Consider the following 56,612-nt stretch of genomic DNA (forward strand, 5'->3'; position numbering starts at 1 on the left):
AAGTGGAAAGCTGGGTGATACCAGGTGCTCTGCTACCACGCAGCCTGCGCGAATAACCAGCGCCGGCTCAGCGGTAATCCTGCTGCCTCGCCGGCACACGCAAACGTTCGGTAACCGAACATTAGACCGCCTCTTGAATTGACGCTGCCGCCCGCACTGCTCACCATGCACCGGCCTTGCGTGCACCCTTGCCTGGGAAATGGTCACGCACCCGCAGCACCGCAGTTGAATACAATTTCAAGAAACGAGCCGTCATGAACAACTCCAAGACTCACCCCGCCGCGCCCCGGATGCCCCAGGGTTCGATCGGCGACAAGCTTCGCGCCGCCTTCGGCGTTGGCAAGACCCGCTGGGGCATGCTGGCCCTGGTGTTCTTCGCCACCACCCTCAATTACATCGACCGCGCCGCCCTTGGCATCATGCAGCCTGTCTTGGCCAAGGAAATGAGCTGGACGGCGATGGACTACGCCAACATCAACTTCTGGTTCCAGGTCGGTTACGCCATCGGCTTTCTGTTGCAAGGCCGGCTGATCGACAAGGTCGGCGTCAAACGGGCCTTTTTCTTCGCCGTGCTGCTCTGGAGCCTGGCCACCGGCGCCCATGGCCTGGCCACCTCGGCTGCCGGTTTCATGGTTTGCCGCTTTATCCTTGGCCTGACCGAAGCCGCCAACTACCCGGCTTGCGTGAAAACCGTGCGCCTGTGGTTTCCGGCCGGTGAGCGGGCCATCGCCACCGGTTTGTTCAATGCCGGTACCAATGTCGGCGCCATGGTAACCCCAGCGCTGCTGCCGCTGATTCTGGCCGTGTGGGGCTGGCAGGCCGCATTCATCGCCATGGGCTGCCTGGGCCTGGTGTGGGTAGTGCTGTGGCTGCTCAAGTACTACAACCCTGAAGACCACCCGACAGTGCGGCAGAGCGAGGTGCAGTACATCCAGCAAGCTGTCGAGCCCGAGCCGACCCGGGTGCCGTTCAGCCGCATACTGCGCTTGCGCGGGACCTGGGCGTTCGCGGTGGCCTATGCGATCACCGCACCGGTGTTCTGGTTCTACCTGTACTGGTTGCCGCCCTTCCTCAACCAACAATACAGCCTGGGCATCAATGTGACCCAGATGGGTATCCCACTGATCATCATCTGGCTGACGGCAGATTTTGGCAGCATCGGCGGTGGCATTCTGTCGTCATGGTTGATCGGCCGCGGCGTGCGCGCCACGACGGCGCGGTTGCTGTCCATGCTGGTCTTCGCCTGCACCATGGTCAGCGTGGTGTCGGCTGCCAACGCCAGCGGCCTCTGGGTCGCGGTGGCGGCCATTTCGCTGGCGGTGGGGGCGCACCAGGCCTGGACGGCGAACATCTGGAGCCTGGTGATGGACTACACGCCCAAGCACCTGGTGAGTACCGTGTTCGGCTTCGGCAGCATGTGCGCAGCCATTGGCGGGATGTTCATGACGCAGATCGTCGGCAGCGTGCTGACGGCTACCCACAATAACTATGCCGTGCTGTTCACCATGATCCCGGCCATGTACTTCCTGGCGCTGGTATGGATGTACTTCATGGCGCCGCGCCAGGTCGAAAGCGCCTGAGGCGCTGCTCAGTTACCTCTACGGGGCCCTTGCGGGCCCTTTTTTTGCGCCACCGGTCAACGAAGGCGCCGCGCCGCACTGGCCACTGTCAGACCCTGGCCAATACCGCCCTGGCGTGGTCCAGCGCCATGCGCGCACGCTGTTCACCGCTGATCCCTTGTTCCAGCAACTGCCGGGTAGGTATTTCCAGGCTCAGCGGGAGGGTGGCCGGTAGCGCGCGCAGCAGCCCGACCAGATCGGCATCGCCATCACCCGGGAAGCGCCGTTCGTTACGCGCCTGGCGCAGGATTTCGTCCATGTCGGCCGGCACTGGCCCCGCCACGTCGCACAATTGGGCATAGCGCATGCGCTGCGGTGCCAACTGCGCCAGGTCGCTCAGCGCAGAGCCGGAGCGGTTGAAATGGAACGCGTCCACCAGCACGCAACCATTGGCCTGATCGGCGTTGGCTACCACGCGCATGGCCTGGCGCAAGTCACGTACTTCGGTCCAGGGCATGAACTCCAGGTGCGGGTGGATGCCATGGACCGCCGCCAGTTCGCACAACGCGGCAAAGCGCTCGGTGAGCCGTGCTTCGTCCGGGTCGTTGCCGGCCACCAGCAGTTCGGTGCCCCCCAGCTCGGCACCCACCGCCAGGATGGCTTCGAAATCCGCCACGCAGGTGTCCGGCTTAAGGCGCAGTATCTCCAGGTCCAGCACCTTGATGCCGGTATCGCGCAGGCGTGCCTGGGTCTGCCTGCGCAGATCGGCATTGGCCGCCAGCGGGTAGTGCTGTTCCTGCTCGGTGGCCGGCACCAGGCGCAGGCCGACATGGCTGTAGCCAGCGCGGGCAGCAGCCTCGACCATGTCTGGCGGGGACAGTTCGAGTACCGTCAGGGCCGCGAGGGAAAATATTCGATCAGTCATTCGTCGTCACCAGAAAGAGGGTATCAGGCAATGTGCTCGGGCGCACAGGCGCGGCCGCTGGCGGCAGCCTGGCGGATCGCTTCGATCAGTGCCAGGGTGCGGCCAGCGTCGGCGGCATCGACCAAAGGCGGCTGTTCACCGCGGGCGACCCGCACGAAGTGCTGCAACTGCAGGGTCAATGCTTCACCGGCGGGTATGCTGTGCTGGTGCTGCAACAACGGTGTGTGCCACCCCGAACCCGGCTCGGCGTAGTGCCAGTGCTTGAGCTGAGGAATGCTCAGCGAGCCCTGGGTGCCGGCCAGCAGATAACACGGCTGGCCATCCTGGCGCGGGTAGACCGGGCTTTCACCCGAGTCGAGCTCCCAGCTCCAGGGCGCCGCTACGGCGTCCGAGCCGGTCAGGCTACCCAAGGCGCCATTGGCGAACTGCAACAGCACGGCGGCACTGTCTTCGTTGGCGAACCCCCGCACGTCGTTGCGGGTGAAGGCCTGCACCTGTACCACCTCGCCGCACAAGTAGCGCAGCAGGTCGAGGTCATGGATCAGGTTGGTCAGCAAAAAACCCGCCCCCGGCTCGCGGCGCCAGGCGGTGTCGAAGTAGCTGTCGGGCTTTTGCAACTGCCACAGTGCGGTGACATTGATCAGCCGGCCCAGCTTGCCTTCGCTGATCACTTGGTGCGCCTTGGCGATCAATGGATTGTGCCGACGATGGTGGCCGACCAATACCGGTACCTTGCACCGCCGTGACGCCTCGACCAGCGCCCGCACCTCCTGCAGTTGCACGCCCACCGGTTTTTCCACCAGTACCGGCACGCCGGCTTCGACGCAATCCAGCGCAGTGGCCACGTGCTGGTTGTTCGGGTTGGCGATGATCACCGCTTCGGGCTGCACGCGTTGCAGCATCTGCCGATGGTCGGCAAAGTACGGCACGCCACAGTCGACGGCGAAGGCTTCGGCCTGCGGGCCGGGGTCGGCCACCGCGCACAACTGGGCCTGGGGTACATTGCGCAAGTGCTGGTAATGCTGGCGGCCCATAATGCCAGCGCCGACCAGGGCGATACGAAGGGGTGCGTTCAACAGCCTGTCCTCTTGTCATTGTTGTGGTGCGAATATGAAACAGCGTTCCACAATTCACCCTCAGCAATTTAGAACCAGGTTCAACTTTTCAGAAGAGCCTGCTGAACAGACTGTGCGGTAATCGACCGGAATATCCCTCAGGCAAACAGTTCGCTGGCGTGGCTGGCGGCAGACAGTTCCTCGGTGGCCGCCAGCAATAGAGGGGCCAGCTCGGCCAAACGGCTTTGCGCCAGGCGTGCACTGGGCCCGGCAATGCTCAGCACGCCAATCACCTCGCCGCTTTGCGGGCGCCGTACCACCGCAGCCAGCGCCGAGGTGCCCACCGCCGAGGTTTGCTCGACCCAGGCATAACCCCGCTCGCGGGCACGGTGCAGGTAGGCGAGCAACTCGTCGGTGGTGCGCGGCGCATTCGGGCCGAACTGGCCCGGGTCGGCGATGCCTTGGCGCAGCACCATCTGCAGCGCCTGCTCATCGTCCAGGCTGGCCAGCCAGGCGTGCCCGGAAGCGGTGTAGAACAGCGGCGCGTCGCGCCCCATGTCCGGGTCGTAACGCAACCCGGAGCGCGCGCCCTGGGACTTGGCGATCCAGGTCTGCCGCCCCCCATCGATGACACCAAGGCGCACCAGCTCACCGCTGTCCTGGGCCAGGCGGTCGAGAATCGGCTGAATGACATCGGCACCACTGCTGGCCAGGTAACGGAAGCCTTGGGCGACCAGCTTGGCCGACAGCTGATAGCGGCTGTTGTCACGGTTCTGCCGTACGTAGCCCAGCCGCATCAGCTCGGCCAGCATGCGGTGCGCGGCGCTTTTAGGGATATCCAGGCGCTCGGCCAGGGTTTGCAATGCCAGGCCCTGGGGCTCACCGGCAAGGCTCTCAACAAGATTGAAGGCGCGTTCGATCTGACTACCAGCCATGACACAGGTCCTTGCTACGTTTTGCGAATTCTAGAAGATGATTCCACATTCCCGGTAGCGTATACATGCAATGCCCTGCCAAGTGTTCGATTATCGCCCGCTCGTTGCGCGGGCGGCCAGCCGTGACCTTGCGGATCCAGGCGGGCCAAATAAGAATATGGAACCAAGTTCCAATAACAATACAGGATTAGTGCGATGCCCCCTGCTCCCTTCGAAACCGAATGCGATGTACTGGTGATAGGTTCAGGCGCCGCCGGGCTGGCCGCCGCTGTAACAGCTGCCTGGCATGGGCAAAAGGTGATTCTGGTAGAAAAGGAGCCAGTGCTGGGCGGCGCCACGGCCTGGTCCGGTGGCTGGGCCTGGGTCCCGCGCAACCCGCTGGCGCGCCGCGCCGGCATCGATGAAGACATCGAGCAGCCACGGACCTACCTGCGCAATGAGCTGGGTGCCCATTACGATGCCGAGCGGGTGGACGCTTTCCTTGAAGCCTGCCCGCACATGGTGGCGTTTTTCGAGAAGCATACGGCGCTGCAGTTTGCCGACGGCAATGCGATACCGGACATGCACGGCCACACCCCTGGCGCCGCCGAAGGTGGGCATCAGGTGATTGCCGCACCGTACGATGCCCGCGAGGTGGATGCACTGCTGCCACGCCTGCGCCAGACCCTGCGCGAAACCTCGTTCATGGGCATGCCGATCATGGCCGGCGCCGACCTTGCCGCGTTCCTCAACATGACCCGTTCGCCCAAGGCCTTGCTGCACGTGTGCAAGCGCTTCGGCCGGCACCTGTACCACCTGGCCCGCCATGGCCGGGCCATGCACCTGGTCAACGGCGTGGCACTGGTGGCGCGGCTGGCCAAGTCGGCGCAGGACCTGGGCGTGCAGCTGCAGGTGTCGGCGCCGGCCAAGCATTTGCTGGTCGAAGCAGGCCAGGTGTGCGGCGCGCTGGTGACGACCCCGCAGGGCGAGCAGCGTATCCGCGCCAAGGCAGTGGTACTGGCAGCGGGCGGCTTCCCTCACGACGCTGCCCGCCGCCGGCAGCTGTTCCCCCGCGACGCCAGCGGCCACGACACCCTGGCCCTGCCGCCAAAGGGCTGCTCTGGCGATGGCCTGCGCCTGGGCGAGGCAGCAGGTGGCGTGGTGGCCACCGACCTGCAGTCGCCGGTGGCCTGGGCGCCGGTTTCGCAGGTGCCACATGGCGATGGCACTGTCGGCCATTTCCCGCACATCATCGAACGGGGCAAACCGGGCATCATCGGGGTGCTGGCCAACGGCAAGCGTTTCGTCAATGAAGCGCACGGTTACTATGACTATGTGGCAGCCATGGTCGCGGCAGTGCCAGCGGACCAGGAGGTGTGTTCGTGGCTGGTGTGTGACCACCGTTTCCTACGCCGTTATGGCCTGGGCCATGCCCGCCCGGCGCCACTGCCGGTGTGGCCGCATGTGCGCAGTGGCTACCTGAAACGTGGCGCCACACTCGAAGCGTTGGCGGTTGCCTGCGGCATCGATGCGGCCGGGTTGCGCGCCACCGTCGAGGCCTTCAACAGCCATGCACGCCACGGCCAGGACCCGGCCTTCGGCCGTGGCTCCACCGCATTCAACCGCAAGCAGGGCGACCCGCAACACCCAGGCCCCAACCCGTGTGTGGCGCCGATCGAACAGGGCCCGTTCTACGCGGTGAAGGTGAAGCCGGGTTGCTTTGGCACCTTTGCCGGGTTGCGCACCGATGGCCAGGCACGGGTACTGGATGCCAGCGGCCAGCCGATCACCGGGCTGTACGCGGCAGGTACCGACATGGCCAGTGTGTTCGGTGGCTGGTACCCGTCTGGCGGCATCAACCTGGGGCCCGCGTTGACCTTCGGCTACGTGGCCGGGCGGCATATTGCCGGGGTGCAGGCGTATGAGTGAGCGGCCGGCGGCAGGTCGTGCTTGCCGCCGGCCCGGGTTCAGCCGCGCAGCTGGTACCAGGTGGTCTTGAGCTGCGTGTACTTGTCGAACGCATGCAGCGACAGGTCGCGGCCAAACCCCGACTGTTTGCCGCCACCGAAAGGCACCGTGACATCCAGTGCATCGACCGTGTTCACCGACACGGTACCGACTTTCAGCGCCCGCGCCACGCGGTGCACCTGGTTGAAGTCGTCGCTCCACACCGAAGCCGCCAGGCCATAGATGCTGTCATTGGCCAGGCGCACCGCCTCCTCTTCACTGTCGAAGGCACTCACTGCCAGTACCGGCCCGAACACTTCTTCCTGCGCCAGGCTCATGCTGGCATCGACCTCGGCGAAGATGGTCGGCTCGATGTAGTTGTCCGAACCGCCGATATGCAACCGCCGACCGCCACACACCAGCCGCGCGCCCTCTTGCCCCGCGCGGTCGATGGCGGCCTGGATACGCGCTGCCTGGCCGGCATCGACAATCGCCCCGGCGCGGCTGGCCGGGTCCAGCGGGTTGCCAGGCTGCCATTGCCGAGCCTTGGCCTGCAGGCGCTCGATGAACTCATCGTGGATGGAACGCTGCACATACAGCCGCGAGTTGGCGGAGCAGACCTCACCCTGATTGAAGAAAATACCAAAGGCCGCCTTTTCCGCAGCCAGGTCCAGGTCCTGGCAGTGCTCGAACACCAGGTTGGGGCTCTTGCCCCCGCACTCCAGCCATACCTGCTTGAGGTTGGACTGCGCCGCGTATTGCATGAAGTACTTGCCCACCTGGGTGGAGCCTGTGAACACCAGGCAATCCACGTCTGGGTGCAGGCCCAGGGCCTGCCCGGCCTGTTCGCCCAGGCCCGGCACCACGTTCAGCACGCCTTCGGGCAAACCGGCTTGCAGGGCCAGTTCGGCCAGGCGCAAGGCCGAGAACGGCGACTGTTCGGCCGGCTTGAGCACCACGCTGTTGCCCGCGGCCAAGGCCGGGGCCAGCTTCCAGGCGGCCATGTCCAGCGGGAAGTTCCACGGCACCACCGCCGCCACCACGCCCAGGGCCTCACGGGTGATGGTGGCCAATGCATTGGCGGCGGTCGGCGCCACCTGGTCGTAGCGCTTGTCCAGCGCCTCGCCGTACCAGGCAAATACCTGCGCCGACCCGGGCACATCGATGTTGTAGGCGTCCATGACCGGTTTGCCCATGTTCAGCGAGTCCAGCAATGCCAGCTCTTCGCGGTGGGCCATGATCAGTTCGGCCAGGCGCTGCAGCACTTGCTTGCGCTGCCCGGGGGCCATGCGCGCCCACGGGCCGTGCTCGAAGGCCTGCCGTGCGCTGGCCACGGCCAGGTCTACGTCGGCCTGGGCGCAGGCGGCGACCTGCGCCAGCACCTGGTTGGTGGCGGGATTGATAGCGGCAAAGGTCGCGCCACTTTGGGCCTTCACGGCGTTGCCAGCGATCAGGGCGCTGGCCGGCAAGTACAGGTCCGCAGCGCGTTGCTGCCAGAATTCGAGGGTGTACATTTGTACTCCTTTCAAGCGGTTGTGCTAACGGACTGTCAGAGCTTGCCAACCAGGCGCGCCGTGCGGTCAACGGCGATGCGGGTTTTCTCCACCAGCTCATCCAGCTCGCTGTGGTTGGCGATCAAGGCCGGCGCCATGATCATCCGCCCCAGGGTGGAGCGAATGATCACCCCCTCCTCGAAGCCGAAGGTCCGGCACTGCCAGGCCAGGTCGTTTTCATTGGCAAAGCGCTTGCGGGTAGGCTTGTGCTCTGCCAGTTGCAGCGCCGCCACCAGGCCTGCGCCCTGCACCTGGCCAATCAGCGGGTGGTCGGCGAACACCTCGCGCAGGATGCGCTGCAGGTAGGGGCCGGTGTCGTCCTTCACCTGGCGCACGATGCCTTCGTCACGCAGGGCTTTCAGGTTGGCGATGGCCACCGCCGCTGCCACCGGGTGGCCGGAATAGGTCAGGCCGTGGGCGAACACCCCGCCCCGCTCCACCAGCGCTTCGGCTATGCGCTTGCTCAGCACCAGCCCGCCCATGGGCACGTAGCCGCTGGTCAGGCCCTTGGCTATGGACAGGGTATCGGGCTGGAAGCCGAAGTATTCGTGGGCAAACCATTCGCCGGTACGACCAAAGCCACCAATCACCTCGTCGGCACACAGCAGTACATCGTACTGGCGGCAGATGCGCTGGATTTCCGGCCAGTAGCTTTCCGGCGGGAAGATCATGCCGCCTGCGCCCTGGAACGGCTCGGCAATGAAGCCAGCAACGTTTTCGGCGCCCAGCTCCAGGATTTTTTCTTCCAGCTGCAAGGCACAGCGGCGGCCGAACTCGGCCGGGCTCAGCTCACCGCCTTCGGCGTACCAATAGGGCTCGTCGATGTGCGCCACATCCGGGATCAGCCCGCCCATTTCGTGCATGAACTTCATGCCACCCAGCGCCGTGGCCGCCAGGGTCGAGCCGTGGTAGCCGTTCCAGCGGCCGATCATGATCGTCTTGCTTGGCTGGCCGACCACCTGCCAGTAGCGGCGCACGGTGCGGATCAGCACCTCGTTGGCCTCGGAGCCGGAGTTGGTGTAGATCGCGTGGCTGTAGTGCCCGGGCAGCAGGCTGAACAGCAGCTCCGAAAGCTCGATCACCGCCGGGTGGGTGGTGTGGAAGAACATGTTGTAGTACGCCAGCTGGTCCATCTGCCTGGCAGCAGCGGCGGTCAGGTCGCGGCGGCCGTAACCGAGCTGGGTGCACCACAGCCCGGACATGCCATCCAGGTATCGCTTGCCCTCGCTGTCCCACAGGTGCAGGCGCTCGCCACCGACGATCACCCGCGGCCCTTCGGCGTTCAGCGCCTTCTGGTCAAGGAAGGCATGGATGTGGTGCGCGGCGTCGGCTGCCTGGTAGTCACGGGTCTGGCGTTGCGGGGCGAAAGGCGCATTCATTGTTGGTTTTCCTTTGCGGTGGGGTGCACGGCAGCGGCGCTCAGCGCCGCTTGCCCATATAGCTTTCCAGCGGGTCCTTGCCCAGCACGCCCTGGGCATTGGCCAGCGCGTCGATGAACAGGGAAAACAGCTCGGACTGGGTGCCGATATCGAGCTTGGCGTAGACGTTCTTGCGGTGCGACTTGATGGTGTCTTCCGACACGCCCAGGCGCTCGGCCAGCGACTTGGTCGAATGGCCGCGCAAGATCAGCTGGGCAATGCGGCATTCGCGCTCGGTCAGCAACGAGCTGCCGAAGTTGTTCAGCGCAGCGTGAATACGCTGCTCAAGGATGTTCTCGAAGCGCCCGGCACGGCTGTCGACGCCGGCGAAATGCTTGCCGAGTAGCGCCAGCACCCAGGGCGTGATGTGCCCGAACAGCGCCCGGGTTTGCGGGTCGAGCTTGTCGGTGAAGGCCAGCGACACGGCCAGGCTCTGGCCGGGGGCCAGCTGCAGGATGTAGTTGAGTTCGTCTGCCAGGTGCGAGTGGCGGTAGAACGACTGGTAGTACTCGCTGACCTCAAAATGGTCGGGGGCCACCTCGAACAGGCCGTAGCAGCCAGACCCCAGCTGCTCCACACAAGCACCGTAGAACGGGTCGAGCAGGTAGAAACCCGACAGGTAGCGGCTGACGTTGCCCTCGGGCTGCCAGGGCGCCTTGTCGTCCTGCTCGAACAGCGCGCAGGGCATGCCGTGGTGCGGGTACAGGTACACCGTGGTGGCCTGGATCGGCCGGATCACGCCCAGTGCTGCAAACAGGTTGGCGGCAAAGCCAGGCCGGCCGATCGCCTCGGTGACCTTGGCCTGGTGCTCGAACCACTGTTCTGAAAGCAATTGGATAGTCACAGTCGGCCTGCCATATGGAGTAAGGCACCGCCGCCAGTGCGGTGCGTGGTTGGGCAGATACTCCCATGGCAGGGGAACCTGCGGAATCACCCTTTGGGGTGAGCCGGCTGGCCGCTGCCTGGGCTCACCCCAAAGGGTGATTCCGGGTGCTGGCGGGGTGTGGGAGCATCAACCCGCCCCAGCGCTGCGAGCCTTGCGCTCGACCTCCTTGCACGACACCCCCGGTAACGAGCCTGCTCGCCTGCCGCGGTGGCCTGCATCCCTTTCCAGGAGTTAGCAATGCATACAACAACAAGTACAGCTCACCCCACCACCCCACCCGTCACCGCGCAACCTGCCGCCAGCAGCGGGCGTTTGCGCCAGTCCATGAGCATGACCGCCCTGGTGCTGTTCGGCCTGGCATACATGGTGCCGCTGGCGGTCTTCACCACCTATGGGCTGGTCACCCAGATGACCAAGGGGCACCTGCCCACTGCCTACCTGCTGACCCTCGCCGCCATGCTGCTCACCGCCTACAGCTACGGCCGCATGGTCCAGGCCCACCCTTACTCCGGCTCGGTCTACACCTATACCCGCAAGGCCTTTGGCAGCCACATCGGCTTCATCACCGGCTGGACCCTGCTGCTTGACTACATTTTCCTGCCACTGCTGAGCTACCTGCTGATCGGCATCTACATGTCGGAATACTTCCCGGCCATTCATGCCTGGGTGTGGGTGGCAGGGTCCATTGCGCTGGTCACCTTCCTCAACCTGATCGGCATCGAGTCGATCACCCGCGTCAACTGGATCCTGGTGGTGACGCAACTGGTGTTCATCGTGGTTTTCGTCGGCCTGGCCTTGCTCAGGCTCAGCGGCCAGGCCGAACCCGTTTCGCTGCTGGCGCCGTTCCACCACGACGGTTTCAGCGTGCCGTTGGTGATGACCGGCGCGGCCGTACTGTGCCTGTCATTCCTGGGCTTCGATGCGGTCTCGACCATGGCCGAGGAAACCAGCAACCCGACCTACCGTATTCCGCTGGCGATCCTTGCTGTGTCCCTGATCGGCGGCTTGCTGTTCCTGGTGGTGTCGTACTGCGCACAACTGGTCTTCCCCGACTGGGGCAGCTTTGCCGACCCGGACTCGGCCTCGGTGGACGTCATGCGCCGGGTAGGCGGCGAACTGCTGGTCAGCGCATTCACCGCCACTTACGTGGCCGGCTGCTTCGCCTCGGCCATGGTGTCGCAAGCCAGCGTGTCACGGGTGCTGTTCGCGATGGGCCGTGACGGCGTGCTGCCGCGGGCGTTTGGCCAGCTTGCAACGAAAAAGCGCGTACCGGCCACCGCCATCCTGGTGGTCAGCCTGCTGTCGCTGATTGCCCTGGTCATTACCCTCGACACCGTGGCCAACATGATCAGTTTCGGCGCACTGTTCGCCTTTTCGGCGGTGAACCTGGCAGTGGTCAAGCACTACCTCATCGACCGCAAGCTGCGCGGTGCCGGTAATGTGGTGCTGTACGGCGCCATACCGGGGCTGGGTTTTCTCAGCACGCTGTGGCTGTGGAGTAGCCTGACCAGCCTGTCGTTCAGCATTGGCCTGTGCTGGATGGGCATGGGCCTGCTGGTACTGCTGGGGCTCACCCGGGCGTTTCGGGTAACGTCGCCGGCCAGGCCAGGCGAAACTCATTGATGAAATCCACGTGCGAGGCTTCAATAGGCACACCCGAACCGGGAACCCAGTTCATCAAAGAAGCCACCCATGTACTCTTCCGAACGCCTCAAAGGCATTGACGTTTTCGTCGCCGTCGCTGACTTTGGCAGTTTCACGGCAGCTGCCGAGCGGCTCAACCTGACCAGCTCGGCCATCAGCAAGAGCGTGGCCCGGCTGGAGGCCCGCCTGGGCGCCCGGCTGTTCAACCGCACCACGCGCAGCCTGTCGCTGAGTGAAGCGGGCGTGGTGTTCTATCGCACCTGCACCTCGGTCCTGGCCGACCTGGAAGAAGTCGAACACACCCTGGCGGCCAGCGATGACCAACCCCATGGCAAAGTGCGGATTGAACTGCCCGCCTCTTACGGTCGCCTGCATGTGCTGCCGCTGATCCTCGACTTCATCCGCCTGCACCCGTTGCTGCAGCCGCATGTGTCGTTCTCAGACCGTTTCGTCGACCCGGTGCACGAGGGCATCGATATCGTGGTGCGCATCGGTGGCCCGGATGCCTGGCCGGCGGCGCTGGGCCACCAATACTTCGGTGCCCAGCGCCTGATGTTCTGTGCCGCGCCTGGCTACCTGGAAAAGCATGGCGTACCGCAACACGAGCGCGACCTGGAGCACCATCACTGCGTGGGTTATGGCCACACCGACGGCCTGGTCAGCCCGTGGTACTTCAAAGGCCGCCACCCCGGCGAAATGGAGCGGCGTACCGTGCAGCCGCGCATTGCCGTGGGCGATGGCGAAGGCGAAGTGGCAGCGGTGCTGGCCGGCCATGGCATCGGCCAGCTACCCACCTGGCTGACCCAGCAGTACCTCGACCAGGGGCGCCTGGTCGAAGTATTGCCGGCGCTGGCCACCGACGGCTTGCCAATGAACCTGGTGTGGCTGAAAAACCGCGAAGGGCTACCCAAGGTTCGCGCCTTGCTCGACTACCTGCTACCACGCCTGGCGCCTCACGGCAGCCGGGCCTGCGCACCGGGCTGAGGCGCCAGCCGGCCCACCACGGGCACCAACGCCAGCGCCAGCAAGGCGATGCCAGCCGCCACGTAGCCCACGTAGCCGACCCCCAGGTGGGAGATGGTCATGCCACCCAGCACGGCCCCCAGGCCGATACCGGCGTTGGCCGCCGATACATTGGTGGTACCCGCCAGGGCTTGGGCATGGGTGACCGAACTCATCACCCGCACCTGGCTCACCGGGTACAGTGCCGTGTTGGCAACGCCCCACAGCGCCAGCGCCAGGCAGAACAGCACCACCCCCTGGGCCAGCGGCACCAGCGCCGCCATGCCAATGGCCAACAGCACCAGGAACAGCGCGCTGGCCTTGAGCGGTGAGCGGTCCACGGCCCGCCCGCCGATCCAGTTGCCGAGCAAGCCGACCGCGCCAAAGCCCATCAGCCACCAGCCGGTATGCGCCGGGGCCACGCCCGCTACCCGCTGCAGCAGATCGGCCAGGTAGGTGTAGCCCGTGAACATGGCCGTGAACACCACCACCGACAGCAGCACATTGGCCAGGAAAAAACGCTCTTTGAAAATGCGCGCCTGCTGCATGAAGTCGACTTTCGCCGTGCGCGCCACGTGCGGCATCCATACCCACATCGCCAGCGCCATCAGCAGCGACAACGCAGCCAGGATCCAGAATGCACCGCGCCACCCCACCGCCGTTGCTGCCACGGCCCCCAACGGAATACCCAGCAACATCGCCGCCGAGATACCCAGGTAGACCTTGGCAATGGCCTGCCCGGCCCTGTCGCGCCCAGCCAGGTGGCCGGCGGTTTCACTGGCGGTGCCCCAGAACACCGGCAGCGCCAGTGCCGGTATCACCCTGGCGACGGCCAGCACCCAGAAACTGCCGGAGGCAGCAGCCAGCGCATTGGCTGCGGCGAAGACCAGCAAAATGCCGATGAACAGGCGCTTGCGGTCCAGGTGCGCCAACGCCGCCGTCAATAGCGGGCCGGCCAGCATCACGGTGAATGCGAACAGGGTGACCAACTGCCCCGCCAGCGATATGGAAATACCCAGGTCCTGGCTAAGCGCGGGCAACAAGCCAACGATCAGAAATTCGGTGGTCACGATCAAAAAGGCTGAAAACGCCAGAATGGCAATGCTGATTGCAGCGTGCCGGCTGGGGGTGGCGACCCCAGGGCTTGGTTCGAAAGCGGACATCAAGACAGGCTCCAGAAATAAGGTCACCAGTCTATTGGTAAACTTAATTCGTATTTCTGGTGTTAATTCACTAATCGGATGACTAGATTTCATCAATCGAGCGTTGATGTATACAACTTTCAGGATTCCTGATTACATACGCGTTCGCCTACGACCTCGGTAATCGCCCAGGCGTATTGCGACGGGCTTAAGCCATGTCATTTACCGCTACCAAGAAAACCCTTCTCGTCAAAAACGCCCAATTGCTGGTCACCATGGACAGCGAACGCCGCGAAATCAAAAACGGCGGCCTGTACATCGAAGACAACCTGATCAAGCAAGTGGGCCCCAGCGATAGCCTGCCGCAGCACGCCGACGTGGTGCTGGACATGGCCGGCAAGGTGGTCATCCCGGGCCTGGTCAACACCCACCACCATATGTACCAGAGCCTGACCCGCGTGGTGCCGGCGGCTCAGGACGGTGAGCTGTTCAACTGGCTGACCAACCTGTACCCGATCTGGGCTCGGCTGACCCCGGAAATGATCGCGGTGTCGACCCAGACCGCCATGGCCGAGCTGATGCTGTCCGGCTGTACCACCTCCAGCGACCACCTGTACATCTACCCCAACGGCTGCAAGCTCGACGACAGCATTCATGCCGCCAGCGAGATCGGCATGCGCTTCCATGCCGCGCGCGGCAGCATGAGCGTAGGGCAAAGCCAGGGCGGCCTGCCGCCAGATGCAGTGGTCGAGAAGGAAGCCGACATTCTCAAGGAGTCGCAGCGCCTGATCGAGGACTACCACGATGCCAGTCGCGGGTCGATGCGCCGTATCGTCGTGGCGCCCTGCTCGCCGTTCTCGGTCAGCCGCGACCTGATGCGCGAAGCTGCGGTGTTGGCGCGCCAGTATGGCGTTTCGCTGCACACCCACCTCGCCGAGAACGTCAACGACATCGCCTACAGCCGTGAAAAATTCGGCATGACGCCCGCCGAGTATGCCGAAGACCTCGGCTGGGTCGGCCACGACGTCTGGCACGCCCACTGCGTACAGCTCGACCAACATGGCATCGAGCTGTTCGCCCGCACCGGTACCGGGGTTGCCCACTGCCCTTGCTCGAACATGCGCCTGGCCTCCGGCATTGCCCCGGTGCGCAAGATGCGTGACCACGGCGTTGCGGTCGGCCTGGGCGTAGACGGTTCGGCCTCCAATGACGGCGCCAGCATGATCGGCGAAGTGCGCCAGGCCCTGCTGCTGCAGCGGGTTGGCTTCGGCCCCGACGCCATGACCGCCCGTGAAGCGCTGGAAATCGCGACCCTGGGCGGCGCCAAAGTGCTCAACCGCAACGACATCGGCGCCTTGGCACCGGGCATGGTCGCCGACTTCGTCGCGTTCGACCTCGGCCATGTGGCCTATGCCGGCGGCCACCACGACCCGTTGGCCGCGCTGGTGTTCTGCACCCCGACCCAGGTCCACACCAGCGTCATCAATGGCCGGGTGGTGGTCAAGGACGGCCAGTTGGCCACGGTCGACCTGCCGCGGGTGCTGGAACGCCACAACCAGCTGGCCCTGCAATTGGTCAGCGGCGCCTGAACGCGACGGCAAGCCAGCCGTTTGCGCTGCACCCGCGTGCTGTGGGCTCGCCGGCGATGGGCTGCAACGCAGCCCGTTGCCTCAGTTGCGCAACACCTGGTCGCCGGCATTGGCCGGCAAACGCAGGGCGTCCAGCAGGGCCACACCGGCAATCAGTGCAAGGCCAAGCAACGCCCAGTGGAAGTCGGCAACGGTCAACCCGCTCTCGCCGCCACGCAGTTGCATGGCCACGCGCAACAGCAGCGCCACCACCGCCACCCCCAAGGCCATGGCCAGCTGGAAGCACATGCTGAACAGCGTCGATGCCTCGGCCATCTGCTGCTGCGGCACATCGGCAAACCCCACCGCGTTGTAGGTGGTGAACTGCATCGACCGTGACAGCCCGCCCATGAACAGCACCAGCGCCATCCAGTACCACGCCATGCCCTGCTGCAACCCCAGGCAGGCCAGGATACAGGCCACGCCGACCAGGCCGTTGCCCAGCAACACGCGGCGAAAACCAAAGCGCCGCAACAACCCGCTGGTGAAGGGCTTCATCGCCAGGTTGCCGGCAAAGATCGCCAGCACCAAAAGGCCGGCGTCCAACGGTGGCAGGCCGAAGCCGACCTGCAACAGCAAAGGGATCAGAAACGGTAACGCGCTGATCGACAGGCGGAACAGGGTGCCGCCCACGATGCTGACCCTGAAGGTACGGATGGCCAGGGTGTGCAGGGGCAACAGGGGGGCCGGGTGGCGCCGACCGTGACGGATGGCCAACCCGGTCAGCACAGCCCCAAGCACTACCAGTGCCAGCCCTGCCCCCAGGCTGTTGCCGGCCAGTGACCCGAGCAGCTCCAGGCCCACCAGCCAGGCCGCACAGGCCGAGGCCAACCAGACGAAGCCCAGCGTGTCGAAGCGGCGCGGCGCCTCGCAGCGGGTGTCGGGTATCAACAGCCAGGCGGCGGCAAGGGCCAGCAAACCGAGGGGAATGTTCAGGTAGAAGATCCACGGCCACGACCCGTGCGTGACGATCAGGCCACCGAGCGGCGGGCCCAGTACCGGTGCCACAAGGCCCGGCCAGGTGATGACCGCGAGCTGCTTCACCAGGTCTTTTTTCTCGGTGGTGCGCAACACCACCAACCGCCCCACCGGAACCATCAGGGCGCCGCCGATGCCCTGCAACACCCGTGCAGCCACAAAGGCTTCCAGGCTGGCGGCCAGCCCACACAGCAACGAAGCGGCAGTGAACAAGGCGATAGCCCCGGCGAACACCTGGCGCGGGCCAAAGCGCTCGGCGAGCCAGCCACTGAGCGGGATGAACACTGCCACGGCCAGCAGGTAGGCACTGATACCGATGTTCAGGCTGACCGCGCTCTGGCCGAAATCGCTGGCCATTTGCGGCAGCGCGGTGGCAATGACGGTGGCGTCCAGGTTCTCCATGAAGAACGTGATGGCCACCAGCAAGGCAATGCAGGTGGTCTGGCGCGAGCGCTGGGCGGCTGCCGTGTGGGCCAGGGTGCCAGGGCGTTGCGTTGGCTGCCCGGTCATGGGCAACCGAGCCGCCGTTCGTGGGCGCGGAGCTGCACGGGCACGTTGGCAACCATAGGCCTACTCCAGCGGGATGGTCAGGCGATCGATCACGGCACCGGTTTCGGGGCGCACCCCGCGCCACCAGGCAAACGCCTCTGCCGCCTGCTCGACCAGCATGCCCACACCATCGGCCAGGCGCGCCACACCTTGGTCACGGGCCAGGCGCAGGAATGGCGTGAGGCCTTTGCCGTAAGCCAGCTCGTAGGCCAGCCGGGCCTCGGCCAGGGCCCCGGCCGGCAGCGGTGGCAACTCACCGACCAGGCTGGCAGAGGTGGCGTTGACCACGATATCGAAAGCCTGCCCCGGCAGTTCTTCGTACCGGCTGATACGCAGCCGCGGGTGATTCAGCTCATTGCGCAGCGCCACCGCCTTGGCCATGTCGCGGTTGGCGATCACCAGCTCGGCGGGGCCGGCGTGCAGGAACGGCAGCAGGGCCCCACGCACCGCGCCACCCGCCCCCAGTACCAGCACACGACGCGCATGCAGCGGCTCCCCGAGGTTGACCTCGATATCGCGCAGCAGGCCAATACCATCGAAATTCTCTGCCACAATGCCGCCGTTCTCGAACTTCAGGGCGTTGGCAGCGCGGGCCAGTTGCGCTCGTTGGCTGCAGCGCTCGGCCAGTTCGAAGGCGCGCAGCTTGAACGGTGCCGTGATGTTCATGCCCAGCCCACCCTCACCGCGGAACGCCAGCACCTGGGCCTCGAAGCCCTCCAGCGACCCCTCGATTGCGCCATATTCCAGCTGCTGGCCACAGGCTTGGGCGAACAGCCCGTGGATCAGCGGAGACTTGGTGTGGTTGATCGGTCGGCCGATCACTGCATAGCGGTCGCTCATCGTGCCTCTCCATGGGTGAACAGCACCCCGTCTGCCTGCATGGCGGTGATTTCTTCGGCGCTGAAGCCAAGCCCGGCGGCGACTTCGGCGTTGTGCTGGCCCAGGTCCGGTGCCACCTGGTGGATGGTGGTGTCGCAGTCGGAAAAACGGAACGGCAGGTTGGGCAGGCGCAGCGTGCCATAGCGCGGGTGATGCTGTTCGACGACCATGTTGCGCGCCTGAATCTGCGGGTCGGCCAGCACCTCGTCGATGCGCTGTACCTTGGCGCTGGGCACGTCGATGGCATCGAGCAAGGCCAGGATAGCCGCCACTGGCCGCGCGCCCACCCAATCGCGCACCACCGCCAGAATTGCCTCGCGGTGGGCATTGCGGCCATTCACGCTGTGGTAGCGGCTGTCGCTGGCAAAACCTGCCGGGCCACCATTGGCTTCAAGCATGGCGGCAAAGCGCCGCCAGGCGTCATCGACCTGGGCAGCGATCACCAGGTCGCCGTCGGCGGCACGGAACACCCCATACAACGTCGAGGTGGGCATGTCATGGCCGGTCTGCTCGGGCAGTACGGTGCCGTTGGACAGCGTGAAGCACTGCACCGCGTACTCATGCATCGACACCAGCGTGTCGTACAAGGCCATGTCGATGTGCTGGCCACGGCCACTGCTGACGCGCCCCAGCAAGGCGGCATTGATGGCTGCCACGGCGTGGATGCCTGTGTACATGTCGCCCAGCGAAATGCGCAGCAACGGCGGTGCTTCGCCCGGTACGCCAACCATCTGCATGATCCCGCTCTTGGCCTCGGCAATCAGCCCGAAGCCGGCGCGGTGTGCATCCGGCCCCGTGTGGCCATAGGCCGAAATCGAGCAGTACACCAACCGCGGGTTGCGCGTCGCCAGCTCGGCATAGCCCAACCCCAGCTTGTCCAGCGCGCCCGGCCGGTAGTTTTCGATGAACACGTCGGCCGAATCGGTCAGGCGCTGCATGAAGGCCTTGCCGCGTGGGTCCTTCATGTTGACGCTGACGCCCTGCTTGCCCATGTTCAGTTGCAGGAAGTAACCGCTTTGCTGGTCATCCAGGGTGAACGCGTGCTGGCGACCGGCGTCGCCGCTGCCTGGCCGTTCAACCTTGATCACCTCGGCGCCCAGCGCCGCCAGGCAACGCCCTACATAAGGCCCGGCAAGAAAATGGCTGTAGTCGATGACGCGGATACCCGCCAATGGCAATGCCTGGCTCATGCTGCCCCCTTGCACGGCACCATCAGCCGGTGCTCGCCGCGTTGCACGACCTGGCCGTGCTGGTTGATCAGCTCCGACGGCAGGACCACGATGCCCCAACCCGGGCGGCTTTTACTCAGGCGCATCGCGCCAACGCGCATGCGCACATGCAGCACATCGTCGACCTTGATCGGCAACACGAAATCCCAGGTCCAGCCCAGTGACATGCCCGGCACGAAGCGGTAATCGCATTGGGTCTTCAAGCCATCGGCGATCGACAGGCCGAACAGGCCGTGGGCAACCAGGCAGCCAAAGTGGCTGGCATTGGCATACGCCTCATCGACATGCACCGGGGTATGGTCACCGGTCAGGTCGGCATAGGCCAGGATGCGTTCGCGGGTGACGGTGTAGCTCGGGCTGATGCATTCATCGCCCTCGCGGGCGTCGTCCCAGTACTTTTCAGTCACGCTCATGGCTGCACCTGCGCACGTGGGTTGATAGCCAGTGCCTGGGCGACCGTCGCCTTGGGCAATGCCTGGATGAACTCCACGGCCAGGCCGTCGGGCAAGCGCAGCCAGTTGCGGCCCTGCGGCATTGCACTGACGCCGAAACGCTGTGCTGCCGCCAGCACCGCCTCCAGGTCTTCGCACATGATCCCCAGGTGCGCCATGCGCCCTTCAGGCCCTGCAAAGTCGGGCTGGTGGATGAACTGCAGGCCGCCGAGGGTCCAGTACTGGGTCGGCTGCTCGGGGTCACCCTGCGACTCGCGCAGGGTCATGCCGCACACCTCGCTGAAAAAGCGGATATGCCAGTTGATGTCACGCACCCAGAAGGCGACGTGTTCGAGGTAGGCTTTCGGCTGGCTCATGGGTTGTCCTTGTTCTGCTGGTCGGCCATCGCGCGTTCGATGCCTTTGATACACGCCACCAGGGTGGCGTTGACGGGGGTGGCGACGCCGTGGCGCTGGCCCCAGCGCACGACGGAACCGTTGATGAAGTCAATTTCAGTGATCGAGCCTTTTTCCAGGCTCTGCAGCATCGAGGTGCGAAAGCTCGCCGGCAGGCCTTCGGCGGCCAACTGCCAGGCTGCCTCGGGGCTGGTCAGGCTCAGGCGGATACCGGCGCGCTTGGCCACCGCGATCGCTTCGGCAACGGCCGCCTTGGCGGTGCTCGCCAGCAGCGGCTCGCTGTACAGCTGGCCATAGCTGAGCCTGGTGATGGCGCTGAGCGCACCGGTGGCGACGTTGACCAGCAGCTTGTCCCACATGGTGCCGAGGATGTTGTCGCTGACCGTGGTGGCCAGGCCGGCACCGTTGAATACCTCGGCGATAGCCTGCACGCGGGCGCTGCGCTGGCCGTCCAGTTCACCGATGTAGGTCTGCTTGCCGGCCACCCCGGCGCGGATCGCCCCCGGCGCCAGCAGCACGCCGCCGACATAGGTCTTGCCAGCCAGTACCCGCTCGCGCCCGGCCGCCTGCGCCAGGATATCCTCGTGCCCCAAGCCGTTCTGCAGTGACAGCAGCAGCGTTTGCGGGCCCAGAAGCGCCGTGGCCCCGGCGATCGCCTCGGCGGTGTGGAACGACTTCACCAGGACCACCACCAGGTCGGCCACCCCCACCTCATCGGCGCACGTCGCCGCATGCACGCGGACTTGGCGCTGGCCGCGCTCATCCTGCACCTGCAGGCCGTGCTGGTTGATGGCCTCGACATGCGCACGGCCTCGGTTGAGCAGCCAGGTTTCATGCCCGGCTTCGCTCAAGGCCGCGCCGATGGCGCAGCCCAGGGCGCCGGCACCCAGAATGCAGATTTTCAAATCGCAGACCTCCGTGGTTTGCGATCACCTTATGCAGCGACGCTTATTAGCGCTATACAATGCAGCAAATAGCCCCATTGAGATTCGCAATAATGACCACTGCCCCGGTACTGCCCGAACCCAAGCTGCTGCAACTGTTCGATGTGCTCTACCACTGCCGTAGCGTTACGCGCGCCGCTGAACAGCTGGGGCAGAGCCAGCCGACCATCAGCATCTGGCTGGGCCGCCTGCGCGAACAACTGAACGACCCGCTGTTCGTGCGCACCCCTGGGGGCATGGCGCCTACCCCGCGCGCCGACCAGTTGATCGGGCCGTGCCGCGAAGTCCTCGAATCACTGCGCCGGCTCGCGGCCTGGGAACCGCAGTTCCAACCCGCTACCGCACAACGGCGCTTTCGCCTGTGTGTGAGCGACGCCAGCCACATCACCTTGCTGCCCAGCATCCTCAACCACGTGCGCAGCCACGCGCCCGGCATTCGCCTGGAGGCGGTACGCATCGATGGCAACAGCGAAAGCGCGCTGGAATCGGGTGAAGCTGACCTGGCGATCGGCTTCGTACCGTGGCTGGGCGGCGGCATGTACCAGCAAGTGCTGTTCGACCAGGACTGGGTGTGCCTGAGCGCACGCGGGCACCCGCGCCTGGCCGGCGGCCTGAGCATGGCCTGCTACCGCGCCGAAGGCCATGTGCAGATCAGCGCCGGCACCGGCCAGAAGCTGCTGGAAACGGCACTGGCGCGGGCCGGCATCGAGCGCCGCATCGTGCTGGAGCTACCCGCGTTCCTGGGCCTGGGCATGATCCTCGGGAGCACCGACCTGATCGCCACCCTGCCCCGCCATATCGGCCAGACGTTGGCCGACATGCATGATTTGCAGGTGCACGACTGCCCGTTCGCGGTCGAGGGTTTCACGGTCAAGCAGCACTGGCACGCCCGCTACCACCAGGACGGGGGTAACCGCTGGTTGCGCGCAGTGGTCCATGGGCTGTTCGCCCGCGACGGCTCAGCCGGCTCGCGCAAGGGCTCCAGCCGGGCAGGCGCCTGACACCGCGCAACGCTTCCTGAAACCGCGCAACGCTTGCTGCTGGCCGGGGTGGCAAGCATGATGGGCGCATTACGTTCATGCCACGGATATGCCGATGACCGCAGCCCCCCCCTCTGTTTCGCAGCCAGGCCGCTGCCAACGCTTGAAAGCGGCCAGCAGCCGCGACCATGAAAGCGTCGATCAGCTGGTCATGGCGGCACGGCCGTTTGAGAGCCGCGAGCGCTACGGCCGGTTCCTGCAGGTGCAGCATGGTTTTCATGGCAGCTTGCTGGCGTTGTATCAGGACCCGCAGCTCAACCGGCAACTACCGGGGCTGTCGGCTTTGTCACGGTTTGCCGCGGTGCAGGCCGACCTGCTGGACCTGGGCCTGCCCGCGCCACCGCCACCACCTTCGGTGTGCGCCAGCCCGGCGCAGGCGTTGGGCTGGCTGTATTGCAGCGAGGGGTCGAACCTGGGGGCTGCGTTTCTGTTCAAGTACACCCAACGCCTGGGCCTGGGTGAAGACCAGGGCGCCAGCCACCTGGCCCCGCACCCTGATGGCCGTGCGCTGCATTGGCGTGAGTTTGTGGCCCGTGTGGACGCCCTGGCGCTGGATGAACAGCAAGAGGCCGAGGCGATCACCGGCGCAATCGCTGCGTTCGAGCATTACCGCAGCCACCTGCGCGCAGTGTTTGCCGAACGCTGATCCGGTTTGGGCCGCGCGGGTTGCTTGCCGCATAATTGTACAAGTTATTGCTGCAGCGAACTTTTTCCTGGTTGCTGGTCTATGAGGGTGGCACAGAACGGTCACGGCAGGCGAAGCAGCTTGCCTCACCGCTGGCCTGATAGCTCAATTGTGATCAGAGGTGGGCTTCGCTCATGAAAATACAAGTCGCCAGGTGGATGCTGTTCGGTCTGTTCTCGCTTGCAGCAGCGGGCACGGCTTCGGCCCTGCCACTGAAACCGGCCGAGGTCGCGGCCCCGGCCGTTCAGCCAGCGTTGCCTGCGGCCAACAACCCTTGGTCGAGCGTGGCCAGTGCGGCCGCTGTTCAGCCGGCGACCCTGCTGGCCCATGATGACCACCGCTGGCACGACCACAGGGGCGACTGGCGCCGCGAGCAGTGGCGGCGCGAGCAGGCCCGGCGCGACTGGGAGCGGCGACGTGACTGGGAACGCCGCCGGGATTGGGAGCGCCGCCATGAGCGGGCGATGCACCAACGTCACTATGACGAGCACCGGCACTACCGCCGCTGAAGCCGACCCACCGGCTGCTGGCGCTTCAGTCAGCCTGGGGTGTGGCCGCCTCCACCCCTTCTGTTTCCAGCTTCAAACGGTCAGCCTTGCAGATGTACCTGGGCTTGCGCGGCGCAAGTTTGGCGCTGGCTTTCTTCTGGTGCGCCTGCAACAGCTGCTTGATCTTCTTACGACGGTTCATGGTCCACACGGCCTTTGAGTACGGTTTAGCGGCCGCCATCATACCCGTGCAAGCAACCCGCTGCGCAGCGGGCTACGACCAAGGCCCGATGGCTGCTCGCCTTGACGTTATTTTCACAGTCCACAGATTAGCGTCACGCCCTTTCCGGCCACGCACACCGTTGCGGGCTACCAAGGTACGACGAGGCACACGTGTTACACACCACTTCCCCTTCCCGCGTGGACTGGGCCGGCCTGGGCTGGCTCTTGCTGTTCTTCTGGTATTTCTCTGGCGTCACCCAGGCACTGCTGCTGTTCAGTGGCACTACCGGTTTCTCGGGTTTCCGTGATGCGTTCTTCCTCAGCAGCCTGTGGCTGGCCCCGGTGCTGCTGCTGCCCCGCCTTACCCGCGCCACTGCGGCGCTCATCGGCCTGCTGCTGTGGGCTGCTTCGCTGGTTGGCCTGAGCTATTTCGGCATTTATCGCCAGGAGTTCTCGCAGAGCGTCATCTTCGTGATGTTCGAGTCCAACACCGCCGAGGCTGGTGAGTACTTCAGCCAGTACTTCAGTGCCTGGCTGGGCCTGGCGTTGCTGCTGTACACCGTGGGGGCAGTATTGCTGTGGCGCCGCGTGCGCCCGGTCTACCTGCCGCTGCGCAGCCGCCTGCCAGTGGTGGTGCTGTTGCTGGCAGCCAACCTGGTGCTGCCGTTCTACAAGCAAATGGTCACCCAGGAGCGCAATTTTGCCGATGCGCTGGAGAAGGTACAGCAGCGCATGGAACCTGCTGTGCCTTGGCAATTGCTGGTCGGCTACCGCCAGTACCGCCAGCAACTGGACAACATGCAGGCGCTACTGGCGCAGAATGCTGCCCTGCCGCCCCTGCAGAACCTGCGTGACCACAGCGGTTCGGCACCGCGCACGCTGGTTCTGGTGCTGGGTGAATCGACCACCCGCGAGCACATGCACCTGTATGGCTACAACCGTGACACCACCCCCAACCTCGACGCGCTGGCTGCCAATGACAAAGGGCTGACCGTATTCCGCGATGTGGTGTCACCCCGCCCCTACACCATCGAAGTGATGCAGCAGATTCTGACCTTCGGCGATGAGCAGGCCCCGGACCGGTTCCTCACCGACCCCTCGCTGATCAACCTGATGAAACAGGCAGGCTACAAGACCTTCTGGATCACCAACCAGCAAACCATGACCAAGCGCAACACCATGCTCACCACCTTCTCGCAGCAGACGGACGTGCCGGTGTACCTGAACAACCAGCGCAACCAGAATGCCAGCCAGTACGATGACGTGGTGCTCGCGCCGTTCGAGAAGGCCCTGCAAGACCCGGCCCCCAACAAGTTCATCATCGTGCACCTGCTGGGCACCCACATGGACTACCGCTACCGCTACCCGGACGCCTATGCCCACTTCACCGACAAGCAGGGCGCACCGAGTGCGCTGACCGATGACCAGGTGCAAACCTACAATTTCTACGACAACGCAGTGCGCTACAACGACTTCGTGGTGTCGAGCCTGATCAAGCGCTACGCTGCCGGCAGCCCGAATGGCTTCCTGGTCTACCTGTCCGACCATGGTGAGGACGTATACAGTTCTGGCAACCACGACCGGCTGGGGCGCAACGAAAGCGCGCCGACCCGGCCGATGTACACCATTCCGTTCCTGGTGTGGACCTCACCCAGCTGGCAGGCCCAGCACCCGCGGGACCTGCAGGCGATGGCCAAGCGCCCGTACAGCAGCTCGCACCTGATCCATACGCTGTCGGACCTTGCCGGTTTGAGCTACGACGGCTTCGAGCCGGCCAAGAGCCTGGTGAGCGCGCAGTTCCTGGCCGCGCCGCGCTGGATCGGCGACCCCTACCGCAAAGACGGCTTGCACCCGTTCGATCAGCTGCCTGGGGGCAAGGCCGCGGGCGAGCAGCAGACGGCCAGCCGCGAGGTTCAACAGTAAGGCAGGCGCCTGGGCGCTGCGGCGCAGCGCCTAACGCTGCGCTGCGCTGCGGGCCAGCAGCGCGTAACCCAGGCCCAGCACGCCCAGCGCCAGTACCACCAGCAGCCCCATGAGCTCGCGGCTGTAGCGGGCCACGGTTGCCGGGAAGCCGATCACTTCGTGATACACCTGCACATTGGCTGCGCCGTCGGCATGGGTAATGCTGACGCCGCCCTGGCGGATCTGGGAATAATCGGCGTCGAAATACACCCACACCTTGCACCGGCTACCCGGCTCGATGACAGGGATGTCGACTTGCGCGGTAGCCTGCTCCAGCAGTGTGTCGTTGCCAGCAGCATCGCGCACCTGCACCAGGCCCTTGCCTGGCAGGCGCACTTTGACCTGGCGCACCGGCGCATCGCCACTGTTGTGCAGCTCGATGAGCAAGCCGGTACGGTGGTCCACCAACCCCGCCTCGAACGGTTTGGCGAACAGCTGGGCGTACGGCAACTGAGCCAGTTCGACCAGGCGCTCGACCTGATCGTGGCTCAACTGCCCCTGGCTGATGCTGTTGATACGCCCCTGCAACTGCTCATACTTGAGCTGGTCGCTGGCTTTGCTGATGCGCTCGCTGAACTGGCCAGGATAGGTGAGGTAGGCATACGTCAGTGACGCTTCCAGCCGCGGGTTGCCCCTGAACAACGCGTAGGCGGCCGACAGGACCATCAGGCCAACCAGCACCGCGACCAGGAGCTTCCCCACCTTGTCCCAACTCAATGCGAACCTCCTTTTGAGGTGATGCAGACGATTCAAACCGCCCAAGGGTGCCAAGTTCATGGCCCCCAGGCAACCCTGTCTACTCGATGCCCTCCTTCTCGCGGGCCTGGCGCATCTGCAGCAGCTGGCCATCGACCAGTGCCTTGGCCATGCCCGCCAGGTAGAACGTGGCCTTGATCATCACCTTGCGGTCACTTGGCCGGTCGATGGCCTTGCGCGTGATTTCAGTAATGCAGCCCATGATGGCCGAGGCTTCCGTCAGCGCGGTTCGTATCGGCAACTGCGGCCGCATGTGCACCAGTTCGGCATCGGGGTGGCCGAAACGGCTGGCCGCCGCCACCACATTGAGCGTGTTGTTGTCTTCGGGGGTGTCGTTTTCCATGTTCATTCCTCGGGGGGTTGAGCGTGCCGAGACTAGGCGGCGGCCTGGGCCACCACAATGACCTGAGCCTGGAACGGCTCATTTTCGGAAATGCCCTACAAAGTTACCGTGCAGAACCCCCTTGCACCCTGCCCCTTGACCGAGACCGGGCAGTGGCGGACGATCAACCACCCCCATTCAGGACGAACATCATGCTACGGATATTGGGCAGAGCCTCTTCCATCAACGTGCGAAAAGTCCTGTGGGCCTGTGCCGAATTCGAGGTCGCCTTCGAACGCGAAGACTGGGGTACGGGCTTCAAGGCCACCGACACCGCGCAATTCCTGGCGCTGAACCCCAACGCCATGGTTCCGGTGATCCAGGATGGCGACTTCACCCTGTGGGAGTCCAACAGCATCATCCGCTACCTGGCCAACCGCTATGGCGCCACCGCGTTCTACCCCGGCGAAGCACAGGCACGGGCCAGGATCGACCAGTGGATAGATTGGCAGGCGTCAGACTTGAACCGCGCCTGGAGCTACGCCTTCATGTCGCTGGTCAGGCATTCGCCCGCCCACCAGGACCCTGTGGCGCTGGCGGCGGGTTGTGCGGACTGGGCGCGTTACATGCACATCCTCGACCGGCAACTGGCCGCTACCGGCGCCTACGTGGCCGGTGCCCAGTTCACCCTGGCCGATATTCCCATCGGCCTGTCGGTCAACCGCTGGTTCGAAACGCCGTTCGAGCACCCGCACCTACCGGCTGTGCGCGATTACTACGAGCGCCTTAGCGAGCGCCCGGCTTACCACCTGCATGGCCGTAACGGCACCCCGTAAAGCCCCCGGCGCGGTCAGCCTGGCACATTGCACTGTGCCATGGCCGCCGCCCGGCCACGCCAGGCAAACAGCAGCACCAGCACCAGGCCCAGCGCCGCCATCGCCGCCCCTGCCAGGGCAATCGCCGCGTAGCCCAACCCCACGTTGATCACCGCGCCGCCCAGCGCCGCGCCGATCGCATTCCCCAGGTTGAATGCACCGATGTTCACCGCCGAGGCCAGGTTGGGGGCATCCTTGGCCGCTTCCATCACGCGCATCTGCAGCGGTGGCACCAAGGCGAAGCTGGCCGCCCCCCAGACCAGGATCGCCAGTGCCGTGGGCAGTGGCCAGTCCAGTACCAGCGGGAACACCAGCAGCACGGCAATCAGCACCGCCAACGACAGGATCAAGGTGCGCTCGACCGAGCGATCCGCCGCCTTGCCGCCCCACACGTTGCCCAAAGTCAGGCCGACACCGAACAGCACCAGCATGGCGGTGACGAACGTGGTGGACGCGCCAGCCTCGTTCTGCAGGATCGGCGCAATGTAAGTGAACACCGTGAACATGGCGCTGGAGCCCACCACGGTCAGCAACAACGCCGCCAGCACCGGCCCCCGCACGAGCACGCGGATTTCGGCCATGGCCCCGTCGCCTTTGGGCGAGGGTACGTTCGGCAGTGCATACCACAGCGTGGTCATCGCGATCAGGCCAAGCCCGGCGATGCCCCAGAATGCCGTGCGCCAGCCCAGCATTTCACCAAACCAGGTGGCCAGCGGCACCCCGCCGATGGTGGCCAGTGTGAGGCCCATGAACATCGCTGCCACCGCCCCGGCACGCTTCTCGGGCGGTACCACGCTGGCGGCGACGATCGAGCCGATGCCAAAGAACGCGCCGTGGTTCAGTGACGTGACCACGCGGGCAACCAGCAGACTGGCGTAGTCACTGGCCAGTGCCGACATCAGGTTGCCCAGGGTGAAGATCGCCATCAGGCCGATCAGCAGGTAACGCCGCGGAATCCTGACCGTGGCCAGGGTCATCAGCGGTGCGCCGATCAGCACACCGAGGGCATAGGCACTGACCAACAGCCCGGCAGCAGGTATGGAAACGCCAAGGTCAGTGGCGATACTGGGCAACATGCCCATGGGGGCAAACTCGGTGACACCGATGCCGAAGGCACCGATGGCAAGTGCGACCAGAGGTGGATTGATACGCATGGCAAAAACTCCTTGGCTATGCGGCAAATGCTACGATCTGCTTCCCTGGCGCACTAGACAGCCTTTTTGCCAATCACCTTTGCTTACGAGGCACAAATGGACTTCAGCGGTAGATCCGGTGAAATGGCGGTTTTCGCCAAGGTGGCGGACGCGGGCAGCCTGTCTGCCGCCGCCCGCGCCTTGAACCTGACCCCTTCGGCGGTCAGCCGCATTCTCGCCCGCACCGAGCAGCGCCTGGGCACCCGCCTGCTGCTGCGCACCACCCGGGCCCTGACCTTGACCCCCGAGGGCGAAGCATACCTGCGCGGCGCGCGGCGGGTGCTGGCCGACCTGCAGGAAGTCGAGGATGCGATCGCCGACCAGGGCGTGCCGCGCGGGCGCTTGCGCATCAGCGCCGCGCAAGGGCATGCCCGCTTGACCGTGGTGCCGCTGTTGGCGGCGTTCAGCGCGCGTTACCCGCAGGTACTGGTCGACCTGACCATCAGCGACGAGGTGGCCGACATTCACGCCGGCCAGGCCGATGTTGCGCTGCGCTTTGGCCACCTGCCCGACAGCTCGCTCAGCGCCCGCCCGATTGGCGAAACCGGCCAGGTGGTCGTGGCCTCGCCCGAGTACCTGGCGCGCTGCGGTACGCCGTTGGTGCCTGAAGACCTGGCCGGCCACAACTGCCTGCACTTCAACTTTCGCCGGGCCGTAGCAGACTGGCCGTTCCGCCGCGACGGCGAGGTCTTTGCGTTGAAGGTGCGGGGCAACATCGAATGCAGCAGCGGCGAAGCGCTGGCACAGCTGGCCAGGCTGGGGGCAGGCGTGGCCCGCATCGGCACCTTCACGGTGGCCGATGACCTGGCCAGCGGGCGCCTGCTACCGCTGCTGGAAGCCTACAACCCTGATGACCGCGAGCCGATCCATGCCGTGTTCGTGGGCGGGCCGTCGATGCCGGCGCGGGTGCGGGTGTTCGTGGATTTTCTGGTGGAGCAGCTATCCCCCCCCTTTATAGGCACTTGAACGAAGGTCAGGTTGGGGTATCGTGGGTCCCCCATAGTACTGCCAGGGCTCGACCACCATGCGCATTGTCATCCCCGACGACTATCAGGACGTGATCCGTACCCTCGACTGCTTCAGTCGCCTGCACGGGCACGATGTCCACGTACTGCATGCCCCCCAGCCAGCGACGCTCGAGCAATTGGCGGCACGCTTTGCCGACGCTGACGCGCTGGTACTGACCCGCGAACGCACCCGCATCGACGCAGCCCTGCTCGATCGCCTGCCAAGCCTCAAGCTGATCAGCCAGACCGGCAAGGTCTCCAGCCACCTCGACCTGGCCGCCTGTACCGCCCGTGGCATCGTGGTGACCGAGGGCCGGGGCTCGCCAGTCGCCCCAGCGGAGCTGGCCTGGGCGCTGATACTCAATGCCCGCCGCCAACTGGTGCCGGCCATCGATGCCTTCCGCCAAGGCCACTGGCAAGTCAACCTGGGGCAGGCACTGGCTGGCCAGGTGCTGGGTATCTGGGGCTACGGCAAGATCGGCCAACGCCTGGCCCGCTATGCGCAGGCGTTCGACATGCCGGTGCTGGTGTGGGGCAGCGACAGCAGCCGGGCCGCCGCCGCGGCGGATGGCCACCGGGCCGCGGCGTCACGCGAGGCGTTTTTTGCCGAAGCGGATGTTGTCAGCCTGAACCTGCGCCTGTCCGAGCAAACCCGGCACCGGGTGACGTTGGACGACCTGACACGCATGAAGGAGGACGCCCTGCTGGTGAACGTGAGCCGCGCGGAACTGATTGCGCCAGGGGCGTTGCTGCAAGCACTGGATACAGGCCGGCCAGGTTACGCGGCGGTGGATGTGTACGAGCAGGAGCCGGTGCTCGACCCCGGCCACCCCCTGCTGCGCCACCCGCGCGTGCTTGCCACGCCCCACCTGGGGTATGTGGAAAAGACCGGCTACGAGCTGTATTTCGGTGATGCCTTTGACAATGTGCTGGCGTTTTTCGGGGGGGCACCGCAGAACGTGGCCAACCCGCAGGTGCTGGCGGCAGGGAACTGAGTGTTTGCCAGCAGATATGCAGCGCCTGTGAGATCGAGCGCCGCCCGCGCGGCGCATCGCGAGCTGCGCTCGCTCCTACGTTTGTTTCGGGCCAGTAACGCCTGTGATAGGCGCGCGCGGCCGCCTTGTTTGTACGGCGCGATATTGAGGCATGCACCAAGGCGTTCGCGCGCAAATCCCACAGGAATAATTGGCCCGAAACAAACGTAGGAGCGAGCGCAGCTCGCGATGCGCCGCGCGGGCGGCGCTCGATCTCACAGGCGCTGCATATCTTGTGACAAACACCTATCAGCCCTGATGCGCCCCCTGTGTGTGGCTTGCCTGCGATGGGCCGCAAAGCGGCCCCTGCACTACAGGCAGGCCTACGGCGCGGCGTTCTGCGCCGCAGCAGGCAGAACTGCGCGTTTACGCTGCCCCAGCAACGCGCGCGCTGCCAACGCGGCCACCACCAGGCCGGGTGAGGCCGCCAGCAGCAAGCCCCCTACCCCCGCCCCCGCCGCCAGGATTTGCCCGGCAGCCAATGGCCCGGCCATCGAGCCCAGCCGGCCCACGGCCACAGACGCACCAACGCCTGTGGCGCGCACGTGGGTGGGGTACAGCGTGGGTGCCAAGGCATACAGCACCAGTTGCCCACCAATGGCGCAATAACCGGCGGTAAAGCCCGCCACCAGCATCAGCGCAAAACTGCTCGACAGCCCCAGCCCAGCCAGTGAGGCCAGCATCCCGGCGTAGGCGATGAACACCGCACGCCCGGCATGCCCGCGGTCCATCATGCGCCCGGTCAGGAACGAGCCTGCTGCGCCGCCAAGGTTGAACAGGATCTGCACCGCACCCGCCTGCGGCCGGCTGTAACCCTGGCCCATCAACAACGACGGCAACCAGTTCAGGAGCATGTACAGCACAGTCAGGGTGAAGAAGCACGCCAGCCAGAGCAGCAGCGTGCGGCTGACCTGCCCCGGCCCGAACAGCTGGGTCAGCAACCCCGCATCACCCGCGCTGGCAGCAGGCCGGGCGCGAAACGCCTGGGACTCTTTCAGCCACAGCATCAGCACCAGGGCAATGATGATCGGCGCAATACCGCCCACGTAGAACACCACTCGCCAGTCTTCACCCAACCCGGCCATGCCGATCACCGAAGCGATCGCCCCACCCAGCGGCACGCCGCAGTAGGTCACACTCACCGCCGTACTGCGCAGGTGCTCCGGCGCCGCCTCGCTGGCCAGGGCGATCAGGATGGGCAGCGCTGCACCAAGCCCCAACCCTGTCACCAGCCGTGCGATCAACAGCGTGCTGTAGCTGTCGGCATGCGCAGTGCCAAGCGAAAACCCACCGAACAGCAATACCGCGACGATCAACACCGCTTTTCGGCCCAGCCTGTCGGCCAGCCAGCCGCCAATGAACGCGCCCGGCAACAGCCCGAGCAACCCGGCGCTGAATACCCAGCCGAGCATCGCCGAGGTCAGCGCGAATTCCTTGGCCATGTGCGGTGCGGCGACGCCGGTGGCCTGAAGGTCCAGGCCCTCAAGCAACGCCACCAAAAAACACAGGCCGATGGTGAGCACCGGCTTGCTTGCAGCTTTGGATGAATGACTCATGTGTGGCCCCTGTTGTTGTTATGGGTCGTGAAGTCAAAGCCTGAATGTGGCACGCAAGGAAACGATCGAAGAATCTTCGCCGCCCGCCTCCTTGATGCCAGCGCCAACGTCGTAGTACTTGAGGTCCAGGTCCAGCGTGAGATTGGGTGTGGCCAACCAACGGGCGTTGGCCCGGTAGATGGTGCCGACATGGCGCCCGGTTCCTCGGGTGTTGGCCAGCATGCTCATGCCCGGCATGTACACCCCGTCCTCTTCGCGTTGCTTCCACACCGCCAGCACGGCCGGCTCGAAACGCACCGTGCGCGACGGCGAAAAACCGAACGTGGGCCCGACCACGATCAAGTTGCTCAAGGTGGTCAGGCTGGCTTCGCCATACACGCCGTTGCGCGGGAACAGCGGGTCGAAGGTACCGACCTTGCCATCGCCAGGCTCGCCATCGCCGCTGGCAGCATCGACGCGCAGCCCCAGGCGCGGTTGCCAGGGGTGGGCGAAGGTATAGCCACTGTCACTCGACAGCGCCCAGGCGCGGATCGATGCGCCGCCCAGGTGGCCCCGCTGGCCAGCCAGGTTCCAGCTCCAGTCAAGCGCTTGATAGCGGCCGAACAGGCGAGTGCCGAAGGTGTAGCGCTGCTCGTCGCCGACCTCGCCAGCCAGGCTGCGCGCGTCGGTCTGCAGACCAAAGCCGAACAGGTCCATGTTCCAGCTGGGGGTCAGCGGCAACGTGCCGTAGAGCCCATAGAACTTCACCGCGTTGTTGCTGCCGTCATCCCAGCTGTCCTCACCGGTTTTCAGTGGCCTGACGGCGAAGGCATCGAGCTTGTGGCCGCTCTTGAGGTTGAGGCTGGCGCGCACGCCATCGAAGCTCAGGCGCAGGTTCGGCGCGTCTCGGTAGGTGACGAAGACCTGATCGCCGTAGGCCATTTCCTGACGACCGACGCGGGTGGTGTACCGGCCTGCGGCAAAGTCATGATTGAAGTCGATGAACGCCTGACGGATTTCGTTGCGGCCTTCGTCGTTGGGCGAATACAGGTCCTTGCCGAAGGCGCGGGTGTTTTCCACCTGCAAGAACGTGCGCAGCCTGTCATCGAACAGGTGCAGGTCCGCATGCGCCTGCAAGCGTTGCAGCAGGTAGGAGTCGTCTTTCAGGCCCCGCAAACCGAAGAAGGGTTGGTCCAATGCATCGGCACGGTAGCGGGCCTCCGCGCCGAGCTGCAGCCAGGCGGACTCGGACAACCGGTGGTAGCGCAGCCCATCGAACGGGTCGCTGGCCTTGGCGGGGTCATCGAGGAAGCGGTAGTCCTCGACCCAGCGCGGCGCGCCGGGCCGGCCTGGCCGGCTCTCTTCCAGCGGGTTCGCAGCATACGTGTACTGGCATAGCGAAAGCAGCACAACGGGCACCCATGCCCGGTTCAACGGCTTGGTCATCAGAAGTTTCCTTTACTTGTTTTTATAAATTTGGATAACTCTGTTAACTATTATTTTTGTTAACCATATTGCCGTCAATGGTTAAATGGCCCCGACAAGGTGCCTGCGCGCATAAGCGTTCGCTGATCGAACGCTTATGCGCCAACCGCCTGCGCAAACCCGGCCCCGGCCGCTAATATCGACGCTGCGTGGCGTCTAACCTGCGGGTAAGCACCGCCCTTTACCTACCAAAACAACAAGAGCACCCCAATGAACTGCCTAAAATCCCTTGCTGCGCTCGGCCTGGTGATGCTCGGCATCAGCCAAGCCATGGCCGCCCCTATCGTTAAACAACCAAACATTCTGCTCATCGTGGCTGACGACCTCGGGTTCTCTGACCTGTCAGCACTGGGCAGCGAAATTCAGACCCCCAACCTGAACAGCCTGCTGGCCGACGGCCGCCTGATGCTGGACTTTCATGCCGCGCCCAGTTGCTCCCCGACCCGGGCGATGCTGATGTCCGGCAACGACCCACACCTGGCCGGGTTGGGCATGATGGCCGAGGCACGCAAGCGCCTGCCGCCTGGCACTGAAGTGCGCCCCGGCTACGAGGGTGTGCTGGCAGGCAATGTCGCCACCCTCGCCGAGCTGCTGCACGATGCCGGCTACCGGACCTTCATTTCCGGCAAATGGCATTTGGGCATGCAACCTGCGCAACAGCCGCAGAACCGCGGGTTCGACCAGGCCTACGTGCTGCTAGAAGGCGGCGCCGCGCACTTCAAGCAAGCCAACATGGATTTGCAGCCGAACTACAGCGCAACCTTCCTGCACAACGGTGAACCCATCGCGCTGCCCACCGACTTCTACTCCAGCACCTGGTTCACCGACCGCCTCATTGACGCGATTGACCAGCCCAACCCTGGCAACAAACCGTTCTTCGCCTTCGCCGCCTATACCGCGCCGCATTGGCCGCTGCAGGCACCGGACCAGTACCTGACGCAATACCGCGGCCGCTATGACCAGGGCTACGAGGCCATCGCCAAACAGCGCCTGGAGCGCCAGCGCAAGGCCGGCCTGGTACCGGCCGACTTCCCGCTGGACGCACAACTGGAAGGGGTGCCGAGCTGGGCATCGCTCAGCGCCGAGCAGCAACGCCAATCGGCGCGCACCATGGAGGTCTACGCCGCCATGGTCAGCGCCCTGGATGCCGAGGTGGGCAGGTTGGTAGCGCACCTGAGGCAGCGGGGCGAACTGGAAAATACGCTGATCCTGTTCATGTCCGACAATGGCCCGGAGAACGCTTCACGGGTGGACCCGACGTGGATCAGCCAGCACTTCGACAACCGCCTGGACAACTACGGCCGACGCGACTCGTTCCTGATGATCGGCTCGGCCTGGGCCCAGGTCAGCGCCTTGCCCAGCCGCCGCTACAAGATGACCACCTACCAGGGCGGCATCCGCGTGCCGGCCTTTGTCTACTACCCGGCCACGATCAAAGCGGGGCGCAGCGAAGCGCTGGCCAGCGTGCGCGACATCATGCCCACCCTGTTGCAACTGGCCGGTGCGCCGATGCCCGGCATCAAGTACCGCGACCGCGATATCGTGCCGCCGCAGGGCAGTTCGGCACTGGACTACCTGCAAGGCGACGACACGCTCATCCATGCCGGTGACGAAGCCCTGGGCTGGGAAATCAACGGCAGTGCTTCGCTGCGCAAGGGCCCGATGAAGCTGCTGTGGGATGCCACCGACGGCAAACCGGCGTGGCACCTGTACGACCTGCGCAAAGACCCAAATGAGCACCACGACATCGCCGCTGCGCACCCCGAGCAAGTGGCACAGATGCTGCGCGACTGGAAGGCCTACGCCCAGCGCAGCAATATCGTGATCGATGCCGAAGGCCGCCCCGCCAGCCCTGCCAGAGTGGCGAGCCCGGCGGTGGCCAGCAAGCAATGATCGGGCGTGCAGCCGGCTGCGCACTGCTCGCCGCCGGTTTGCTCGCCATTGGCTACAGCGCCTGGCCGCAAGCGGCGGCCCCGGCGCTGCTGTGTGATGGCTATGGCGGTGTACCCACCCCCCGTGAAGGTCCCTGGCGGGACGGCATGGTGCAGCTGCCCGGCGGCAAGTTCAGTTTCGGCTCGGACCGCTACTACGACGAGGAGGGCCCCGCCCACCTGGCGCAAGTGTCGGCGTTCTGGATCGATGTACACCCGGTCACCAATGCCCAGTTCGCGCGCTTTGTCGCGGCGACCGGCTACCTCACCCATGCCGAGCGGGGGATCGACAAGGCCGACGACCCCAGCCTGCCCCAGCACCTGCGCGTGCCGGGGGCAATGGTGTTCAAGCAAGGGCCGGATGTGCTGCGCCCGGGTTGGCAGTTCGTGCCCGGAGCCAGCTGGCGCCACCCGCAAGGCCCGGGCAGCGACTTGCAAGGGCTGGATAACCACCCGGTGGTGCAAGTGGCACTGGAGGATGCACAGGCCTATGCGCGCTGGGCCGGGCGCAGGCTGCCCAGCGAGGCGCAGCTGGAATATGCAATGCGCGGCGGCCTGCAGGATGCCGACTTCAGTTGGGGCATGACCGAACTGCCCAAGGGCAAAGCCATGGCCAATACCTGGCAGGGCCAATTCCCGTACCACAACGCCGCCACCGACGGTTTCACCGGCACTTCGCCGGTGGGCTGTTTCCCGGCCAACGGCTTTGGCCTGTTCGATGCCGGGGGCAATGTCTGGGAGTTGACCCGCACGGGTTACCGCCCTGGCCATGCGCCGCAGCGCGACGCTGGCCTGGACCCGCCCGGGCCAAGCCTGGACGACAGCCACGACCCCGCCGACCCCGGCGTGAAAGTGGCAGTGATCAAGGGCGGTTCGCACCTGTGTTCGGCAGACCGCTGCCTGCGCTACCGGCCTTCGGCGCGGCAACCCCAGCCGGTGTTCATGGCCACTTCACACGTGGGTTTCAGAACGGTGCGGTAATGCTGGGCAACGGGGCAGCGGCCGCCGCCACGGCCGCTACCTGGCGGTCGAAATCGAGCATCAGGTAGTTGCAGAAAAAGCCGATGCTTTCCTGCTTTTGCAGGCGCAGTGGCGCGCCCACCGGCAGGGCCTGCAGGCAACGCTCGGTGCGCGCCCAGGCAAACGCCTGCAACGCCGTGGCACACAGTTGCAGGAAGTCGCCGGCCGCGCGGTACGGGTACTCGGGGTCAGCGGCCGCCTTGGCCATGACCTCGGCAAGTAGCCCTTGCAGCACCGCACATACCTTCTGCAGAACCGCAGCCGCCATGCCGGTGCCGGCTTCTTTACGCAGTTCGCCCAGCAGCAGTGCCATGCCCGCCCCGCCGTCACCCAGCACCTTGCGCAGCAGCAGGTCGTTGGCCTGCACCTCGTTGGTGCCTTCGTAGATCATGGCGATGCGGCTGTCGCGCAGCGTTTGCTCGATACTGAACTCGCAGGTGTAGCCATAACCGCCGAACACCTGCAGGGCCTTGCTGGCCAGGGTGAAACCTTGCTCGGTGAAGGCAGCCTTGATGACCGGTGTCAGCAGCGCCGCCAGCGTCGACGCCTTGGCCCGTTGCCCGGGGTCAGTGGCTGCTGCGGCCACATCCAGCCAGTGCGCCGCCCAGTAGCCCAGTGCGCGCATACCTTCGCTGCGCACCCGCAGCTCAAGCAGCACCCGGCGCATGGCGGGGTGCAAGTGAATGGGGTCGGCTTGGCCCTTGGGCTGCCCGGGCGCATTCATCTGCCTACGCGCCATGGCGTATTCCCGGGCACATTGCCAGGCGGCTTCGGCGTGCGCCAGCCCTTGCAAGCCAACGTGCAGCCGGGCCGAATTCATCATCACGAACATCGCCGCCAGGCCGCCGTGCGCCTGCCCCACCAACCAGCCACTGGCCGCCTCGAAGCGCAATGCACAGGTGGCGCTCCCGCGGATACCCAGCTTGTGCTCCAGGCCTTCGCACTGCACCGCATTACGCTGACCGTCTTCCAGCCATTTGGGGACCAGCAGCAGCGACAGACCGCGGCTGCCGGCCGGCGCGCCCGGCAGCCGCGCCAGCACCAGGTGCACGATCTGGCGGGTCAGGTCGTGGTCGCCGCCGGAGATGAACAGCTTGTTGCCCGTGATGGCATAACGGCCGTCGCCCAACGGCTCGGCGCGGCAGCGCAACAGGCCCAGGTCGCTGCCGGCCTGGGGCTCGGTCAGGCACATGGTGGGCAGGATCTCGCCACTGACGATACCGGGCAGGTAGCGTGCCTGCAGTTGTTCGCTGGCATGCGCCTGCAGGCATTGGTACGCGCCATGGGCGATACCGGTGTACATGGCCCAGGCATGGTTGCTGGCGAAGAGCATTTCCTGCAGCGCAGCGTCGAGCACCAGCGGCAAACCTTGGCCGCCGAACTGCGGGGTACAGGCCAATGCCGGCCATCCTGCCTCGACATAAGCCTGGTAGGCCGCCGGGAAACCGTGCGGGGTCCGCACCTGCCCCGCCTCCATACGGCAACCCTGGCGATCACCTGTGGCGTTCAGCGGCACCAGCACCTGCTCAGTGAAGCGGGCGGCTTGTTCCAGCACCTGCCACGCCAGGTCCAGGTCCAGGTCGGCATGAGGCGGCATTGCCTGCCAGGCCTTGTCAGCCTGGAGCCAATGTTGCAGCACGAATTGCATGTCCAGCAGGGGGGCCTTCCAGGCCATGGAACACCTCTTGTTCAGGCAGTGAAACGGGGGTTTTCGATGAGCAGCGCCATGCCTTGGCCGCCGCCAATGCACGCAGCAGCCACCCCATAGCGCAGGTGGCCCTGCTGCAGTTGCCGGGCCAGTGTGTGCACCAGCCGCAACCCGGTGGCGGCCAGCGGGTGCCCGAGGGCAATGGCGCCGCCGTGAACGTTGAGCTTTGCCACATCGAGCTGTAGCGCCTGGGCCACCGCCACCACCTGCGCGGCTTGAGCTTCGTTGATTTCGAAGCGGTCTATCTGGTCTGCGCGCAGGCCGCTGTGGCGCAGTAGCAGCTCGATGGCCGGCACCGGCCCGATACCCATGGTGTGCGGCGATACGCCCACCGCCGTGGCCATCAACAGTTTCGCCAGGGGCGGTCGCGTGCAACTGGCGTAGGGCGCCACCACTGCCGCCGCCGCCCCATCGGCCACCGCGCAACTGTTGCCTGCGGTTTGTACCCCACCAGGGTGCACGGTACGCAGCCGCGCCAGCGCTGCAGCATCGGTGGGCCGTGGGTGGCTGTCGCGGCTGACTTCGGCGAGCCCGCGTGGCAGTTCGATACCGCGTGGCTGGTAGCCGTCGGCGAAGAAGCTTTCGCTGCTGATGCTGACGATTTCCTCAGCGAACCAACCGGCCTGCTGGGCCTGTAACGCGCGCTGATGGCTGCGCAAGGCCCAGGCATCCACGGTTTCCCGCGCCAGGCCATGCTCACGGGCCAGGTTGTCTGCGGTGCCGATCATGTCCACATCGGCCGCCGGGTCGTACAACGCCTCCCAGAGGAAGTCCTTGAACCCGACCGGCGCCCCCAGGCGGAAGCCGCCCCGGTGTTCATAGGCCGCGATCGGGTTGCGTGACATGGATTCGGCACCTACGCACAACACCTGCGGCGCCCCGCTTCGCAGTTGCTCGGCAGCCTGGCGCAACAGCTCGAGCCCCGTGCCACAGATGCGCTGTACCGCCAAGGCCGGCACTGCCAGCGGCACGCCACAGTAAAGGCCGACATGCCTTGGCAGGAAATAGGCATCGAAGCTGGCCTGGGCCATGCTGCCGGCCAGCACACTGCCCACGGCCTGCGGATCGCTACCGGCACGCGCCAGCACCGCCCGCCCGGCCTTGATGGCCAGGTCGATGGGTGAAACGGTTGCCAGCGCACCCCCAAGGTCAACCCAAGGGGTGCGCACCATATCGACGATGGCAACGTCGTCGAACACGGTGCACAGCCCGCCGCTCATGGCCGCGCCTGTGCGTGCAACTGGCCCGGGGCTTCGCGCCGATACAGCGCCTCGACCAGGGCAGCGCGCCGCTGCAACACCGCACGTTGGTTGATCGAGCCCTTGTCGGTGATTTCGCCCGCGTCGATCGAGGGTGGCTCTGCAAGCAAGGCCAACCATTCGATGCGGCTGGCGTTGCCTTGGGCGTCCCGGTTCAGGTGCGTCAGCCAGTTGGCAAACCACCGGCGCACCGCGTCGCTGCCCAGGACCTGGGCGTCGCTGGCCTCTGCCCCAAGCCCCGCCAATTGCCGGCACTCGGGTAGCCGCGGGAACACCAGCATGCCCAGGCACTCGCGATCGGGCGCCGCGACCACGACGTCCTGCACATAGGGCGAGCCTTCCAGCACCGCACGGTTGCGCAGTGGCCCGACACTGACAAATACACCCGACGACAGCTTGAAGTCCTCGGCGATGCGGCCGTCGAACATCAGGCCCTGCTCCGGCTGTTGCGGATCCGCGAGTTTCAGGGCATCGCCCGAGCAGTAGAAGCCCTCCTCGTCGAACACCTCGGCAGTTTGCTGCGGCGAGCGCCAGTAGCCCGGCATGATATGCGGGCCGCGAAAACGCGCTTCGAGCTTGTCGGCCTGGGGCACCAGCTTCACCTCACAACCCGGTGCCGGCAAGCCGACGTAGCCGGCCATCGACAGCGGCCCAGTGGTAAAGGTGCAGGACGGCGCCGCCTCGGTCATGCCCAAGCCCGCCATCATGCGGATACGCTCGCCGCAGTGCTGCTCGGCGATACGGTCCAGGCGGTCCCAAACGCTTTGCGAAAGCCCCGCTGCGGCAAAGAAGAACAGCTTCATGCGGGCGAAGAACACCTCGCGCAGCTGGGCGTCCTGCTCCAGCGCCTTGGCCAGCTCTTCCCAGCCCCTGGGTACGGTGAGATAGGCCGTGGGCGAAATCTCGCGCAGGTTGCGCAAGGTTTCCGCGAAGCCTTGCGGGGTCGGCTTGCCGGCGTCCAGATAGAAACTGCCGCCGTTGTACAGGACGATGCCCAGGTTGTGGCTGCCGCCGAAGGTGTGGTTCCAGGGCAGCCAATCGACCAGCACCGGCGGCTCTTCGGCAAACACCGGGAAGGTCTGCAGCAGCATCTGCTGGTTGGCGCAGAGCATGCGCTGGGTGGTGATCACCGCCTTGGGCAGCTTGGTGGAACCCGAGGTGAACAGGAACTTGGCAATGGTATCGGGCCCGGTGGCGGCGAACGCAGCGTCTGCCGGCGCCAGGTCACAGGGCTGCAGCAGGCTGGCGAAACTGAAATGGCGGCGGCGTGGCGGCTGGCCTTGCACGCTGACCACCGGCACCGATTCATCCAGCACGGCATCGAAGGCACGCTGGAACGGCTGGCTGTCGGTGGCGAACACCAGGCCAGGGGTCAGCACCTCGCAAACGTGGCGCAGCTTGGCGAAGTCCTGCGACAGCAGTGCGTAGGCAGGCGACACCGGGCAGTAAGGAATGCCGGCATACATGGCCCCCAGGGCAAGCTGCAGGTGCTCGATGTCATTGCCGGAAAACAGTACCAGCGGCCGTTCGGCGCCAAGGCCGAACCCCAGCAAGTGGGCAGCGATGGTACGTACCTGTTCGAGCATCTGCGCATAGCTGACTTCACGCCAGCCACCGCTGGGCTCGCGCGCGGCGATGAAGGTGGTGTGCGGGCGCACGCGCGCCCAGTGCAGCAGGCGGTCGAGCAGGCGCGCCGGCAAAGGCGCCAACGGCTCCAGCGCCAGCATGCGCAGCACACCGTCGGTTTCACTGACCTGCACTTGTGGGTGCCCAATGGACACCTGCCGGTAGCGCGGCGGTTGGCCAGGGTCGCATGACCGCAGGCGGGGTTGGGTATTCACGCAGGTTGCTCCTTGTTCTTGTTGTACAGGCTGCCGCCGCCGGGCATTGCCCGGGGCGGCCCGTTGCGTGTTGCTCAGATGGGGTAATGCCGGGGGCCCTGTTGCAGGGTGACCCAGCGCAACTGGGTGAACTGGTCGATGGCCGTGCGGCTGCCGAAGCTGCCATAGCCGCTGGCCTTCACCCCGCCGAAGGGCATTTGCGCTTCATCGTGCACGGTCGGCCCGTTGATGTGGCAGATACCCGATTCCACGCGCTGGGCCAGGGCCAGCGCCCGGCTGGTGTCCCGGCTGAAAATGGCTGACGACAGGCCAAACTCCGAATCGTTGGCCAGTTGCAGCAAGGCCTCGTCACCTTCGGCGCGCAGCACTACAGCCACCGGCCCGAACGACTCTTCGCGGTACAGGCGCATGCTGCTGTCGACATGGTCGAGCAGGGTCGGCTGCAGGATGCTGCCGTCCAGCTGGCCGCCGCAGACCAGGCGAGCGCCCTTGGCCACGGCATCGTCGATCAGCGCCTTGATGCGTTCGCCCGCCGCACTGCTGACCAGCGAGCCGAGCACCGAGTCGCTGGCCTGGGGGTCGCCGGCACGAAGCCCGCTGACCTTGACTGCCAACTTGTCGACAAAGGTATCGGCGATGCGGCTATCGGCCAGCAAGCGCTCGGTGGACATGCAGATCTGGCCCTGGTTGAAGTAGGCGCCAAAGGCCGCCGCTTCGACCGCGGCGTCCAGGTCGGCGTCGTGCAGCACCAGCAACGGCGCCTTGCCGCCCAACTCCAGCAAGGCCGGTTTCAGGTGGCGTGCGGCCAACTCGCCGACGATGCGCCCCACCTGGGTGGAGCCGGTAAAATTCACCCGCCGCACAGCGGGGTTGGCAATCAGGCGTTCGACCACCGCTGGCGCATCCTCCGGGGCGTTGCTGATGACGTTGACCACGCCATCGCCCAGCCCCGCATCCTGAAGCACCTGGCCGATCAACCGGTGCACGGCCGGGCTCTGCTCCGACGCCTTCAGCACCACGGTATTGCCGCACGCCAGGGGCATGGCGATGGCGCGCGTGGCCAGAATGACCGGGGCATTCCAGGGCGCGATACCCAGCACCACCCCGCACGGTGCGCGCAAGGCCATGGCGAAACTGCCAGGCACATCCGAAGGGATCACCTCGCCGGTGACCTGCGTGGTCATGGCGGCGGCTTCACGCAGCATGTTGGCCGCCAGCTTCACATTGAAGCCGTACCAGTTGGCCATCGCCCCGGTTTCACCGGCCGCAGCGATGAACTCGCCGGCGCGCGCCTGCAGCAGGTCTGCGCCGGCCAGCAGGCGGCCACGTCGCTCACTGGGCGCCAGTGCTGCCCACGCCGGGAACGCCGCGCTGGCGGCTGCCACGGCAGCATCGGCATCGGCCAGCGAAGCCGCGGCCACCTGCGATACCACTTCACCACTGACCGGGTTGCGTCGCTCGAAGGTTCGTCCATCGCTGGCGGGGCACGACCGCCCGCCAATCAGCAAAGGCACCTGCAACATGCTCATTCCTCTTGTTGTATTCATGGGCACTATTCGCGGGCTGCCGCCAGGGGCGGCGCGGCCCGCTGGCATTCAACGCTTGTAAGCCTGCAAGCCTGGCTTGATGCTCTTGTCGTCGAGGAACTGCTTCATGCCCTGCTCGCGCCCCCCCTCGGTGTCCAGCAGGCGGGACTGGTCGAGCTTGGCGTACAGGTAGTCTTCGTTCTGCTCCCAGGTCAGTTCGCGGCAACGCTTGAAGCCGTTCTTGGCGGCACGCAGCACCACCGGGTTTTTCTCCAGCAGGTTCAGCGCCAGTTCGCGGGTGGTTTCGCGCAGTTGCGCCAACGGCACGCTTTCGTTCACCAAGCCCATTTCGGCCGCCTTTGCCCCACCGAAGGTCTTGCCGGTCATGATGTAGTACAGCGACTGACGGTGGCCCACGGTGTCGGCCATGGCCTTGCTGACCAGGTTGCCGGGTGGGATGCCCCAGTTGATTTCCGACAGGCCGAACGTGGCTTGGTCGGCACAGATGGCCAGGTCGCAGGCCACCAGCGGGCTGAAACCGCCGCCGAAACACCAGCCGTTGACCATGGCAATGGTCGGTTTGGCGTACATGCGCAGCAGCTTCCACTGCCACTGCGATGCATCGCGGCGGATTTTTTCCTGAAGGATTTCCGGCCCGGCGTCCACCTCGCGGAAGTACTCCTTGAGGTCCATGCCGGCCGTCCACGACTCCCCGGCACCGGTCAGGACCAGTACGCCAGCCTCGGCATCCTGCTCCAGGGTTTCCAGCACGTCGATCATTTCCCGGTTCAGGGTGGGGCTCATGGCGTTGCGTTTTTCTGGCCGATTGAGGGTGACCCAGGCAATGCCCGACTCCAGCTCGACTTTCACGGTAGCCCAACGGCCTGCGTATTTGCTCATGGTTCTGCACTCTTGTTGTTCGGGGTGATGCCTTCAAGCTAAGGGAGCAAATTAGTTATGTCAATTAACTATTATAAAAATTATCTTTTGCAGCACCTCAGCCCCCGCTCTTTTTCACCAGCCCTCCTCTAGCCGGATCCTGCCAAGGCAGGCAAACTAGGTAACTTTCTTACCCATGCCCCAGGAGCCATTCACCCGATGGGAAGGTCTGCCCGCACTACCGATACCGCTGCCACCGCCGTTTCCGGGGCGGATGTCGTGCTTGAAGACTTGATCGGTTATGCCCTTCGCCGTGCCCAGTTGAAGCTGTTTCAGAACTTTATCGGTCGGCTGGCTGCCCATGATCTGCGCCCGGCGCAATTTTCGGCACTGGCGGTGATCGAGCAGAACCCAGGGCTGATGCAGGCGGACTTGGCCCGCTCGCTGGCCATCGAGCCACCCCAGGTGGTACCGCTGTTGAACAAGCTGGAAGAACGCGCCCTGGCCGTACGGGTGCGCTGCAAACCGGACAAGCGCTCGTACGGGATTTTTCTCAGCAAAGCCGGTGAAGTACTGCTCAAGGAGTTGAAGCAGATCGCCAGCGACAGCGACCGGGAAGCGACCGCGGCACTGAATGACGAGGAGCGCGAGCAATTACTGCGCTTGTTGACCAAGATCTACCAGGCGTAAAACCTGTGAGCCGCGCTACCGCGGTGCTGCTGCCGGTAGTGCATGATCTGCAATGACCCGGTGTACTCATTGGGAGTACACCGCAGTGCCGAGGGCGCCCCATTGCACCTGATCCCTGGATTGACCGGGCAAGCCAACGCCCTGATAGGCGGCGCCAGCCAAGGCATCGGCCTGGCACTGTGCCAGGCCTTGCTGGCCCGCGACGATATCGACCTGGTGTGGGCGGTATCGCGCAGTGCCAGCCGTAGCAGCGCATTGCTTGCGCTGACGGCCGCACACGACCAACGCCTGAGGCTGGTGGATTGCGATGCACGCGACGAGGCGGCCCTTGCTGCGCTGGCCTGCACGGTCAGCGCTGGCTGCAAGCACCTGCACCTGGTGGTGAGCACGCTGGGCATTCTGCACCAGCAAGGCGCCAAGGCGGAAAAATCCCTGGCCCAGCTGGACCTGGCCGGGTTGCAGGCCAGCTTCGTAACCAATGCCTTCGCCCCTATTCTGCTGCTCAAGCACCTGCTACCCCTGCTGCGCCAGCAGCCGGCCACCTTTGCCGCGTTGTCGGCGCGGGTGGGCTCGATCGGCGACAACCGCCTGGGCGGCTGGTACAGCTACCGCGCGAGCAAGGCGGCGCTGAACCAGCTGTTGCACACGGCAAGTATCGAGCTGCAACGCCTGAACCCGGCGGCTACGGTATTGGCGCTGCACCCAGGCACCACCGATACCGCGCTGTCGCGGCCGTTCCAAAGCAATGTGCCGCCGGGCAAGTTGTTCGAGCCGGCGTTTGCCGCTCAGTGCGTGATCGACCAGGTAAGCCGGACAGGCCCAGCCGACAGTGGCAGCTTCTGGGGGTGGGACGGCCAGCGGATCCCGTGGTGAGCCGCTTCGCGCCGCAGGCCCGGCCCGCGCGGCATGACTTTGCAGGCACGCCACAGCCTTGACCCCGGCCCTTGCGCCGCCGCATGCTCGCAGGCTTGCCCCCACGCACAAGGAACGATTGCATGCTGCAGCCCCTGGCCACCCACACCGAGCTGGGCCTGGGCCCATTCGCGCAATGACGCTGTTGTACCTGAAGCTGATCGTCACCCCTTTGCTGATGTGGGCCATTTCCCTGGCGTCGCGCCGATGGGGCGGCCTGCTGGGCGGGCTGTTGTCCGGCATGCCCATTACCTCGGCACTGGTCATGACCTTCCTGTGCCTGGAACAGGGCAGCACCTTTGCTGTAGCTGCAGTGCCTGGCGCACTGGGCGGCCTGGTGGCGGTGCAGGCGACGTACTGCTGCTTCATGTGGAGCACCCGCCGGGCAGCGCTGGTACCCGCCGTGCTGCTGGCGTTGCTGGCGTACGGCCTGGTGGCTTACGCATTTACCCACTGGGGCAACCTGCACCTGTCGGTGGCCGTAGCGCTGGTTCTGATCGGGGTGCTGATACGCGCCAGTGGCCGCGAGCCCAGCCCGGACATGCTGGCCCGCCCCAAGCACCGATACTGGGAAATACCGCTGCGCATGGTGGCGGCGACCAGCCTGCTGATGCTGACCACAAGCCTGGCCGACTGGCTGGGCCCGGCAACCAGCGGCATGCTGGCACCGATACCGGTAATCGCATGGCCGCTGGTCGTGTTTGCCTACGTCCAGAATGGCCGGCCCGGGATGGCCGCGATGGTGCGGGGCAATGCGATTGGCGCGGTGGGGGTGATCGCGTTCTACCTGGTATTGGCAGCACTGCTGCAAGCCTGGGGCGCCGCGGCTGCCATCGGCGTGGCAATCGCCAGTGCCGTGGTGCTGACCCTAGGGCTGGCCGCCGCATTACGGCGGCGCTGAAGTTCAGCCTGCCACGCCAAGGGGTGGCGGGCTCACCCGGTGGGCTTCGTCACGCCACGTCGATTTGGGTCAGCCCCATTACCTTGGCCTGGGCCAGGATTTCGTCCGGGCCGGCATCAGCGGGCGGCATCAGCAAACTGTTCTCGCCGTCGCCAAAGTGCAGCACCATCAGGTGCAGCGCTGCCTGGTGCAGGGCAAGCTCGGGCTGTTCAAGCTCGAAGGTGTGGGTGCAAGGCTGGCCATTGAGTTGATAGCGGACCGTGTAGGCGTGCATAAGAACCTCTTGATTGAACAAGGACTCAATACCTGACCGGTCGGGCAGAAAATAATTCAGGTAAATAGCGGCCGCCTGGCCCATTGGGCCAAACGACCACCAGGTTGGCACTGCCCTGCGCTTACTCGGCGCCCGGCGGAATGCCGTCCTTGTTCTTGTCTTTCAACCGGGCCTTCTCTTCTTCCGTGGAATGGGCTGGCACTTGGGTTTGCTGGTCTTTCTGCTGCTCGGCCATGGGCGTGTCCTCTTCGATGGTGGCTGAACGATTACCTGCACTCGTCACGGTTGCTGGCGCTGCATCGTTTTGCGGTGCAAGGCGATGAATGGCGCCTCGGCAGGGTCGATACGGTCCATTTCGGCCGCGATCCGGTGCCAGTAGGGATACTGGGGCGCGATCTGCGTGGCCTGTTCCATCTGTTCCAGGTCTTCTGGCAAGAGCACCAGCTCGGTCGCCTGCAAATTGTCATGCAGTTGCTCGAAGCTACGCCCCGCCGTGATCACGCTGGTGATGCCGGGGCGGTCCTTGAGCCAGGCCAGGCATACCCGTGCCGGCGAGCAGCCATGGCGCTGGCCGATGGTGATCAAGGCTTCGATGATGTCATAGGCCCGCTCGCGATCATGCACGTAGGGTTCTGGCCAGTCATTGCCCTGGCGGGTGCCCTTGGGGGTCTGCTGGCCGCGCCGCACCTTGCCGGTCAGCAACCCCTCGCCCAGGGGCCCCCACACCAAGGTTGCAACCCCTTGGTCGATGGCCATGGGCAGCAATTCGTACTCGGCTTCGCGCGCCTCCGGGGTGTAGTAGATTTGCTGCGAGACCGGCTGCTGCCAGCCATTCACGCGCGCGCTGCCGAGGGTTTTCATCATTTGCCAGGCGGTGTAGTTGGACGTGCCGAAGTAGCGGATCTTCCCGCTCTGCACCAGGTGGTCCAAGGCCGCCAGGGTTTCCTCCACCGGCGTCACGCCATCCCAGTTGTGTACCTGGTACAGGTCGATATGGTCGGTACCCAGGCGCTTGAGGCTGGCCTCGCAGGCGCGAATCAAGTGGTAACGCGACGCCCCGCTGTCGTTGGGGTTGTCGCCCATCGGGCTGCGCGCCTTGGTCGCAAGGATGATCGACTGGCGCCGCTGGGCCAGCGCCTGGCCAACGATTTCTTCGGCAAGGCCGTGCGAGTACAAGTCGGCCGTGTCCACCAGATTGACGCCGGCATCGAAGGCCATGTCGAACATGCGCCGTGCCTGGTCGACATCCACGCTACCGGTTTTTTCGAATGCGCCACGCCCGCCGAACGGGACCGTGCCAACCACCAGCTCCGAAACCAGCAGGCCAGTGTTGCCGAGTGCGCGGTATTTCATGGGCTACCTCCATTGCATAAGACATGCAATACCGACGGCCCATGGCGCTGAAACGTTCAATCAGGTTGGCCGAACCCGGCTGGGGCAAGCGACCGCGCGCCAGGCCAGCCTGGTATTCAGAACACCGACCAGCCAATGCGTGCGCTCAGCAACTCCAGCGCGGCCATGCCGGCCAGCGAGTTGCCCGCCGCGTTCAGCTCCGGCGACCACACGCATACGCTGAACTGCCCCGGTACGATGGCGACGATGCCGCCGCCCACGCCACTCTTGCCCGGCAACCCTACCCGGTAGGCGAAGTTGCCTGCCTCGTCATACAGGCCACTGGTGGCCATGATCGAGTTCACCTGCTGGGTCTGGCGACGGCTGAGAATTTGCTGACCGCTGTGCTTGCAAAAGCCGTCGTTGGCCAGAAAGCAGAATGCCCGCGCCAGGTCCAGGCAATTCATGCGCAGTGCGCAGTAGCTGAAGTAACTGCGCAGCACCGTTTCCACCTCGTTGTGGAAGTTGCCAAACGACTGCATCAGGTAAGCCATGGCCGCATTGCGCGCGCGGAACTGATACTCCGAATCGGCGACGCGGGTGTCGATCTGGATGTGCGGGTTACCGGACAGGCGCCGGACGAAATCGCGCATCGACAAGGTTGGCGCAGCGAAGCGCGACTGGTTGATGTCGCAGATGACCAAGGCCCCTGCGTTGATGAACGGGTTGCGCGGGCGCCCGCGCTCGAACTCCAGCTGCACCAGCGAGTTGAATGGCTGGCCGGACGGCTCATGGCCAAGCCGCTCCCAGATCGCTTCACCCGAATGGCCTATCGCCTGAACCAGGCTGAACACCTTGGAAATGCTCTGCACCGAGAACGGTTCCAGGGCGTCGCCTGCACAGTAGTGACTGCCATCGTTGCTGTAGACGGCGATGCCCAGTTGCTGGGCCGGCACGTCGGCCAGCGCAGGAATGTAATCGGCAACTTTGCCCGTGCCGATCAAGGGGCGTACTTGTTCAAGGATCTCGTTCAACAGCGTTTGCATGGCGGGCCCTGGTTCAGTCCCCCTCGACGACGGCGGGGGTCGCATTCTTGACGCCGAGTGCGTGAAGGAAATCACACATTTGGCAACAAACTCCCCCGTCGGCGCCGTACGGCCTTCAAGGCCTGGGCTGCCGCCATGCTCAAGCCTGTATCAGCTCAATGCCTCACGGCTGTGCTGGCCGTCGACCAAGCGCTGCAGCCCCAGCGGGTTGGCATTTTTCAGCGCATCGGGCAGCAGCGCATCGGGGTAGTCCTGGAAGCACACCGGGCGCAGGAAGCGGTCGATGGCCAAGGTACCGACCGAGGTGCCACGGGCATCGGAGGTGGCCGGATAGGGCCCACCATGCACCATCGCTTCGCACACTTCGACCCCGGTGGGGTAACCGTTGAGCAGCAGGCGCCCTGCCTTGCGCTGCAGCAGCGGCACCAGCGTGGCGAACTGCTGGAGGTCTTGCGGCTCGGCAATCAGGGTGGCGGTGAGCTGCCCGTGCAACGCTTGCACGGCGCGGCGCAGCTCGGCTTCGTCGGCGACTTCGACCAGCACCGTGGCAGGCCCGAACACTTCTTCCTGCAGCAGTTCGTCACCGTTCAACAGCAGGCTCGCATCGGCCTGGAACAACTGCGCCCTAGCCTGGTCGCCAACCTGCTCGGCACCGGCCAGGTGGCGCACGCCTGGGTGCTGGTGCAGGCGCTGCACGCCACTGGCATAGCTGCGCAAGGTGCCGGTATTGAGCATGGTTTGCGCGGGCTGGTCGGCCAATTGCGCAGCCAGCGCCGCAGTGAAGGCGGTGAATGCCTCACCGGCAATGCCAATGACCAGCCCGGGGTTGGTGCAGAACTGCCCGCAGCCCAGCACCACCGAAGCCGCCAGCGCCTCGGCCACCTGCCCGCCGCGCGCGCGCAACGCGCTGGGCAAGACCAGCACGGGGTTGATGCTGCTCATTTCGGCGAACACCGGAATCGGCTGCGGGCGTGCTGCCGCCAGGTCACACAGGGCGCGCCCGCCCTTGAGCGAACCGGTGAACCCCACCGCCTGGATGGCCGGGTGGCGCACCAACGCTTCACCCACACCGCTACCGAAGATCATGTTGAACACCCCGGCAGGCATGCCGGTCGCCTGCGCCGCCCGCTCGATAGCCTCGCCCACCTGCGCGGCCGTGGCCATATGGCCGCTGTGCGCCTTGACCACCACCGGGCAGCCAGCGGCCAGCGCTGCTGCGGTGTCGCCGCCGGCAGTGGAGAACGCCAGGGGGAAGTTGCTGGCACCGAACACGGCTACCGGCCCTACGCCGGTGCGGTACTGGCGCAAGTCCGGGCGTGGCAGTGGCTGGCGCTGTGGCTGAGCGCGGTCGATGCGCGCCGCCAGGTAATCGCCGCGGCGCAGTACTTTGGCGAACAGGCGCAGCTGATTGCTGGTTCGGCCGCGCTCGCCCTGGATGCGCGCAGCAGGCAAGGCCGTTTCGCGGCACACCGTGGCGATGAAGCTATCGCCCAACGCGTCCAGCTGGTCGGCAATGGCATCGAGAAACTGCGCGCGACGCTCGGGCGCCATGCCGTTGTATTCGACGAATGCCGCTTCGGCGGCCTCGGCAGCGGCGGCCACCTCGCAAGGGGTGGCCTGGGTGAAGACCCCCGGCAAGGCTTCGCCGGTGCGCGCATCGAGGCTTTGCAGGTGAACGCTGCCAGCAGCGCTGCGCTGGCCGCCAATGAAATTGCTTGCAGACATGGTTGACTCCTGTAACAAGAAAGAAGGCCTGGCCCTCACAGGCTTTTCACCAGCCCCGGGCGAACCTGCCCGGGCGCTGCGGCAATGCCGTTGCGCAGCGGCTGGCCAAAGGCGTCGAGGCTGATTTCGAAGGTATCGCCCGGTCGGGCCTGCACGCCGTCAGCGAACGACAGTGTGGCGGTGCCGAAATAGTGCACATGCATATCGCCAGGGCGCAGGAACTGGCTGTATTTGAAGTGGTGGTACTCCAGGTTCTCGAAGCTGTGGCACATGTTCTGCTCGCCGGACAGGAACGGCTTGCTCCACAGCACCTGGCCATCGCGCAGAATGCGGCTGGTGCCTTCGAGGTGCGCTGGCAACGCCCCCAGGCGAAGCTCCGGGCCGAAACTGCAGGCGCGCAGCTTGGAATGCGCCAGGTACAGGTAGTTGCGCCGCTCCAGCACATGGTCGGAAAACTCGTTGCCCAAGGCGTAGCCAAGACGGTACGGGGTATTGCCCGGGCCGATCAGGTACAGCCCGACCAGCTCAGGCTCCTCGCCGGCGTCTTCGGCAAAGGCCGGCAGCGGCAGGTCGGCGCCGGGGCGCACCACGATCGCGCCGTCGCCCTTGTAGAACCACTCCGGCTGCGCCCCCTCCTCACCCGCTGGCGGCCGCCCGCCCGCCAGGCCCCACTGGAACATGCGCATGCTATCGGTCAAGGTACCTTCGGCCTGTTGCTGGTGCATTTTGTCGCGGGTGGCGGCGCTGCCCAGGTGGGTCAGGCCGGTGCCGGTGACCAGGCAGTGCGCCGGGTCCGGGTGGTCCAAAGGTGGCAGCACACGGCCCTGGGCCAGCAAGGCCAGGTAGTCGTGCCGCTCACCCAGCCCAGCGGCCCGGACTTCACTGGCCAGATCGCGGCCGGCGGCAATGGCCTGCAAGGCCAGCTCACGGGTGCTGCTGGCGCCACGCACTTCAAGGGCGTACTCGCCTTCCACCACGCCCACATGGCGCGCGCCGGCGGCGCTTTCGAATTGAATCAGTCGCATGGTTGATGTGCTCGCTTGTCGGTTGCAAAGTTCAGCGGGCGCCTTCGGCGGCCCGCGTGGAAGCCAGGCGTTGGCGACGCTCCAGGCGGTTGTAGACGACGCCGGTGAGCAGCACGCCGAACAGCATCACCAGGGCAAGGAAATACAGCCCCGAAGACAACTGCCCGGTGTGTTCCTTGAGCGCGCCGATACCGAACGGCCCCAGGTAGCCGCCAAGGTTGCCGATCGAGTTGATCAGGGCGATGCCTGCGGCTGCGCTGGCACCTGAAAAGAACCGCCCAGGCAGCGTCCAGAAGATGGCCGTGCAGGAAAACAGGGCAAATGCCACCACGCACAGCGCGGCCAACTGCAGCACCGGCACCGTCAGCCAGGCACTGAGGAACAGGCCTATGGCGCCCAGCGCACACAGCAGGCCCAGGTGCCCGTAGCGGTCGTTGAGGCGGTCAGAGCTGCGGGGCATGATCAACAGGCCGATGATGCCGAACAGGTACGGCACCGCCGAAACGAAACCCGTGACCAGATCGCTGCCGCCAAACTGGTGGATCAGCGTTGGCAGCCACAAGCCGAGGCCGTAGATGCTCAAGGTGACCGGCAGGTAGAACAGCGCCAGCAACAGTACGCGGCCGTCCTTGAGCGCATGCAGCGGGTTGCCATGGCGGGTCTGGCCAAAATCACGCAGGTCGTTGGCCAGTTGCTCCTGCAGCCAACTGCGTTGTGCCTCGCTGAGCCAGCGCACCTGGGCAGGCCCGTCCGGCAGCAGGCGCAAGGTAGGCCAGGCGAGCAGCACCGCCGGGGTGCCGATGCAGATGAACAGCCACTGCCAGCCATGCAGGCCGTAGATGCCCTCCAGCCCCAGCAGCGCGCCGGAAAGCGGCCCGGTGATCAGCATGGCCAGGGGCTGCGAGAGGATGAAAAAGCCCAGGATCTTGCCGCGATGCCGCACCGGGTACCACTGGGTTATGTAGTACAGCACCCCCGGAAAGAAGCCCGCCTCGGCGGCGCCGAGCAAGAAGCGCATCACGTAGAAGCCATTGGGCCCGGTCACGAAGGCCATGCCGATGGTGATTGCACCCCACGTCACCAGGATGCGGGCGAACCAGCGCCGCGCGCCAAAGCGGTCGAGCAGCAGGTTGCTCGGCACTTCGAACAGAAAATAGCCGATGAAGAACAGCCCGGCACCCAGGCCATAGGCCGCGTCACCCAGGCCGATGTCGGCGCCCATGTGCAGCTTGGCAAAGCCCACCGCCGAACGATCGACGTAGGCCACCAGGTAAAGCAGAACCAGAAAAGGGATGAGTTTCAGTGTGATCAGGCGGACAAGCCGCTGCTCCTGAATCATGGCGATGTCTCCAATTGTTCTTGTAATGAGCACAGCACCCGGCCGGGGCTTTTTGGCAGACCGCTAACCTGGCGACAGGATCATATAGTAATACTATTTGGAGCGACAAGCCTTCACATGCGCGATTTCACGCAGTACAGTTAGGCAATAAACGATAAATAGTAATACTAATAAGGTCCCCCGATATGTCTGACGCCAAACGCCCCCTGCGCTCTGCCCAATGGTTCGGAACCGCCGACAAGAACGGCTTCATGTACCGCAGCTGGATGAAGAACCAGGGCATTCCGGACCATGAATTCCAGGGCAAGCCGATCATCGGCATCTGCAACACCTGGTCGGAGTTGACGCCGTGTAACGCGCATTTCCGCAGAATTGCCGAGCATGTGAAAAAAGGCGTGCTGGAGGCTGGCGGCTTCCCGGTGGAGTTCCCGGTGTTTTCCAGCGGCGAGTCCAACCTGCGCCCCACCGCCATGCTCACCCGCAACCTGGCGAGCATGGATGTGGAGGAAGCGATCCGCGGCAACCCGGTGGACGCCGTGGTGCTGCTGACAGGCTGCGACAAGACCACCCCGGCGCTGCTGATGGGCGCTGCCAGCTGCGACGTGCCGGCGATCGTGGTGACCGGCGGGCCGATGCTCAACGGCAAGCACAAGGGCAAGGACATTGGCGCCGGCACCATCGTCTGGCAGATGCACGAGGCCTACAAGGCCGGCCAGATCGACCTCAACGAGTTCCTTTCCGCCGAAGCTGGCATGTCGCGCTCGGCGGGCACCTGCAACACCATGGGCACCGCCTCGACCATGGCCTGCATGGCCGAAGCGCTGGGCACCTCCCTGCCCCACAATGCCGCCATCCCGGCAGTGGATGCCCGCCGCTATGTCCTTGCCCACCTTTCCGGCATGCGCATTGTCGATATGGTTCGCGAAGACCTGCGCCTGTCGAAAATCCTCACCCGCGAAGCCTTCGAGAACGCGATTCGCGTCAACGCCGCCATCGGCGGCTCGACCAACGCCGTTATCCACCTGAAGGCGATTGCCGGGCGCATTGGGGTAGACCTGCAACTGGAAGACTGGACCCGCGTTGGCCGCGGGACACCGACCTTGGTCGACCTGCAGCCATCGGGCCGCTTCCTGATGGAAGAGTTCTATTACGCCGGTGGCTTGCCCGCGGTCATCCGCCGCCTGGGCGAACATGGCCTGCTGCCCAACCCCAGCGCGCTGACGGCCAACGGCAACAGCCTGTGGGCCAACTGCCAGGCCGCGCCGTTATATGACGAAGCAGTGATACGCCCGCTGGCCAACCCACTGGTGGCCGATGGCGGTATCTGCATCTTGCGTGGCAACCTGGCGCCCAAGGGCGCGGTGCTCAAACCGTCAGCCGCCACCCCGGCGCTGATGCAGCACCGGGGCCGCGCCGTGGTGTTCGAAAACTTCGAAGACTACAAGGCACGCATCAACGACCCTGAACTGGATGTAGACGCCAATTCGGTACTGGTGATGAAGTACTGCGGGCCCAAGGGCTACCCGGGCATGGCCGAAGTCGGCAACATGGGCCTGCCGGCGAAGTTGCTGGCCCAGGGCGTAACCGACATGGTGCGTATTTCGGACGCACGCATGAGCGGCACTGCCTACGGCACCGTGGTACTCCATGTGGCGCCCGAGGCCGCAGCAGGCGGGCCATTGGCCGCAGTGCGGGAAGGTGACTGGATCGAACTGGACTGCAAGGAGGGCCGGCTGCACCTGGATATCAGCGCCGAGGAACTGGCCGGCCGGCTGGCCGACCTGCAAGCCCCGCCGCAATTGATCACCGGCGGGTATGCCAAGCTGTACCTGGACCATGTGATGCAGGCCGATGAAGGCTGCGATTTCGACTTCCTGGTGGGCTGCCGAGGGGCAGCGGTGCCCAAGCACTCCCACTGACCTGCCGCACCCCGCAAGGAGCGGGCTCACCCGCGAACACCGGCGAAGCCCGTTCCACCCACCACGCTGTTTCCCGCCGAACCAAGCCAAACTGCTGCGACCTCGCCAAAAGGCCGCCGCCCATTCACTGATGTTATGATGCTCCCCCGCTTGAAGGACCACCCGCGCCCCCCATGAACTACCGCCAGCCCTCCACGCGCAAGAGCATGCACACCACTCTGGTACAGGACCTCGGCCTGCAGATCGTCTCTGGCCAACTCGCGCCTGGGCAGAAGCTGCCCAATGAGGCCAGCCTGTGCGAAAGCTACGCGATCAGCCGGCCCGTGTTCCGCGAAGCGATGCGTGCGCTGACTGCCAAAGGCCTGGTCGAAGCCCGCCCCCGGGTCGGTACCCTGGTGCGGCCGCGCCATGACTGGCACATGCTTGACCCAGACGTGCTGCACTGGCTGATGCAGGCCACGCCGCAGAAGGACTTTTTCAATACCTTGTCCAGCGTACGCTGGGTCATCGAGCCCGCTGCCGCCGCGCTGGCCGCCACCAACGCTACGGCCGAAGATGTGCAGTCGATCAGCGAAGCGTATCAACGCATGGAAGCCGCGCGCACCCATGAAGAGCGGCTGCAACCGGACCTGGACTTCCACGCACGCATCGCCGACGCCACCCACAATGACCTGCTGGCCTACCTGTGCAACATGTTGTCCATGGCCCTGCGCGAATCAGTGCGCTATTCCAACCAACGGCCAAACTTCGACCAGCTCGCCCTGCCCCGGCACAAGGCCATTTTGACCGCCATCCAGAATGGCGACGCACTCGGTGCACGCCATGCCTCGTTGGTACAGCTTGAGGATGCCCGCGTGGCGCTGAGCAAAGTATTGGGGCAGGACCCGACCAGCTAAGGCAGAAGGCCGTCGGGTGCTTATTGCAGGGCGGCCTTGGGGGGCACGGCAGACACCCCTGTTTCGGCTATCTGCCGCGCACGCATGCTGCCCCAGGCCAAGGCACGAACCAATGAACGCTTCGGCCAGCAGTCGTAGGCCTCTTCGTGCAATGCCATCCCGGAACGGGCATACACCCCCAGGAACATCTGCGTGGTCCCGCTGCGCGAAAGCCTGACCTGTACATCGATCCGGCTGCCGTCTGCCAGGGTTTCTTCATGGCTGCGATGGTTCAGCGCAGGGTCGACCCACGCCCAATACACGTTACCCCTCATCCGCATAGCGCCTCCAGCGATCGAAATTGGCTGTACCCCAAGCCGTGCGGCTTACCCTACTTTGGGATTAAGCCGATATAACTGGATCGACCGCCGGGCGTGCGTATGTGCTGCAATTATTTATCAGCCGCATTTGCCATGATCTACCGTCAACCGGCCTGGGTGCGCTGCGTGCACGCTCAGCCCTGGCAACCTGCTGGATGCCAATGATGAGCAAGATGTGAGAAAGATGAGACCAGGCGCGATGCCGCTGCGCTGAAGTAACTAAGCGGTCAACGCAGGCAGTTGGCTTGATAGCAGCTCAGCGGCCCTAGCATTGAGAATGGCTGGGCTCAGCTTGTCTCTGAGCACCCATTTGCAGGCCACGATCTC

General features: G+C 65.2%; 52 protein-coding genes (2 of these 52 only partly in view). 20 read left to right on the forward strand and 32 right to left on the reverse strand.

All coding sequences use genetic code 11. From position 1 onward, the window contains the following. Together AACG97_RS17005 and AACG97_RS17010 are read left to right on the forward strand one after the other, a co-directional pair. On the forward strand, positions 1–56 hold the final stretch of the coding sequence (locus AACG97_RS17005) for a histone-like nucleoid-structuring protein, MvaT/MvaU family (protein ID WP_197885874.1). It extends 358 nt beyond the left edge of the window; 56 of the gene's 414 nt are visible here — the last part of the coding sequence; its start codon lies off the left edge, out of view; its stop codon occupies positions 54–56. A gap of 234 nt (positions 57–290) precedes the next feature. Then, on the forward strand, positions 291–1,580 hold the full coding sequence (locus AACG97_RS17010) for an MFS transporter (RefSeq protein WP_397459989.1): 1,290 nt from the start codon (positions 291–293) through the stop codon (positions 1,578–1,580). Positions 1,581–1,668: 88 nt separating this feature from the next. Here AACG97_RS17010 and AACG97_RS17015 read toward each other — a convergent pair whose 3' ends face one another. The 3 genes from AACG97_RS17015 to AACG97_RS17025 all read right to left on the reverse strand — a co-directional run bounded on the left by AACG97_RS17015 (position 1,669) and on the right by AACG97_RS17025 (position 4,474). Next, a complete protein-coding gene (locus AACG97_RS17015) occupies positions 1,669–2,484 on the reverse strand; it encodes a sugar phosphate isomerase/epimerase family protein (protein ID WP_197885872.1) in 816 nt (271 codons plus the stop codon). A gap of 23 nt (positions 2,485–2,507) precedes the next feature. Beyond that, positions 2,508–3,560: a Gfo/Idh/MocA family protein gene (locus tag AACG97_RS17020; protein WP_197885871.1), complete on the reverse strand. Its 1,053-nt coding sequence runs from the start codon at positions 3,558–3,560 to the stop codon at positions 2,508–2,510. Between the two features lie 137 nt (positions 3,561–3,697). After that, complete coding sequence (locus tag AACG97_RS17025) at positions 3,698–4,474, reverse strand: IclR family transcriptional regulator (protein ID WP_197885870.1); 777 nt, start codon at positions 4,472–4,474, stop codon at positions 3,698–3,700. Positions 4,475–4,669: 195 nt separating this feature from the next. Between AACG97_RS17025 and AACG97_RS17030 the strand changes: the two genes are divergently transcribed. Continuing rightward, positions 4,670–6,382: an FAD-dependent oxidoreductase gene (locus AACG97_RS17030; RefSeq protein ID WP_225786260.1), complete on the forward strand. Its 1,713-nt coding sequence runs from the start codon at positions 4,670–4,672 to the stop codon at positions 6,380–6,382. A gap of 38 nt (positions 6,383–6,420) precedes the next feature. Here the strand turns inward: AACG97_RS17030 and AACG97_RS17035 are convergent, their stop codons facing one another. From AACG97_RS17035 to AACG97_RS17045, 3 genes are read right to left on the reverse strand one after another with little or no spacing between them, the layout of a single operon-like run. Further along, entirely contained in the window at positions 6,421–7,914 is a 1,494-nt protein-coding gene (locus tag AACG97_RS17035; RefSeq protein ID WP_225786261.1) for an aldehyde dehydrogenase, read from the reverse strand. 35 nt (positions 7,915–7,949) lie between these two features. Continuing rightward, positions 7,950–9,332, reverse strand: a complete 1,383-nt coding sequence (locus AACG97_RS17040; RefSeq protein ID WP_009685103.1) for an aspartate aminotransferase family protein — start codon at positions 9,330–9,332, stop codon at positions 7,950–7,952. 40 nt (positions 9,333–9,372) lie between these two features. Continuing rightward, complete coding sequence (locus AACG97_RS17045; RefSeq protein ID WP_054912317.1) at positions 9,373–10,215, reverse strand: helix-turn-helix transcriptional regulator; 843 nt, start codon at positions 10,213–10,215, stop codon at positions 9,373–9,375. Between the two features lie 279 nt (positions 10,216–10,494). Here AACG97_RS17045 and AACG97_RS17050 point away from each other — a divergent pair, with 279 nt between their 5' ends. Then, on the forward strand, positions 10,495–11,880 hold the full coding sequence (locus tag AACG97_RS17050; RefSeq protein WP_225786262.1) for an APC family permease: 1,386 nt from the start codon (positions 10,495–10,497) through the stop codon (positions 11,878–11,880). Between the two features lie 69 nt (positions 11,881–11,949). Further along, positions 11,950–12,885 (forward strand): LysR family transcriptional regulator, encoded by a 936-nt coding sequence (locus tag AACG97_RS17055; RefSeq protein ID WP_197885866.1) that lies wholly within the window; start codon positions 11,950–11,952, stop codon positions 12,883–12,885. Here AACG97_RS17055 and AACG97_RS17060 read toward each other — a convergent pair. Next, on the reverse strand, positions 12,855–14,066 hold the full coding sequence (locus AACG97_RS17060; RefSeq protein WP_232555016.1) for an MFS transporter: 1,212 nt from the start codon (positions 14,064–14,066) through the stop codon (positions 12,855–12,857). The genes AACG97_RS17055 and AACG97_RS17060 overlap by 31 nt on opposite strands. A 194-nt stretch (positions 14,067–14,260) precedes the next feature. Here AACG97_RS17060 and AACG97_RS17065 point away from each other — a divergent pair, with 194 nt between their 5' ends. After that, positions 14,261–15,634: an 8-oxoguanine deaminase gene (locus AACG97_RS17065; protein WP_225786264.1), complete on the forward strand. Its 1,374-nt coding sequence runs from the start codon at positions 14,261–14,263 to the stop codon at positions 15,632–15,634. Between the two features lie 81 nt (positions 15,635–15,715). Here AACG97_RS17065 and AACG97_RS17070 read toward each other — a convergent pair whose 3' ends face one another. The 6 genes from AACG97_RS17070 to AACG97_RS17095 are packed head-to-tail and all read right to left on the reverse strand — an operon-like array spanning position 15,716 to position 21,060. Then, a complete protein-coding gene (locus AACG97_RS17070; protein ID WP_225786265.1) occupies positions 15,716–17,161 on the reverse strand; it encodes an MFS transporter in 1,446 nt (481 codons plus the stop codon). 60 nt (positions 17,162–17,221) lie between these two features. Continuing rightward, on the reverse strand, positions 17,222–18,040 hold the full coding sequence (gene aroE / locus AACG97_RS17075; RefSeq protein ID WP_197885863.1) for a shikimate dehydrogenase: 819 nt from the start codon (positions 18,038–18,040) through the stop codon (positions 17,222–17,224). Further along, complete coding sequence (locus AACG97_RS17080) at positions 18,037–19,269, reverse strand: CaiB/BaiF CoA transferase family protein (protein WP_054905649.1); 1,233 nt, start codon at positions 19,267–19,269, stop codon at positions 18,037–18,039. The genes aroE and AACG97_RS17080 overlap by 4 nt, the downstream gene beginning before the upstream one ends. Then, positions 19,266–19,721: a MaoC family dehydratase gene (locus tag AACG97_RS17085; RefSeq protein ID WP_029886074.1), complete on the reverse strand. Its 456-nt coding sequence runs from the start codon at positions 19,719–19,721 to the stop codon at positions 19,266–19,268. Before AACG97_RS17085 ends, AACG97_RS17080 begins: the two co-directional genes overlap by 4 nt. Next, positions 19,718–20,116: a VOC family protein gene (locus AACG97_RS17090; protein ID WP_029886075.1), complete on the reverse strand. Its 399-nt coding sequence runs from the start codon at positions 20,114–20,116 to the stop codon at positions 19,718–19,720. Before AACG97_RS17090 ends, AACG97_RS17085 begins: the two co-directional genes overlap by 4 nt. Next, positions 20,113–21,060, reverse strand: coding sequence for a ketopantoate reductase family protein (locus AACG97_RS17095; protein ID WP_225786266.1), 948 nt, complete (start codon positions 21,058–21,060; stop codon positions 20,113–20,115). The genes AACG97_RS17090 and AACG97_RS17095 overlap by 4 nt, the downstream gene beginning before the upstream one ends. Before the next feature lie 92 nt (positions 21,061–21,152). Here AACG97_RS17095 and AACG97_RS17100 point away from each other — a divergent pair, with 92 nt between their 5' ends. From AACG97_RS17100 to AACG97_RS17110, 3 genes are all read left to right on the forward strand, one after another. Then, positions 21,153–22,100 (forward strand): LysR family transcriptional regulator, encoded by a 948-nt coding sequence (locus tag AACG97_RS17100; RefSeq protein ID WP_197885860.1) that lies wholly within the window; start codon positions 21,153–21,155, stop codon positions 22,098–22,100. Between the two features lie 94 nt (positions 22,101–22,194). Next, a complete protein-coding gene (locus tag AACG97_RS17105) occupies positions 22,195–22,785 on the forward strand; it encodes a biliverdin-producing heme oxygenase (RefSeq protein WP_225786267.1) in 591 nt (196 codons plus the stop codon). 173 nt (positions 22,786–22,958) lie between these two features. Continuing rightward, positions 22,959–23,333, forward strand: coding sequence for a hypothetical protein (locus AACG97_RS17110; protein ID WP_225786268.1), 375 nt, complete (start codon positions 22,959–22,961; stop codon positions 23,331–23,333). A gap of 25 nt (positions 23,334–23,358) precedes the next feature. Here the strand turns inward: AACG97_RS17110 and AACG97_RS17115 are convergent, their stop codons facing one another. Further along, positions 23,359–23,514, reverse strand: coding sequence for a DUF2986 domain-containing protein (locus AACG97_RS17115; RefSeq protein WP_125855222.1), 156 nt, complete (start codon positions 23,512–23,514; stop codon positions 23,359–23,361). Positions 23,515–23,705: 191 nt separating this feature from the next. On the opposite strand from AACG97_RS17115, the gene AACG97_RS17120 reads away from it, so the two are divergent. Beyond that, on the forward strand, positions 23,706–25,457 hold the full coding sequence (locus tag AACG97_RS17120) for a phosphoethanolamine transferase CptA (protein ID WP_197885858.1): 1,752 nt from the start codon (positions 23,706–23,708) through the stop codon (positions 25,455–25,457). Positions 25,458–25,487: 30 nt separating this feature from the next. On the opposite strand, the gene AACG97_RS17125 is transcribed toward AACG97_RS17120, so the two are convergent. Both AACG97_RS17125 and AACG97_RS17130 read right to left on the reverse strand, forming a co-directional pair. Further along, positions 25,488–26,213 (reverse strand): hypothetical protein, encoded by a 726-nt coding sequence (locus AACG97_RS17125; RefSeq protein WP_009685124.1) that lies wholly within the window; start codon positions 26,211–26,213, stop codon positions 25,488–25,490. Positions 26,214–26,292: 79 nt separating this feature from the next. Then, the gene (locus AACG97_RS17130) at positions 26,293–26,595 is read right to left on the reverse strand and encodes a DUF3077 domain-containing protein (RefSeq protein ID WP_009685125.1); all 303 of its coding nucleotides are present in this window, start codon (positions 26,593–26,595) and stop codon (positions 26,293–26,295) included. 191 nt (positions 26,596–26,786) lie between these two features. On the opposite strand from AACG97_RS17130, the gene AACG97_RS17135 reads away from it, so the two are divergent. Next, positions 26,787–27,410, forward strand: a complete 624-nt coding sequence (locus tag AACG97_RS17135) for a glutathione S-transferase family protein (protein WP_009685126.1) — start codon at positions 26,787–26,789, stop codon at positions 27,408–27,410. A gap of 14 nt (positions 27,411–27,424) precedes the next feature. Here AACG97_RS17135 and AACG97_RS17140 read toward each other — a convergent pair whose 3' ends face one another. Then, positions 27,425–28,603, reverse strand: a complete 1,179-nt coding sequence (locus AACG97_RS17140; RefSeq protein ID WP_029886083.1) for an MFS transporter — start codon at positions 28,601–28,603, stop codon at positions 27,425–27,427. Positions 28,604–28,699: 96 nt separating this feature from the next. On the opposite strand from AACG97_RS17140, the gene AACG97_RS17145 reads away from it, so the two are divergent. Both AACG97_RS17145 and AACG97_RS17150 read left to right on the forward strand, forming a co-directional pair. After that, complete coding sequence (locus AACG97_RS17145; RefSeq protein ID WP_225786269.1) at positions 28,700–29,608, forward strand: LysR family transcriptional regulator; 909 nt, start codon at positions 28,700–28,702, stop codon at positions 29,606–29,608. Positions 29,609–29,666: 58 nt separating this feature from the next. Next, positions 29,667–30,644, forward strand: a complete 978-nt coding sequence (locus tag AACG97_RS17150; protein ID WP_054905655.1) for a D-2-hydroxyacid dehydrogenase family protein — start codon at positions 29,667–29,669, stop codon at positions 30,642–30,644. Between the two features lie 362 nt (positions 30,645–31,006). On the opposite strand, the gene mhpT is transcribed toward AACG97_RS17150, so the two are convergent. Together mhpT and AACG97_RS17160 are read right to left on the reverse strand one after the other, a co-directional pair. After that, positions 31,007–32,239: a 3-(3-hydroxy-phenyl)propionate transporter MhpT gene (gene mhpT, locus AACG97_RS17155; protein WP_232555038.1), complete on the reverse strand. Its 1,233-nt coding sequence runs from the start codon at positions 32,237–32,239 to the stop codon at positions 31,007–31,009. A gap of 33 nt (positions 32,240–32,272) precedes the next feature. Further along, complete coding sequence (locus tag AACG97_RS17160) at positions 32,273–33,664, reverse strand: alginate export family protein (protein ID WP_115294190.1); 1,392 nt, start codon at positions 33,662–33,664, stop codon at positions 32,273–32,275. Positions 33,665–33,913: 249 nt separating this feature from the next. On the opposite strand from AACG97_RS17160, the gene AACG97_RS17165 reads away from it, so the two are divergent. Next, positions 33,914–35,596, forward strand: a complete 1,683-nt coding sequence (locus tag AACG97_RS17165; RefSeq protein ID WP_197886601.1) for an arylsulfatase — start codon at positions 33,914–33,916, stop codon at positions 35,594–35,596. Continuing rightward, positions 35,593–36,615 carry a formylglycine-generating enzyme family protein gene (locus AACG97_RS17170; protein ID WP_115294188.1) on the forward strand — a complete coding sequence of 341 codons (1,023 nt, stop codon included), beginning with the start codon at positions 35,593–35,595 and terminating at the stop codon, positions 36,613–36,615. The genes AACG97_RS17165 and AACG97_RS17170 overlap by 4 nt, the downstream gene beginning before the upstream one ends. Here AACG97_RS17170 and AACG97_RS17175 read toward each other — a convergent pair. From AACG97_RS17175 to AACG97_RS17195, 5 genes are all read right to left on the reverse strand, one after another. Further along, a complete protein-coding gene (locus AACG97_RS17175) occupies positions 36,599–38,329 on the reverse strand; it encodes an acyl-CoA dehydrogenase family protein (protein ID WP_115294187.1) in 1,731 nt (576 codons plus the stop codon). The genes AACG97_RS17170 and AACG97_RS17175 overlap by 17 nt on opposite strands. 14 nt (positions 38,330–38,343) lie before the next feature. After that, a complete protein-coding gene (locus AACG97_RS17180; protein ID WP_115294186.1) occupies positions 38,344–39,582 on the reverse strand; it encodes a thiolase family protein in 1,239 nt (412 codons plus the stop codon). Next, positions 39,579–41,462 carry a feruloyl-CoA synthase gene (locus tag AACG97_RS17185; RefSeq protein WP_125854526.1) on the reverse strand — a complete coding sequence of 628 codons (1,884 nt, stop codon included), beginning with the start codon at positions 41,460–41,462 and terminating at the stop codon, positions 39,579–39,581. The genes AACG97_RS17180 and AACG97_RS17185 overlap by 4 nt, the downstream gene beginning before the upstream one ends. A 74-nt stretch (positions 41,463–41,536) precedes the next feature. Beyond that, entirely contained in the window at positions 41,537–42,985 is a 1,449-nt protein-coding gene (locus tag AACG97_RS17190) for an aldehyde dehydrogenase (protein ID WP_047149973.1), read from the reverse strand. 72 nt (positions 42,986–43,057) lie between these two features. Continuing rightward, positions 43,058–43,888 (reverse strand): p-hydroxycinnamoyl CoA hydratase/lyase, encoded by an 831-nt coding sequence (locus AACG97_RS17195; RefSeq protein ID WP_197885144.1) that lies wholly within the window; start codon positions 43,886–43,888, stop codon positions 43,058–43,060. Between the two features lie 198 nt (positions 43,889–44,086). On the opposite strand from AACG97_RS17195, the gene AACG97_RS17200 reads away from it, so the two are divergent. The 3 genes from AACG97_RS17200 to AACG97_RS17210 all read left to right on the forward strand — a co-directional run bounded on the left by AACG97_RS17200 (position 44,087) and on the right by AACG97_RS17210 (position 46,370). Next, complete coding sequence (locus tag AACG97_RS17200) at positions 44,087–44,557, forward strand: MarR family winged helix-turn-helix transcriptional regulator (protein ID WP_009685853.1); 471 nt, start codon at positions 44,087–44,089, stop codon at positions 44,555–44,557. 102 nt (positions 44,558–44,659) lie between these two features. After that, positions 44,660–45,430, forward strand: a complete 771-nt coding sequence (locus tag AACG97_RS17205; protein ID WP_047149983.1) for an SDR family NAD(P)-dependent oxidoreductase — start codon at positions 44,660–44,662, stop codon at positions 45,428–45,430. 175 nt (positions 45,431–45,605) lie between these two features. Continuing rightward, the gene (locus tag AACG97_RS17210) at positions 45,606–46,370 is read left to right on the forward strand and encodes a hypothetical protein (RefSeq protein WP_029886989.1); all 765 of its coding nucleotides are present in this window, start codon (positions 45,606–45,608) and stop codon (positions 46,368–46,370) included. Positions 46,371–46,419: 49 nt separating this feature from the next. Here the strand turns inward: AACG97_RS17210 and AACG97_RS17215 are convergent, their stop codons facing one another. The 6 genes from AACG97_RS17215 to AACG97_RS17240 all read right to left on the reverse strand — a co-directional run bounded on the left by AACG97_RS17215 (position 46,420) and on the right by AACG97_RS17240 (position 53,111). Then, positions 46,420–46,644, reverse strand: coding sequence for a hypothetical protein (locus tag AACG97_RS17215; RefSeq protein ID WP_029886988.1), 225 nt, complete (start codon positions 46,642–46,644; stop codon positions 46,420–46,422). Between the two features lie 279 nt (positions 46,645–46,923). Beyond that, complete coding sequence (locus tag AACG97_RS17220) at positions 46,924–47,997, reverse strand: aldo/keto reductase (protein ID WP_197885143.1); 1,074 nt, start codon at positions 47,995–47,997, stop codon at positions 46,924–46,926. A 116-nt stretch (positions 47,998–48,113) separates the two neighbouring features. Further along, a complete protein-coding gene (gene glsB, locus AACG97_RS17225; RefSeq protein ID WP_009685859.1) occupies positions 48,114–49,022 on the reverse strand; it encodes a glutaminase B in 909 nt (302 codons plus the stop codon). Positions 49,023–49,172: 150 nt separating this feature from the next. Next, positions 49,173–50,747, reverse strand: coding sequence for an aldehyde dehydrogenase (NADP(+)) (locus AACG97_RS17230; RefSeq protein ID WP_197885142.1), 1,575 nt, complete (start codon positions 50,745–50,747; stop codon positions 49,173–49,175). Positions 50,748–50,782: 35 nt separating this feature from the next. After that, positions 50,783–51,772 (reverse strand): AraD1 family protein, encoded by a 990-nt coding sequence (gene araD1 / locus AACG97_RS17235; protein ID WP_115294180.1) that lies wholly within the window; start codon positions 51,770–51,772, stop codon positions 50,783–50,785. Between the two features lie 31 nt (positions 51,773–51,803). Continuing rightward, positions 51,804–53,111 (reverse strand): MFS transporter, encoded by a 1,308-nt coding sequence (locus AACG97_RS17240; protein ID WP_029884937.1) that lies wholly within the window; start codon positions 53,109–53,111, stop codon positions 51,804–51,806. Between the two features lie 185 nt (positions 53,112–53,296). Between AACG97_RS17240 and AACG97_RS17245 the strand changes: the two genes are divergently transcribed. Together AACG97_RS17245 and AACG97_RS17250 are read left to right on the forward strand one after the other, a co-directional pair. Then, entirely contained in the window at positions 53,297–55,030 is a 1,734-nt protein-coding gene (locus AACG97_RS17245; RefSeq protein WP_197885140.1) for an IlvD/Edd family dehydratase, read from the forward strand. 173 nt (positions 55,031–55,203) lie between these two features. Then, positions 55,204–55,926 carry a FadR/GntR family transcriptional regulator gene (locus AACG97_RS17250; protein ID WP_009685864.1) on the forward strand — a complete coding sequence of 241 codons (723 nt, stop codon included), beginning with the start codon at positions 55,204–55,206 and terminating at the stop codon, positions 55,924–55,926. Positions 55,927–55,946: 20 nt separating this feature from the next. Here the strand turns inward: AACG97_RS17250 and AACG97_RS17255 are convergent, their stop codons facing one another. Both AACG97_RS17255 and AACG97_RS17260 read right to left on the reverse strand, forming a co-directional pair. Continuing rightward, on the reverse strand, positions 55,947–56,246 hold the full coding sequence (locus tag AACG97_RS17255; protein WP_029884935.1) for a hypothetical protein: 300 nt from the start codon (positions 56,244–56,246) through the stop codon (positions 55,947–55,949). Between the two features lie 258 nt (positions 56,247–56,504). Then, positions 56,505–56,612, reverse strand: partial view of an NUDIX domain-containing protein gene (locus AACG97_RS17260; protein ID WP_009685866.1) — the 3' end only. The gene runs 291 nt beyond the window's last position; 108 of the gene's 399 nt are visible here — the last part of the coding sequence; the start codon falls outside the window, past its right edge — the gene reads right to left on this strand; its stop codon occupies positions 56,505–56,507.

The sequence above is a fragment of the Pseudomonas sp. Nvir genome, assembly GCF_963778085.1.
In the GTDB taxonomy this organism is placed as follows: Bacteria; Pseudomonadota; Gammaproteobacteria; order Pseudomonadales; family Pseudomonadaceae; genus Aquipseudomonas; species Aquipseudomonas juntendi.

Bases quoted from the DNA above. Each gene is read 5' to 3' on its own strand.
- AACG97_RS17200 (WP_009685853.1), top strand. From the start codon at position 44,087: ATGGGAAGGTCTGCCCGCACTACCGATACCGCTGCCACCGCCGTTTCC.
- AACG97_RS17150 (WP_054905655.1), top strand. From the start codon at position 29,667: ATGCGCATTGTCATCCCCGACGACTATCAGGACGTGATCCGTACCCTC.
- AACG97_RS17035 (WP_225786261.1), bottom strand. From the start codon at position 7,914: ATGTACACCCTCGAATTCTGGCAGCAACGCGCTGCGGACCTGTACTTG.
- aroE (WP_197885863.1), bottom strand. From the start codon at position 18,040: ATGAGCGACCGCTATGCAGTGATCGGCCGACCGATCAACCACACCAAG.
- AACG97_RS17160 (WP_115294190.1), bottom strand. From the start codon at position 33,664: ATGACCAAGCCGTTGAACCGGGCATGGGTGCCCGTTGTGCTGCTTTCG.
- AACG97_RS17220 (WP_197885143.1), bottom strand. From the start codon at position 47,997: ATGAAATACCGCGCACTCGGCAACACTGGCCTGCTGGTTTCGGAGCTG.
- AACG97_RS17040 (WP_009685103.1), bottom strand. From the start codon at position 9,332: ATGAATGCGCCTTTCGCCCCGCAACGCCAGACCCGTGACTACCAGGCA.
- AACG97_RS17135 (WP_009685126.1), top strand. From the start codon at position 26,787: ATGCTACGGATATTGGGCAGAGCCTCTTCCATCAACGTGCGAAAAGTC.
- glsB (WP_009685859.1), bottom strand. From the start codon at position 49,022: ATGCAAACGCTGTTGAACGAGATCCTTGAACAAGTACGCCCCTTGATC.
- AACG97_RS17065 (WP_225786264.1), top strand. From the start codon at position 14,261: ATGTCATTTACCGCTACCAAGAAAACCCTTCTCGTCAAAAACGCCCAA.
- AACG97_RS17060 (WP_232555016.1), bottom strand. From the start codon at position 14,066: ATGTCCGCTTTCGAACCAAGCCCTGGGGTCGCCACCCCCAGCCGGCAC.
- AACG97_RS17175 (WP_115294187.1), bottom strand. From the start codon at position 38,329: ATGGCCTGGAAGGCCCCCCTGCTGGACATGCAATTCGTGCTGCAACAT.
- AACG97_RS17210 (WP_029886989.1), top strand. From the start codon at position 45,606: ATGACGCTGTTGTACCTGAAGCTGATCGTCACCCCTTTGCTGATGTGG.
- AACG97_RS17055 (WP_197885866.1), top strand. From the start codon at position 11,950: ATGTACTCTTCCGAACGCCTCAAAGGCATTGACGTTTTCGTCGCCGTC.
- AACG97_RS17110 (WP_225786268.1), top strand. From the start codon at position 22,959: ATGAAAATACAAGTCGCCAGGTGGATGCTGTTCGGTCTGTTCTCGCTT.
- AACG97_RS17010 (WP_397459989.1), top strand. From the start codon at position 291: ATGCCCCAGGGTTCGATCGGCGACAAGCTTCGCGCCGCCTTCGGCGTT.
- AACG97_RS17180 (WP_115294186.1), bottom strand. From the start codon at position 39,582: ATGAGCGGCGGGCTGTGCACCGTGTTCGACGACGTTGCCATCGTCGAT.
- AACG97_RS17030 (WP_225786260.1), top strand. From the start codon at position 4,670: ATGCCCCCTGCTCCCTTCGAAACCGAATGCGATGTACTGGTGATAGGT.
- AACG97_RS17115 (WP_125855222.1), bottom strand. From the start codon at position 23,514: ATGAACCGTCGTAAGAAGATCAAGCAGCTGTTGCAGGCGCACCAGAAG.
- AACG97_RS17015 (WP_197885872.1), bottom strand. From the start codon at position 2,484: ATGACTGATCGAATATTTTCCCTCGCGGCCCTGACGGTACTCGAACTG.
- AACG97_RS17190 (WP_047149973.1), bottom strand. From the start codon at position 42,985: ATGTTGCAGGTGCCTTTGCTGATTGGCGGGCGGTCGTGCCCCGCCAGC.
- AACG97_RS17130 (WP_009685125.1), bottom strand. From the start codon at position 26,595: ATGGAAAACGACACCCCCGAAGACAACAACACGCTCAATGTGGTGGCG.
- AACG97_RS17230 (WP_197885142.1), bottom strand. From the start codon at position 50,747: ATGTCTGCAAGCAATTTCATTGGCGGCCAGCGCAGCGCTGCTGGCAGC.
- AACG97_RS17250 (WP_009685864.1), top strand. From the start codon at position 55,204: ATGAACTACCGCCAGCCCTCCACGCGCAAGAGCATGCACACCACTCTG.
- AACG97_RS17070 (WP_225786265.1), bottom strand. From the start codon at position 17,161: ATGACCGGGCAGCCAACGCAACGCCCTGGCACCCTGGCCCACACGGCA.
- AACG97_RS17100 (WP_197885860.1), top strand. From the start codon at position 21,153: ATGACCACTGCCCCGGTACTGCCCGAACCCAAGCTGCTGCAACTGTTC.
- araD1 (WP_115294180.1), bottom strand. From the start codon at position 51,772: ATGCGACTGATTCAATTCGAAAGCGCCGCCGGCGCGCGCCATGTGGGC.
- AACG97_RS17050 (WP_225786262.1), top strand. From the start codon at position 10,495: ATGCATACAACAACAAGTACAGCTCACCCCACCACCCCACCCGTCACC.
- AACG97_RS17215 (WP_029886988.1), bottom strand. From the start codon at position 46,644: ATGCACGCCTACACGGTCCGCTATCAACTCAATGGCCAGCCTTGCACC.
- AACG97_RS17170 (WP_115294188.1), top strand. From the start codon at position 35,593: ATGATCGGGCGTGCAGCCGGCTGCGCACTGCTCGCCGCCGGTTTGCTC.
- AACG97_RS17025 (WP_197885870.1), bottom strand. From the start codon at position 4,474: ATGGCTGGTAGTCAGATCGAACGCGCCTTCAATCTTGTTGAGAGCCTT.
- AACG97_RS17140 (WP_029886083.1), bottom strand. From the start codon at position 28,603: ATGCGTATCAATCCACCTCTGGTCGCACTTGCCATCGGTGCCTTCGGC.
- AACG97_RS17240 (WP_029884937.1), bottom strand. From the start codon at position 53,111: ATGATTCAGGAGCAGCGGCTTGTCCGCCTGATCACACTGAAACTCATC.
- AACG97_RS17085 (WP_029886074.1), bottom strand. From the start codon at position 19,721: ATGAGCGTGACTGAAAAGTACTGGGACGACGCCCGCGAGGGCGATGAA.
- mhpT (WP_232555038.1), bottom strand. From the start codon at position 32,239: ATGAGTCATTCATCCAAAGCTGCAAGCAAGCCGGTGCTCACCATCGGC.
- AACG97_RS17145 (WP_225786269.1), top strand. From the start codon at position 28,700: ATGGACTTCAGCGGTAGATCCGGTGAAATGGCGGTTTTCGCCAAGGTG.
- AACG97_RS17090 (WP_029886075.1), bottom strand. From the start codon at position 20,116: ATGAGCCAGCCGAAAGCCTACCTCGAACACGTCGCCTTCTGGGTGCGT.
- AACG97_RS17165 (WP_197886601.1), top strand. From the start codon at position 33,914: ATGAACTGCCTAAAATCCCTTGCTGCGCTCGGCCTGGTGATGCTCGGC.
- AACG97_RS17245 (WP_197885140.1), top strand. From the start codon at position 53,297: ATGTCTGACGCCAAACGCCCCCTGCGCTCTGCCCAATGGTTCGGAACC.
- AACG97_RS17080 (WP_054905649.1), bottom strand. From the start codon at position 19,269: ATGAGCCAGGCATTGCCATTGGCGGGTATCCGCGTCATCGACTACAGC.
- AACG97_RS17255 (WP_029884935.1), bottom strand. From the start codon at position 56,246: ATGCGGATGAGGGGTAACGTGTATTGGGCGTGGGTCGACCCTGCGCTG.
- AACG97_RS17195 (WP_197885144.1), bottom strand. From the start codon at position 43,888: ATGAGCAAATACGCAGGCCGTTGGGCTACCGTGAAAGTCGAGCTGGAG.
- AACG97_RS17105 (WP_225786267.1), top strand. From the start codon at position 22,195: ATGACCGCAGCCCCCCCCTCTGTTTCGCAGCCAGGCCGCTGCCAACGC.